The organism is Helicobacter monodelphidis (assembly GCF_003288845.1).
Lineage (GTDB): Bacteria > Campylobacterota > Campylobacteria > Campylobacterales > Helicobacteraceae > NHYN01.
Genome location: NZ_NHYN01000007.1, coordinates 1 through 57671, shown reverse-complemented (window position 1 = coordinate 57671; position 57671 = coordinate 1). Strand labels below are relative to the sequence as shown.

The window sequence follows — 57671 nt, the reverse complement described above, 5'->3', positions numbered from 1 at the left end:
AAGGAGGTTGTTCCAACAATTGCATTTTTAGGGAGAGATTCTATACTTGGATATTTTTCGCTCAAAAATGCGTCGCGCACATCTTCTCTTTGCGTGATTGCACCAATCAATAACCCATCAACCATTTCTACAGGAACATCTTTAAAAGAGTGCACAGCAATATCAATTTTTTCTTGTAGCATTAATTCTTCAAGTTCTTTTGTAAAAAGTCCTTTTCCACCAATTTTTGCTAGGGGAACATCAAGAATCTTATCCCCTTTTGTTTTGACAATTTTTAGTTCAATTTCTAAGTGGGGATAAAGTTTTTGTAGCTTTTGCTGAATATATTCTGCTTGCCATAATGCAAGGATGCTACCTCTTGTCCCTAAAATAAGTTTTTTCGTCATTTAGGAGCCACCTCAACATCAATAATATCATCATCATGCACATAATGGCTATTTTGTGATTCGCTTGGCTTAGTGCCGACTTTAAATAATCCTAAAATCACAAAAATTAATCCAATAATATCCAAGAAGACGCCGGGTAAGAGCAAGAAAATCGCACCTAAGAATTGGAGCATTGTCGCAGTTGCGACATCTTTTGTCGTTATTCTGCCTGAACGCAAAACCTGGAAGCTATGCCCCATAAGTCCGCCAAAATTCACCAGTAAAGCGATACCGATGATAAAACTAACAAGAATTTCCATAAACAGCCCAAAGAATCCAACTTGGTCTGCAAACGCAACACTTACAAAAGTTTCAATCAGTAGATAAATTAACACTGCAATGATGGATAAGCTTTTGAACATACGCACACGCCTCCGATAATTGAATTTCGCACCTTTCTTGAGTTTTTCTTTGTATTATTTCACACAACCCATTTGGAGTACCTTTACCTATGATTAAAGCAAAAGGGATTCCCATTAATTCAAAATCTGCCATTTTTGAGCCAAATCTTTCATTGCGATCATCAAATAAAACTTCTATGCCCATTTCTTGTAGGCTATTATATATTTTTTCTGCCTCTTGTTGTTGGAGGCTGTCTTTTGAATTTGAAAGAATTAAAGTAAGTGAAAAAGGAGAAATGCTTGATGTCCAAATTATCCCCTTTTGATCGTGGTTTTGCTCCACGCTTGCACTTAATAGACGCGAAATTCCAATTCCATAACAACCCATCTCAAAAAAGCAACTCTGTGCATTTTCATCTAAAAAACTCGCATTCAAGGGTTCTGAATATCTTGTCCCTAATTGAAAAATATGCCCGACTTCAATCCCTTTTTTATGAATTAATGTGCCTCTTTTGCATTCAGGGCAAATATCTCCTTCTTGAATGCTGATGAGGTCAGCATAAACAAGCCCTTCAAATTCTGCTAAATTCACGCCCACAAAATGATACCCTTCTTCATTTGCACCACAAATTAAATTCCCTCCATCCCTTAATTCCTCATCAAAATAAATCTGTTGACTTTGCGTAATATTGCGTAGTGCAATGGGTCCAATGTACCCTATGTGCAATCCTACCGCTTCAATCTCTTCCTTTGAGGCATCTATTATCTCATCAGCTCCAGTGACATTTTGTGCTTTAATATTTTCAAGCGTATCATTTCCTCTGATGAAAAAGTAAGCAAGTTCTGATTTTCCTTGCTTCAGAATTTTTTTCACGACAGCTTTCATCGTCCAATAAGGTTCAACATGAAAGAAAGCACATAAAGATTTAATGCTAGTGGTATTAGGGGTATTGAATTTAGCAAATGTGGCTTGCGGTGGGCGGGTTTGTGGTTGTTTGGCAGTACGTGTGGCGGCTTCAAGATTTGCAGCATACGTGCATTCTTGACAAATGGCTAATGTATCTTCTCCACTTTCTGCAACAACCATAAATTCCTTACTCCCAGTTCCCCCAATTGAGCCACTATCTGCTTTAACAATGCGAAAATCAAGACCTAAGCGATTAAAGATTCTTTGATAGCATTGCTCCATTACCTGAAATTCACGCACCAAATCTGCCTTATTTTTATGAAAACTATAAGCATCTTTCATAATAAACTCACGTCCACGCATTAATCCTGAACGTGGACGCATTTCATCTCTAAATTTAAGATGGATTTGGTAGATGTGTATAGGAAGTTGTTTGTGACTTTTGATGTAACCTTTAATCATCTCTACAGCGGCTTCTTCATGTGTTGGTCCTAAGACGAATTCTGCATTTTTGCGATCTTTAAATCGTAAAAGCTCTTTACCATATTTGTGCAACCGATTGCTTTTTTCCCATAATTCAGAAGGAGTTACAAAGCCCAACATTACTTCTTGTGCGTGAATGCGATTCATTTCTTCTCTGACGATTTGGCTAATTCTTGTTAGAACTCTTTTTCCTAGTGGTAGAAAGCTATAAATCCCACTACCTAATTGTTGAATATAACCTGCACGCAATAAATATTCATGACTTTTAAGTACCACGTCTTTAGGAGTTTCCTTAAGTGTGGGTGCAAAAAATGTTGAAAAACGCATATTGTCTCCTTAGTTTTCTGTTGAATTGTATTCACAACGATATTGGTCTAAAGTGAGATACTCGCTATGGATATCAAATAAAAATTTCAAGGATTCTATGATGGTGTCAATTTGAGGTTTGTCCGCATTCTCCTTCAGTTTAATTGTTGGTGTGTGCAAGAATCGATTAAAGGCGTTATCTAAGGTTTTATATAAGTTGCGTTCATAATTTTTGGGTAAAAAACCTTTTTTAATTGCACGTTCAATCTCTTGTGTTGCCGCATTTTTTGCCTGCTCTCGTAAAGATTTAATGATGGGTTCAATATGTAATGAAGAAAGCCATAAAAAGAAATCTTGTGTGAATTTTCCTACAATTCCATATGCCATTTTCGCTTGTTCCTCTCGTAAAGATAGGTTTTTATGGACAATATCCTGCAAATCATCGACACTGAAAAGTTGAATATTTTGTGGATAGCTCAATTCTATGTCGCGTGGAACGGCTAAATCAAACCAATAACGTTCAAAATCTGTTGGCTTGACAAGATCTTGTGTAATAATTGCGTGCGGTGCTCCAGTTGCACTAAACAGGATTCTGTGTCGATTGATTGTTTTTGCGATATCCCCCAAGCCAAGTGAGGTAATTTTTTGTGAATTCATTTCCGCTACAAATTCTTCTACCTTTGTTTTATCGCGATTGAGTAGAATGACTTTTGCACCATAACTTAAAAGATGCTTAATAGTTAAACGACTCATTTCACCAAGTCCAATTACAACCACTTCTTCATCATTTAAGTCTTTTACGATTTCTTTTGCCTTTAGTGTCGCAACAGAAGCAACAGAAACAGGGTTTTTAGAAATTTCTGTAGAATTCCTTACAGCAGCCGCACAGCGAAAAGCAAAATGTAATGCACGTGCTAAGTGCTGCTGACAATATCCCTTATCATATGAAAACTTGAAAGAATTTTTGAGTTGTCCTGTGATTTGTGCTTCCCCCACAACAAGGCTATCCAAACTACTTGAAACACAAAAAAGGTGGTGAATGGCTGCTTGATTAATGTAAACATCTGCAAGGGATTCTAATTCATTTGTTGCAATATTAACTAAAATACTCAACCTTTCAAAGAGATAGAGTGTTGCTTTTTCTGTATCTTTAGCACATAAAATAAATTCAACACGATTGCATGTTGAAAGAATAATTGCTTCTTGGATGAATTTATTTTCAGTAAGCATTTTCAGAAAAGATTCGTTTTTAGCGGGAGTATCAAAAGCAAGTTGTTCGCGCACAGAAATATTACTATTCTTGTGTGTAAAGCTAATAATGAGATAATGCATTAAAAATCCCTTTCTATCATTTTAGTCATAATCTCTTCTAATTGAGTATTATTGTATGCAGATATGGCTTGCAGGGCTTTCTCTCCCAATGCTTTAGCAAGATGAAAGCTTTTTTTAATACAATCATAGTGTTGCATAGATTGAATAATCCATTGTTGTTCTTCTTGTGTGAGTGTTTTTTTAAAATAACTTTTTAAACGTTCTTGAGAATGAAAATCCTGATTTTGCCCAAAAGATTCATAAAGGTAAATGTAGGGTAGTGTTGTTTTACCTTCTTTGAAATCACTTAAAGATTCTTTTCCTAATGTGCTAGAATCTTGTGTAATGTCTAGCAAATCATCGATAATTTGAAAAGCAATACCCAAATTTTTACCATAAACTCTGAATGCTTCTGCGTCTAAACCCACCAATAATGCAGCTGCTTCACTAGATGCTTCAATTAAAGAAGCTGTTTTATTCTCAATCATTCGCATATATTGTTCTTGATCGCTATTAAATGACTGACTTAAGCATACATCTAAAATCTCCCCATTGCTCAATCGCACGACAGAGGATGATATGACTTGTGCAATCCTTGGATCCAAAAAACTTAACTCATAAAAGCCTTTAGAATATAAAATATCACCGACCATAATTGCATTTTTAGAGCCTACACTAGCGTTAAGAGAGGGGTTTCCACGACGCATCAATGAATCATCAATTACATCATCATGTAACAATGATGCACTCTGAATCAATTCGATAATTGCACAGAGTTTTTTAGATTCAGCACTTTCTTGTGCGATTGCTAAAACAAGACGCGAACGCAACATCTTTCCACCCATAAGGATTGAAGTCAATCCCCATTCCTGCGTTTCTTTCTGTAAGCTCTCTTGTAGCCATACATGAATAATTGTTTTAATATCCTCTAAAGCCGACACTATTTACCTTTTCTTGCGAAACTAATGAAATTTCCTTGTTGCCATCATGCACAAGGAATCTAATTAATGCTGTTTTTGTATCATATTTATAATCTACCATACGAATCCAAATATAGGGTGCAGCGGTATAAGCCCTAGAATTATGTTTAAAAAGCTGGACTTTAAAACCGCGTCTATGGTAACGTTCATAAAGAATGAATTGATGGACAAATCCATCGTAATGGACATGCATTACCAAGCCTTGATTTTTATGTAATGTCCATCGAAAATACAAATCCTTCATTACTTCCCTTTCTTGAAAGGCAAGGTGGTAGATTTCATCTTTTTTAAGCTCTACTTCCCCTTGATATTTCCAGTTATCTGCCCACATAAAGATAGAAAAAAGAAACAATAAAAGAGGAAAGTAAAGAATTTTCATTATTTATCACTCACTCTGAGTTAAGATTTTTCCCATAGATTCAATTGCAAGATTATTCATTCTTTCCTGCAAATGGTTTTCTTCTGAAAATTTCATCGTTGCAACTTGTTTTTCCCAATCCTCTTCCGATTTTTGAGAATCAAGCAACATTTCACAGAGGGCAAGGCTTTCTAATAGCCTCCGTAATTCTGCTTCTGCCAACCCACGGTGGGAATGAAAGATAATTTCCAACCACTTATCAATGGGTGAACCGCTGAAAATATCATCATCATCAAAGTTTAACACTTCTTAACCTTTGTGAATGGTTTGGATATACTCTGCGGTAGACTGTATACCTTTTGTTTTTGCAGCAAGATAACGTTCCTCAACAAATTTCCAGTTAATTTGGGCAATAAATTTCTTTAGGTAGTTGACGCGGTCATTGCGATGGTCAATGTAGTAAGCATGTTCCCAAACATCACATACAAGCAAAGGTGCTTTATCGTCTGTAATGGGTGTTGCTGCATTAGAAGTGCTAAGAATTTCTAATTCTCCGGACTTATTTAAAACAAGCCATACCCAGCCAGAACCAAATTGCTTTGCACCGCTGTCGGCAAACTGCTCACAAAACTTTTCAATAGAGCCAAACTTTTGCTCAATGGCTTTTTTGGTCTCAGCTCCTACAGAAACTTCAGTAGACGTGATACAGTCCCAGTAAAAATCGTGGTTAAAAACTTGTGCAGCATTGTTAAATAGCCCACCATCACTTTTTTGAATAATCTCAAACAAGGATTTTCCAGCAAGGCTATGCCCCTCTAAAAGTGCATTTAAATTCTTCACATAAGTGGCGTGATGGCGTCCATGATGAAATTCAATTGTCTCTTTAGATAAAAGAGGGGTGGAAGCACCTGCTTCAAAAGGTAATTTGCGTAATTCAAACATTGTAAACTCCTAGATTAATGATTTATTGTTATGCAAAAATGCTCTATATTCTACACTTTTTTGCTTAATTTTTGTCTAAAGAGTATAGACTCTTTATGTGCTTGAAGTCCTTCTGCTTCTGCAAACTCCCCGCACTGCATAGATAGCCCAATCGCACCTTTTTGAGAAAATGCTAGAATGGAACTTTTTTTCAAGAAGTGATCTACACTCAAAGGTGATGAAAATCTTGCATTTCCCCCTGTTGGAAGTGTATGGTTAGGACCTGCAAGATAATCTCCTAATGCCTCTGGTGTGTAGTGTCCAAGAAAAATTGCCCCTGCATTTTGAATATGGGGGAGAATTTCAAAAGGTTGTTCAGTTAGAATCTCTAAATGCTCTGGTGCAATGAGATTCATTAAATCAATAGCTTCTTGTAAATCTGTTGTGACAAGAATCATCCCACGTTCACGGATTGAAGTTGTTGCAATTTCCTTGCGTTGAAGAGTGGGTAGAATTTCATCAATCTTTTGTGCAACAGCATTTGCTAATTCTTTGTGTGGCGTAATAAGAATTGAACTTGCTAACTCATCATGTTCTGCTTGGGAAAGTAAATCTAGTGCAAGGGATTCTATATCTGCACTACAATCAGCGATAACACCAATCTCACTTGGACCCGCAATCATATCAATATTAACTTCACCAAAAAGGAGTTTTTTTGCTGTTGCGACAAAAATATTTCCTGGACCCGTAATAACATCCACTTTTTGAAATTGTTGTGTTCCGTAGCCCATAAATGCAATTGCACTCGCACCGCCAATTTTATAAAAATGCTGAATATTGCAGATATGTGCCGCTGCTAGAAGTGTAGCATTGACTTGATTGTGTATAGCTGGTGAACAAACAATAATGTCTTTGACTCCAGCAACAATAGCTGGAATTGCATTCATTAATAAGGAGCTAGGATAAGTGGCTTTGCCACCCGGGATATATAAGCCTGCCCGTTGCATTGGAGTAACTTTCTGTCCTAAAATTGTGCCATCTTCAGCAAAGTCAATCCAACTTTTTAGTTTTTGCTTAGAATGAAAAGCGTAAATTCTATCATAGGCTAGATGGAGGGTATCCCTTAGGGATGGAGCAAGAGAGTCATAAGCTGTTTTCATTTCTTTTTTGCTAATCAGTATTTGATCTAAGGACTCAGGTTGCCAAGAATCAAACTGACTGATATGCCTTAAAATCGCAGTTTCCTGCTCTTCTTTAACTTCCCTCAAAATTTCATTGACGATGGGTAAAACCGATTCCATATCCATTTCACCACGTTTTAAAAGCTTATTAAAAGATTCATGAAAATGGGTATCAGAGGTTGAAATTTGGGTCATTAAAGGCATAATAAACTCCTTGAAAATATAAAGTGAGAAATTGTAGAGTATTTTGGACAAAAATACAAGGGATTCAAGAAAAATGTGAATATGTCGATAAAGTTTCATCTTTTTCTTATCTTTAAAATTAAAAATAACTTTAAAGTATTATGCTAAAATCATACTTGATGCTAGTTGTTTTAAGTTAGGAAGTTTAATCATTTTCTGTGATTATGTAATTTATTCATATGAGTAGAGGTTTTTTAGGCTGAATTAAAAAATAAGGAGTAACAATGAAAAAACAAGTAAGGTCATTGCAAGTTGGTATCCGCGAAGTTACTTTTGGTGAGAATGTAAGTATTGTAGAGCCGTGCAATTTGTATGAATGTGTATTAGGAGATGGTGTCTTTGTTGGCCCATTCGTAGAGATTCAAAGAGGTGTAAAAATTGGCAAAAATACAAAGGTTCAATCTCATTGTTTTATCTGTGAATTAGTTGAAATTGGAAACTCTTGTTTTATCGGGCATGGTGTGATGTTTATCAATGATTTGTTTGCAAAAGGCGGTCCTGCTGGTGGGGATCGTTTAGCATGGAAAAAAACCACTATCGGAGATTATGTGAGTATTGGCTCTAATGCGACAATTTTACCTGTGAACATCTGCGATGGTGCTGTGATTGGTGCTGGAAGTGTTGTTACGAAGGATATTTGTATAAAAGGAATTTACGCAGGAAATCCAGCAAAGTTACTTAGGAGATTGTGAATGCTATTTTATGTTTCATATAAGAATACCTTTCTTGTAATACACCTTAGCATTTTACAACCCCTTTTTATTTACTTGGCCAATTTTATTGCATATTTGCTTGGCTTAATGCCTCCTTTGCCATTTGGATATTTTGGGGAATCTTGCAAATTTTTGCACCCGCATTCTGCATTACTTTCGTTGTGTTTGCACAAGCATGTTTGACAAGCACAATATCCACACCTTTAACCATCTCTGCCAAAACCAAATGTCCATGAATATGGGCTTCTGTATCCTCATCTTCAGAATGCGAACAACCCTTTTCAGCTTCTTTGTTGCCTCGTGGGTTTGTACGCATCTCAAGTAAATCAAAGCTTTTAAACATTCCCTTTCCCTTCTGTTCAAAAATTGCAAAATAAGGGCTATGGCCTGTGTTTGTAAAAATTTTTAATCCATCATCAAAAACCGGTACTGCAATAATCATTTTTTTCCTTTTGAATGAATTTGTTTTGGAGTAACCAAAACTTCTTTGAATACTTCGCTGATCTGTGTAACTGGGATAATCTCTAAGGCATCACAGACTTCTTTTGGAATATCTTTTAAATCTCTCTCAAAATTCTTCTTAGGAATAAGAACTTTTTTAACTCCTGCTTTATGAGCGGCAATGAGTTTTTCTTTTAATCCTCCAATGGCCAAAACTTTCCCTCTCAATGTGACTTCGCCTGTCATTGCAACATTTTGTCTGATAGGTAAATCTGCAAGAATTGAGGCAATGACACTTGCCATTGCAATTCCTGCACTTGGTCCATCTTTTGGTGTTGCACCCTCTGGCACATGTAAATGTAAATCATAGAAATTATAAATTTCTTCTAATGCAACCTCATTTTGTTTTTGTATTTTTTCAATCATTTTTTGGCTATGTGGAGCTTTTGGAGTTTGGAGGATCCCTTCGTCAATCAAGCCTTTAACAACGCTTAGGGCAATTTTTGCAGACTCTTTCATAACATCACCCAAACTTCCTGTGAGTTGTAATCCACCCTTACCTTTAATTTTAAGTGCTTCAATTTTTAAGACATCGCCTCCTACACTTGTCCATGCCAATCCATTCACAACCCCAACTGTATCTTTCTTGTCTGCTTCGTCAATTTCAAAAACAATTTTATCCAAGAATGTGGGTAAGAGTTTGGGGGTAAGTGTGATTTTTGTGCTTTCCCCTTCATCAAGCAAGATTTTTGCAGATTTACGCATAATTTGAGAAATCCGACGCCTTAAATTTCGCACTCCAGCTTCGCGTGTATATTTTTCAATTATTTCTTTTAATGCAGTTGGTTGAATACTGACTTCGGAAGCAAGAAGCCCGTGTTTTTTTAGTTCTTGCGGAATGAGATATTTTTTTGCGATTTCAAATTTTTCTTGTGGAGTATAACTGCTCACTTCGATAAACTCCATTCTATCGCGTAACGGGGCAGGGATAGAGCCAACATCATTTGCAGTTGCAATAAAAATAATTTGAGAAAGGTCAATATTAAAATTTGCATAATAATCTCTGAATTCACTATTTTGTTCCGGGTCTAAAATTTCTAGCAAAACAGAGGTTGGGTCACCACGATAACTGCGTCCAACTTTGTCAATTTCATCTAAAACCATTACTGGATTCATTTCTTTAGCGTCAATAAGCCCTTGCACGATTCTTCCGGGCATTGCCCCAACATAGGTGCGTCGATGCCCTCTTAACTCATTTACATCTTCTAAACCTCCTAAAGCAATTCTAACAAGAGGACGTTTGAGGGCAGTTGCGATTGAATTTGCAAGGGAGGTTTTACCCACGCCAGGAGGCCCATAAAAACAGAGAATCGTCCCTTTTGAGTCCTTTTGGTTCTTGCCACGTTGGTTGAGAAGTTCGCGTACAGCAAAATATTCAACAATGCGTTCTTTCGGCTTCTCTAAAGAAAAATGATCACTGTTGAGTTGTTTACCTACTTCTTTGATGGATAGTTTTTTTGTGGAAGCTTTACCAAATGGGATTTCGAGCATCCATTCAACATAATTATGTAATACATTGGCATCGGAACTATCGGGGTGCATACGCGAGAGTCTATCGATTTGTTTTTTGATTTCTTTATAGGCTTCCTTAGATACATTTTCTTTGATGGATTCAAGCTTTTTACGATATTCTTCAATTTCCTCATCGCGTTGCACGTCGACACCCAATTCTTTTTGGATCTGTTTGAGTTGTTCTTTTAAGAAATATTCTTTATTGATTTGCTCCATCTTATTGTGGACTTTATGCTTAATTTCTCTTTGTAGCTTTAATGCCTCAATCTCTTCAATGATATAATCAACAAGTAAGAGTAGCCTCTCCTCTGCCTCTTCTTCGACAAAAATTTTATAGGCTTGGTCTTTTTTGAGTTTGATTGTGCTAGAAATGAGGTCGATAATGCGGTGTGGATCCTGATTTTCTTCAATTGTTCGCAATAAATCGGCAGGGAAGCTTTGGTTAAAATTTGCAAGAGTTTTGAGATTATCCTTTAATACGCTTAAAATGGCTTCAATGCGGTGCGGATCCCCGTTGCGTGCGGGTAAAATATCAATGATACCCACCAACGGATTTTCTCCGCGAAATTCTAAGATTCGCCCTCTTGCTAAACCTTGAAAAAGGAGCTTAACGCGTCCATCGGGCAGGGAAACCTTACGCATAATATTGCCAATGACTCCAGCATGATAAAAACTACCCATGGAGCGACTTTCTTCAGAACCACTTTTTGATGTAGTGATAAAGATTTTTTCTCCGTTTTCCATCGCATAATGAATTGCTTTTATGTTTGCTTCATCATGCACAAAAATAGGGACAATCATAAAGGGATACAGGAATATATTGTCCTCTATAAGGATGGGTAATTCTGTTGGAAAATCAGATTGTTGGGTATTTTCTTGTTCTATTTCTGTCATTTATGTTCCTTTCGGTATTTACCAGTTAAAAAGTTTGCGATACCATGCTATTTTAGCGGGTTCAGTTTTAATCTCTCTTACCCAAGAAAAGGGGAGTTCATTACGATAAATATCGGCTGCTTGATGAGCATCTCGCATATTATATATGCGTGCAATTTCAAGATTCATCGCTTGTTGTCCTAAGTAAAAATTTACGAGCATGGAATCTACCCATGCACGATAGGGTGACGAGGGATAACGTTTGTGGTATTCTTCAGCTTCAGCGATGCTTTCAAGTAAGAGCTGCTGATTGACATTCTCTCTTTCAAAAGCATAATAGTTCGCCTTAATTTTCATATAGGCGATAAATGGGCGATTTTGTGCATTACCGAATCGCTTGAGATATTCATCAAAATAAAAACCTGCTAAAATATATTCTTTTTCGTCCATGTGTGCATTGGCTAAAATCAACATTGCTTCTTTAATAAGTGGTGAATTGATGTGTTCACTTTGCAAGGAAGCAAGACGATCATCAGCCCCTTCTAAATTACCAAAGCGAATCTCTTTTAGCATAGATTCATACCAGTAATCGGCAGGCTTGTCGTATTCTGCCTCTGTTTGAGAGCAACCTATGAAAAGTAATGCAACAAAGAATACAGCAACAATTTTTTTCATAATCCTTTAGAACCTTGATGATAAAAATTTGCAACTTTTTCAAAAAACTCTAAAAAAGCGAGAGATTATACCGATTTAGTCATTATAATAGGCTAAGAGTTGCAAAGAAATTGATTTTTGTTGAATTCTAGGCTAGAATTTCAATAGCTTTTTGCAATCAAGGAGGAGCTATTTTAATAGCAAGAGGCTTTATTAAGGGTTTTTGAGATGAAAAATTCAATTTTTACAAGGGAGCATTTATGAATGAGGTGAAGTCTTTAGAATTTGAGGTGAAGTCGCCGATACTTGGTTTCGAAGATGTTGCATGCATGACATTGGAGAGGATTGATGATCTTTTTATGCGTTTGCGGAATCGTGATGCTGAAGCACCGAGTTTTACGATGGTAAATCCTTATATGTTGCGACAATACGAGTTCGAAATTCCTATTGCATTAAAAATTTTACTTGATATTCAAGAAAAAACGAATTTGCTTGTTTTAAATATGATGGTGATAACAAATCCATTAGAGAGATCTACCGTGAATTTTCTTGCACCAGTTTTATTTAATTTTGATAATAAAACAATGGGGCAAGTTGTATTAGAAACTTCTAGGTATCCGGCATATGGTATTGAAGAGCCGATATCCTCATTTTTTATTGAGGAAGGAGATCCTTCTGATTCTTGATTGGTAGTGGGGCTTTGTATGCAAAAAATTTACATTCTAGGTTATGGCAAGATGGCGGAGGCGATTGCCTTAAGCCTCTCTAGTTATACAGATTTTTCCCTTTGCATTGCAGGGAGAAATCAACAGAAGGCTTTGTGTCTTGCGAAGAAATGTGAATGTTCCAAAAATCAGATTGAGGTTTGTACAGGTGAGGATTTTTGCGGGCAAATTGCAAGGCAAGATTTTTTGGGTGAGGCGATCCTCTTATTTGCATTAAAGCCTTATGCCCTTTCTTCTGTTCGTATTAATGGGCATTTTAAAGCAGTCTATTCTATAGCCGCTTTTGTAACTTTAAAGGAGCTAGAGTTAGCCTTTAGTGCGGATTCTTTTGTAAGGGCAATGCCTAATATTGCAGCACGGCACAAAAAAAGTTTCACCGCCTTATATGCACATAAACAAGAAGAATTAGCAAGCAAAGTTTTTGGGTCTTGTGGGCAAGTTTTTTGGCTTTCGAGTGAATCAAAATTTGAAGCAGGTATGGCAATTTCAGGTTGTTCACCAGCGTATTTAGCGATGGTTGCAGAGTCGTTGAGCGATGCTGGAGTGAGGGAAGGTTTAAGTCGAGAGGAGTCCAATGCTTTTGTGAGAGGGCTTTTTGAGGGGTTTTCTGCCTTACTGCAAGAAACGCATCCAGTGTCCATTAAAGAGGAAGTTTCAAGCCCTTCAGGCACAACAATTGAGGGGGTTGCATTGCTTGAGTCGCGTGCATTGCGTTCAGCATTTATTGACGCAATTCATGCTGTTATCCAAAAAAGTCGTTCGTGAATTCATACCTTAAAGTTGTTGCTTTGATTGGTGCAACTGCCACAGGGAAAAGTAATATTGCCTTAGAGGTTTATCGGCATTTACAGCAAGCAATGAGAAAAATTTTATTATTTTCTATTGATTCTTTATCTGTTTATAAAACAATTGATATTGCTTCCGCAAAGCCATCTAAAGAAGTTTTGCAGGAAGTTCCTCATTATGGTATTGATATTTTAGAACCTGATGAATTGTGCCATGCAGGAGTGATGATGGAAGCGTTAAAAGATGTCCTGCATATTGCTAAAGAAGAATCGGCAGGGTTGCTGATTGTTGGTGGAAGTAGTTTTTACTTAAAAAGTTTTTTGGAGGGCTTGTCTAATCCGCCTCCAAAGTTGAATGAAGCACAAAAATTAGAACTTAGGGACATTATTTGTCGGGGTGGCGGATATGCTTTTTTACAAGATATTGATGCACAGTATGCGGCGACTCTGAAACAGGGCGACACTTTTCGTGTTCAGAAGGCATTAGGAATTTATCTTGCAACATCGCAAACACCGAGTGAATATTTTTTATCTCATCAAAGACAATCTCCTATATTGAGGGATATCCCCATTTTTGAGATTGTCAAGGAACGCACAGAGATTGAGCAACACATTAAGGAGCGGACGGCAAAGATGCTAGAATCTGGCTTGATTGATGAGGTGAGTGCTTTAGCACAGAAATATAATAATATTCAACCTATGAAAAGTATAGGCATTAAAGAAACCCTTGAATATCTCTCTTGTCGTATTTCTTTGGAGGATTTGAATCAGCAAATTGTTATCCATACAAGACAACTTGCTAAAAGGCAATGTACATTTAATCGTACGCAATTTAAGGGATATCAAGTGTTTCGTGGCAATACGCAAGAAATTACACAAAAGATTATTCAATATTTTAAAGATGCAAAAAAAATGGGAGGATTTTTTGATGGCATCAAGTGAAGGATTTAAGGATTTTGTGCTTGAGCAACTCCATATGTGCGGGAGCGTTTATAAATTTAGTGCAAGAAAAATGTTTGGTGAATATTGTATCTATGTGCATGAGGGGATAGAGTCTAAAAAACCTATATTTTTACTTTGTAATGACACACTTTTTGTTAAAAAATACGAGGTTTTAGAAAAGATTTTAAGTCAGAATGAGCTTGGATTCGCCTATGATGGGGCAAAGGAGGGTTATATTCTTGATATTGAAAATCTTGAAGTGTTAGGGTCTGTAATAAAGATTCTCATACCCTTACTTCCCGTTCCAAAACGAAAAACGAAAAAACTTATTATTGAGTAGTGCAAGTAAAATCTATTATTTATTTATAAAAATAGGCATCAAAAAGTCTTTGTGGTGGTGCAGAATCGATAGTGCGGAGCTTATAGGCTACAGTACATTTTCCTTTGGAGTCAAGTTCTAAAATAATCATTGGTAAAATTTTGCGACATTGTGAAGGAATTTCAAAACGTAATGGTAAGCCAGTTAAGAATCGTTCGCATGGTGCGGTTTTGTCCATTCCAATCACACCATCCATACACCCACAAGCCCCTACATCACTTACGCTTAGTGTTCCATTCAGTACTTCTAAATCGTCAGTTCCAATATGTGTATGTGTACCAATCACAGCACTCACTTTTCCATTTAGGATGCAAGCAAGTGAACGTTTTTCACTTGTTGCCTCAGCGTGGAAGTCGACAATAATGTGCCGAATATCTTGTGAATGCAGGTGAGAGATAATTTCTTCCGCCATACGAAATGCGTTATCAACATGTGGCATACCAAAATGTCCCATTAAATTAATGACGGCTAATGTATGGGAGCAACATTCATAGAGTCCGATGCCACTACCAGGTAATGTTTTTGGGTAATTGTGGGGGCGCAAAACGCGTGAATCCCCTTTTAATAGCTCCATAATTTCTCTTTTGTCCCAAGTGTGATTACCACCAGTTAAAACATGAATGCCACTTGCAAACAGTTCTTGAGCGGAGCTAATGCTTAACCCAAAACCATGACTTGCATTCTCGCCATTCCCAATGACAAAATCCAAGCTATGTGCTTGCTTAATTTCTTGCAATCTTGCTTGAATAATTTGTCTAGCAGGTTTTCCGATAATGTCACCGATAAAGCCAATTCTCATAAGTTAATCTTTTTGCGGAGATATTCTAAAATAGCCTGAAGTAAGTCATCTTCATCACGACTATTTGCTTCAATTTGGTGCTTAGAATCATCAAGATAGAAAATCGTAATCTTTTGTTGGTAGTTTACAATCATTTTTATTTGCAATTTTTTTGCTAAAACTTTGATGGTAATGAGTTCAAGGAATTGTTTTGTGTAACGATCAGGTTGTCCAAATCGGTCAGAAATTTCTAATTCAATTGCAAGAATATCGCTTAATTCTTCACAAAGCGATAAGCGACGATATAAATCTAAACGCAATCTGTCTGAAGAAATAAGTTCCGCAGAGAGAAAACCACTAACACTAAGCTTTAAGTCAACACCTCTTTCTTCTATGCTTTTCTCTGAAGTAAATGAGTAAATAGCCTCTTCTAGCATTCTTAAATACAAAGCATAACCAATATTTTTAATATGCCCACTTTGTGCTTCGCCCAAGAGATTGCCACCGCCACGAATCTCTAAATCTTGATAAGCAAGAATAGAGCCACTACCTAGTGAAGAATGGGACTCCAAAGCGAGTAGACGTTTTTTTGCTTCTAGTGTAAGATGATCTTTGTTTGAAATTAAGAAATAACAAAATCCCTCTACATTACCTCTACCAACGCGTCCTCTAAGTTGATGTAGGTCCGCAATACCAAAGTGGTCACTTCCATCAACAATGATTGTATTTGCGTTTGGGAGGTGAATACCTGATTCAACAATGGAAGTTGAGAGTAGAATGTGGATTTTCCCTTCCGCAAATTCAAGCATAATATCTTCGCTTTGTTTCGCATCAACTTTGGAATGCAGAATGCCAATTTTAATACCTTTAATTAGGTCATTCAAATCTTGTGCGATATCTTGAATGGTGGCAATGTTATTGTGAATGTAAAAAATCTGTCCACCGCGCCTTAATTCCCTTTGTATGCATTCTTTAATGAGATTTTCATTGTACTCTCTAACGAAAGTGCGAACACCTTGCCTTTTTTTGGGTGGGGTTGTGAGTGTGCTTAGGGATTTAATATTTGAAAGAGCCTGATTCAGCGTACGCGGAATAGGGGTTGCACTCATAGAAAGTGTATGTAAATTTTGACTTAATTGTTTAATTTTTTCTTTTTGTTTGACTCCAAATTTATGTTCTTCATCAATAACAATCAAGCCTAATTTTTTGAACTTTACGCCTAAGAGAGCGTGTGTGCCAATAACAATGTGTGCCTCTCCGCTTTCAAGGAGTTTAAGAACACTATTTTTCTCTTTTGTGCTTAAAAAGCGATCAAGTCGAACAACCTTAATATTGTACTTTGAAAATCGTTCTTGTAGTGTATGAAAATGTTGTAAAACAAGAAGTGTTGTTGGGGCTAGAATAGCAGCTTGAAAACCGCTCATTACAGAAACAAATATTGCATTCATTGCAATTTCTGTTTTTCCAAATCCTACATCACCACTTAAGAGTCTATCCATCACTCTTCCGCTTGAAATATCGGTAAAAATATCGGCTATAGTTTCTTGTTGGTCGGGAGTGTATTCAAAACCGCTATCTGCTTGAAAAAGGAAAATTTCTTCCAAGCTTGTATTGAATTTCTCGCCGGCAATGAGTTCTCGCTTTGCTGCTAGAGCAACTATTTCTTCAGCAATTTCTAAAAGTCGTTTCTTAACCTTCTCTTTCATAGCTAAAAAAGATCCACTTCCAAGTCTATCTATAGCAGGCAGGCTACCTTTTTCTGCAATATAGCGGTCGATATAATTGAGGTTTTCTACCGGAAGTAAAAGGCGGTCTTCCCCTTCATAAGATAAAACAATAAAGTCCCTTAATGCACCCAAAACTTTTTCTTGCGAGATTCCTGAAAAAAGTGCAATTCCATAATCCTTATGCACGACATAATCGCCGACTTTCATTTCGTCTAAAATAAGGCTACTCTTGCGAATCTTGCGTTTTTGTGGAGTTGTATTGAGAGAAATGAAAACTTCTGTAGGTGTTAAGAAGTTAATATGAAGGGGTGCATAGATGAGGTTATAGGGGGAATTAAGAAGTTTATAATGACGAAAAATCGTTTCATTTCTTGCAATAATATGGATTTTTTTATTGGCATGGATTTGCAAAAAACTTTCTAATGCACCAATGCCAGCAGGAATTTTGAAATCCGTAAAACCTTCTTTTTGCACAATAAACGGCTTTGTGGATAGCATTTGTAGAATTTCTTTTTCTTGTTTTAAATGGGGAGGTAGTAGGGTAATTTCTGTTTGAATCTCCTGTTGTGCTTCTGTTGAGAGAAGAATTTTTTTGCCTTGAAAAATATATTCTGTCCACTCATTTTTTAAGTGCCAAAAACCAAGACTTGCTAAATCATGGCTCAAGCTTTCAAACTCTGATTGCTGAATTTCAAGCTGTAAATATTCATATTCTTCATGTGTGAGTGAGAGAAATGCAGCAGGAATGTAGAGGTGTGGAATCTCTTCTTTGGAACAAAGTTGCGTTTGCAAATCAAAGGAGCGAATAGACTCTAATTCCTGGTCAAAAAAACTCAAGCGATAAGCAAATGAATGAGCGGGTGGATAAATATCGATAATATCACCACGTACAGAAACTTCTCCTGCTGATTCAATAATTTCAACAAATTCATAGCCATAAGCTAGAAGTTGTGAGCAGAAAGACTTAAGGTTAATCTCCTGCCCAACCTCCAAGAATATCTCCTGCAAAAGTGATGGCTTTGGAAGTGGATATAAAACTGCACTAAAAGGGGTAAGAAGAATTTTTTGCTCTTTGCATTGATAATATTGTCTCAAGATTGCAAGGTTATTCTGAATCTCCTCTCGATAACTGCGTAAATCATCACCTCTTTTTGCACGAAAATCATTTAAGACAAATGCTTCGTAATGCAATAGCTGACTGATTTCTTTTGCTTTCTGTGCTTGTGTGTCATCGCTGAGAATCAAAATATCAAGTGTTGATTCTTGCAGATACGCATATAGCCCAGATTCAATCACCCTTTAAACCTTATATTCAGTCGTCGTTACTATTGTTTTGTGTTGGGGGAATGAAAGCATTACTTTCACCTTTAATGCGACTTTCACCAACAAAGAATCCCTCTCTTTCAATTACCAATTCATTGGTAATGACATGCCCATCAATGCGTCCATTAGGCATAACTTCCACTGTGTTGCAGTCTGTTGTGCCGTTAAATTTTCCGCTCACAATGAGCTTATCTGCTGTAATTTCACCCCCAACAACACCACCTTTTCCGATTGTTACATTACTACTTGAATGGATTTTGCCCTCAAAATTGCCGTCAATATGCAAATTGCATTCAGCAAGAATTTCACCCTTGATTGTTGTGCCTGCCGCAATAATTGTTGTACCATTGTGATTTGTGCTTACTTGCTTATCATTACTTGAAAACATTGCCATCTCTTTCTCCTTTTTTGGTTGAAATGAATTGTAGCATAATATGCCAAACAAAGATGTTATTTTTTACCTTGTTGCTTCTCTTCTCCTCCACCAAGTGCCTTTGCAGCTTCTTTGCTACCTTCAATTGTTACTAATGCAGATTCGTTAACCGCTTCTCTTAAGCCATCAATCATCACCATGAGCGATTTCCATTTCACCTTTTCCTCTTCGGCAAAGATATGGTCATAATTACGCATAGTCCATGCGATAAAAGAACGTGGATTTAGTCTGTCACCCAAAAATAAAACTTCGTAATGTAGATGTGGTCCTGTACTTAAGCCGGTATTCCCACTATAAGCAATTAATTGCCCTTTTTTGACAAACTCTCCAGCAGATACGGCACTTTTGCTCAAGTGTGCATAAACCGTGCGGAATCCATAGGCATGATCAATCTTAACCATTACTCCGTAACCACCATTATAGCCCGTTTGCGAAAAAGCAACAACGCCATCAGCTGTTGAGTAAATAGGTGTTCCAATAGGCGTTCTAATATCTGTGCCTGTGTGGAATTCGCGTCGTTTCATTAAGGGGTGGGAGCGGTAGCCAAAGGAGCTTGATACCTGAACATCACCTTCCATTGGAGAACCATTTGGGATTAATCGCATTGTAAAACCTTTTTGTTCTGCCGTTATTTGTGCTAAGTCAACACGATTAAGAATTTCTTTAGGGTCGACAGTGAGTGTAGAATTCATCTCTTCACTCTCACTTAAACCAATAAAGCCCTCTAAAGAGCGAACACGTCCATTAATCATTTTTAAATCATTACTTTTTTGGGTGATTTCTGCTTCCAAATCTTCATTCTTTTGTGTGATGGTGTTGTATTCTTCGATGAGGCTATTGCGTTTTTCTTCAATTGTGGAAATTTCACCTAGAAGGAGCTTAATAGAAATAAAAGCAACCAGAATGAGAGTAAAAATAAACAAAAGAACATAAAAGAGAATATATTTCGCAAATTGGTGAATATTGTATTGTTTAGAACCATTTAAGTCGGTAATGGTAATTGTAAATTTATCTTGCATACGTTTGCCGGCAGGTTTTGAGTTTTGTTTCATTGATTTTTCTCGCTTTCGTAATATTTTAAAAATTTTTCAACAACACTAAAAGAGCCGAATACCAAGTATCTGCTTTCTTTTCGTAAAGGAAAAGAAAAAAACTCAAAAGGAATATCTAATTCTTTTAGGTAGGCTACCAATTCGTCAATTGGTAAAATGCGATAGTTATTTTCTATAATTAAAATATGAATTTTAATCACAAAGGGCTTAAAAATTCGTAAGATTTGTTTGAAGTTTTTATCACGATAAGAATTATAAATTAGTTCAAATTTTTTATCCTTAAAAACAGATGTTGCAGCAAATTCAGCGGCTTGAGGATTATGTCCAACATCAACATAAAGATTTTCTGCTATTTTCTGCATTCTCCCTTGTAGATCGAATTTTTGCATTCGGTCAGGATGGTAAGGAAGTTTTAGGTAAGATAATGCTGCCTTTGCTAATGCAAAATTATACTGCTGATAGGTGGGGAGATTATTGGAATTTAGATATATTTGTTCTTCTGTTGACAGAGAAAAATATTGCAGAAATTCAAGTTTTGCTGGTATTTTATTTGTATTTTTTTCTTGTATGACTTCTTTGAAAACTTCTTGAATCTCATTTAAAAAAGGTTGATATCCAACGATCCCATAAGCACACAAACTACGCACTTTTGTGCGGGCAATATCTTGAATATTGTTTCCAAGTAGTTCTTCATGGTCAAGGCTGATAGGCGTAAAAAGACTTAATATTCTTGTTAGTTGTGTTGTAGAATCAAATTCTCCTCCCAATCCTGCTTCAATAACCGCATAATCTAAACCAAGAAAAAGACAGTATGCAAGAGTGGTGGCATATTCAAAATAGCTCATTTTATGAATATAAGCCACGCTTTCGGCATCACAAATTGATTCAAGTTGTTTGTGGATATGTAAAAGTTGATTATGCGACACAATTTGTCCGTTAATCCAAAAGCGGTCGCAAAAATCAAAGAGATGGGGCGACACAAAATGCCCGACTTGTTTTTGGCTGGCTTGGATCATTAAACTTAAAAATCTTCCTGTGCTTCCTTTGCCGTTTGTACCGACAATATGAATCATTTTGGGTTCTTTTGCAGGTGCAAATTTTTTTAGAATTTTTGGTTTTAAAGCATTGAAAATTATCACGAAACGTTGCTTATCGAATGCACGATACTCAGATTCTTTTTGTTTTAAATAGTCGTTGATAGATGTTATCATATTGTTCCTGCATTGATACGATTGTAACCAAATTTTTTCGCTTGACGCATACGCATTGCTGCAATTTTTAAGATGTTTTGAAAGCTATTCTCCTCTTTTCTATCGGCTACACCTACAGTAACAGTGATTTTAATCTGCTTATCCTCGTAAACAAAAGTACTTTCTTCAATTTGTTTGCGAATTTTTTCAGCAATATATGAAGAGTCAAAATGATCCATGCCTACAAGGATGACGATAAATTCTTCTCCTTCATATCTTGCAACATGGTCATTTCTTCGTACAACTTTTTTGAGTAGTTTTCCAAAAGTGGCAAGAATTTTATCCCCAGGTTCTTGTCCATTTTGTTCATTGATTCTTTTAAAATTGTCAATATCGATAAACAGGACAGAATAACTTTGTTGGTATTCTTGAAAAAGAGATTCTTGGTGTTCGATAATTTCCAATAAAGAATCCATTGTTAGAACGCCTGTGAGTGTATCTGTGCTTTTAGGTGGCGGATTGGCTTGTTTTTCATAACCAACCTTATCAGAGATTTTTTCTAAGCTGTTTTTGGTTTGATGCATTGAATCTTGTAAGTGTTCAAAACGTTCTTGACATTGGTTTAGCATTTGTGCCATATCGTTTTTGAATTCAAGTAATGTTTTTTCTTCTAAGGACAGTTCGGTTAGATTTTGATTGCTAGAAATAACTTCTTGAGACATCATCTCGCTTGCAATCTGTAAGGAGGAGATTTTTGCTTCTACAACCTCCAAAACATTTTCTAATTCATTGGAATGTTTCTTGATTGTTGCGTTTAATAAGGAACGATCAATGAGTATTCTTTCTTTCAGTGCAAGTTCTAAAGTGTGAATCAGCTGTTCTTTAACGACTTCCATGAGATTGACTTGAAGCATTTGTTCCGCCTTTTGGATAGCTTCTTTACGAATCTCTGTGAGTGAAGGTCGCAATAGAGGTAAGAAAAAACTCAAATTTTCTTCTGATTCTTCTTCTGATGCTGTTTTTGTTTGTTCTTTTGGTGGTGGGGTGGGGGATTCTTTTTTGAATGCATTTGCCCAACCATCTTTAAGGCTTTGTAGAGAAATTTGTGTATTACCATCAAGAAAATCTAATGTTTTACGAATGAGATTATAATTAGTCTGTGTAGGGTCTGTTGACGCATAATGTCGCAAAAACATTGCAAGCAAATCGCGATATAAGAGAAGTTGCTCTTTACCATCACCTGTACTATTGAGTCGTGTGATTGTAGAGCTAAGGAATGAGATAAAATCATCTTGCGTTTTAATCGGAAAACCTTGCATCGAATTTCTTGTTCTAGTATCAAGTTTTTTAATCCAATTTGTTCTCCAATAAGAGTTTTCTGTATTCACTCCAAGTCGCTTTGCTTCCTCATAAAAAGCTTCTTGATAGAGTTCTGGGGTTGCAATTTGTCCATTTTTTTGGATACGAATTAACGCATTGCGTACAACATCTTTTAGGGTTGCCATGAAATATCTTTCTGTTGGTTTTGTTGTCTGTATTCTAAGATAGCCACGCGTGAAACAAAAACATCAAGTGCTTGTTGGCTTGCCTGTTTAATAGCATCTAAGCGCCTTGCATCTGTAAGAATTGATGAAGTATCTATAGAAAAAGTATAACGTCCGATCGTTGTCATATAACCCTCATTACCATGAATGTCTTTGTATGTAAAGTTGAGTGTAACATAAGTTTTATAAAAATTCGTAAAGCCATCGCGATTTTCTGACAAAGAGGCAAATATTACGCGTGCAATTTCAACGTTAATTTCTGAGTCTGCCTCTTCTTTGGAGGTTGCAACTTTTGTACCTAACCGTTCTGTGATGGCTGCAAGTAAGGCATCTTTTAAAAGAACGCTATTTTCTGGGTCGCGACGACTAATTTTTGTGTCAACATAGATCCTTTCTCCAAAAGTTTCACGATTATAAGCTGAAATAGGCTTATAGCCACAACCATATAACAGAAAGAATCCGCAAATCAATGCAAGAAGACAACGCATACATTATCCGCATTAGGGTTTAATAACAAAATTAACCAACTTGTTAGGAACAATAATTTCTTTGATAATTTGCATATTTTCCAGCCATTTTGCAACTTCAATTTTTGCTAAATGCAAAACTTCTTCTTGTGGACATTCTGTGTCGACTTCAATTTCACCACGTTTTTTACCATTGATAGTGATGGCAAACTTGATGGAATCGCTATTTAATGCATCAGTATCTAATGGAATGTGGCAATAAAAATTTGTCTGCTGAAATAAAATTTCACTTAATTCACTTGCAGTGTGAGGAATGATGGGTTCTAGTAAACGTAGCAAGATGAAATAACCCTCTGTCAGAACTTGAATATTTGTTTGTGCGTTTAAAGCATTGAATGCTTCCATACAAGTAGCAATCAATGTATTAAAGGCGTATTCATTTTTGCGTTCATAGATATTATTTGCTTTTAGTAAGGCTTCATATACTTTTTTGCGCCCCAATTTTTCCATCGCATTCAGGTTTTTTGTCTCAATTTTTGGAATTTGAGAGGTTTTTTGCACAGAATCCGCCTTTTGAAATAAACGTTTAATAAAGCGAAAAGCACCTTCAAGGGCATTATCGTTCCATTCTAATTCCTTTGTGGGTGGGGCTGCAAAGAGAATAAATAATCTTGCACTATCTGCACCATAGGTGTTGATAATATCACTTGGATTCACAATATTCCCCTTACTTTTTGACATTTTAGCCCCATCTTTTAAGACCATACCTTGCGTAAGGAGGTGGGAGAATGGTTCATTGATATGAGTTTTTTTCATATCTCTTAAAACCTTTGTAAAGAACCTTGCATAAAGGAGGTGTAAGATGGCATGTTCAATTCCTCCAATATATTCATCAATGCCAAGCCAATATTGTTGTGAATCTTCATCGAAGGCTTGTTTTTCCCATAGATGAGGTGGAGTTGTATAGCGTAAAAAATACCAGCTTGATTCCATAAAAGTGTCCATTGTGTCTGTTTCACGAGTTGCAGGTTTTCCGCATTGAGGACACAGACAATTCTTGAAAGTGTCATGTTTTTCTAAGGGATTTCCCTCACCATCAATTTGAATATCTAAGGGAAGTGTTACAGGAAGATTCTCATCTTTTTCAGGTACAATACCGCATTGTTGGCAGGAGATAAGAGGAATTGGTGTTCCCCAATAACGTTGCCTTGAAATTCCCCAATCTCTTAGGCGATAATGGGTAATTTTTTGCCCTTTTTTTTCTTTTTCAAAGTGTTGAATTACCTTTATTGCTGCTTCTGTAGGAGTTAACCCGTTCAAAAAATCAGAATGGATCAGCTTTCCTTCTTTTTGGCAGTAGGGCAGTGAACTCGAATTGTCACTTTCAATTACTTGTTTGATTGGAAGATTAAATGATGTTGCAAATTCAAAATCTCTTTCATCGTGGGCTGGGACAACCATCACTGCTCCACTTCCATATTCCATCAAAACGTAATTTGCTACCCAAATCGGAATTTTTTCTCCACTTAAGGGGTGAATAGCACTGATTCCTAATGCAAAACCCTCCTTAGGTAACATTGCCCTTTCTTTTGCTGTTGTATTTTGCATTTTAGTGAGGGCTTTAATAATGTTGGGTTCAAGGAGATTTGATTGTAGCATAAATTGCACAATTGGATGTTCAACTGCAAGAGTAGCGATACTTACGCCATAAAGCGTATCCGGACGTGTTGTAAACACACTAAAAGCTGTGAATTTCCCGTTTAATTTTTGGATAGATTCAGAATCTAATCGAAAGTCAAATTCTAATCCTTCGCTTTGCCCAATCCAATTTTGTTGCATTGTAATGACTTGATTAGGCCATGCACCTTGTAAAGAATCTAAGGATTCTAAAAGTTCCTTTGCGTAAGCAGTAATTTTTAAGTAATATTGATACATTTCTCTTTGTACTACTTCTGTATCACATCTCCAACAACGTCCATTAATTACTTGCTCATTCGCCAAAACTGTTTGGTCATGCGGACACCAATTTAAAAAACCTTTTTTACGATAGACTAGCCCTTTTTTCCACATTTCAATAAAAAGGGATTGTTCCCAACGCGAGTAAATTGGATCACATGTTGCAAACTCTCTTTGATGAGAAAAAGAAAGGCCTAAGGTCTCTAATTCCTTTCGCATATGTGCAATATTGTTATATGTCCAATCTTTTGGGTGTGTCTTATGTTTGATGGCTGCATTTTCTGCGGGTAACCCAAAAGCGTCCCAGCCAATAGGATGCAAAACATTATAGCCATCTTGACGATAATGCCTTGCTAACGCATCTCCAATACAGTAATTACGAACATGTCCCATATGAATCTGTCCGCTTGGGTAAGGAAACATACTAAGGATATATTTTTTAGGTCGTTTATAGTCATCTTGAGGTTCGAAACTCTTATTTTTTTTCCAAATTTCTTGCCATTTTTTTTCGATTAAACGTGGATTGTATTCCATTCAGAATCCTTTAAAATTTATTAATACTCAACATCATTACTTTTGGCACCTTCAACAATAATTAAAGCAGCAGAAAATATATTTGCCACTAAAGCACCTACAGCAAGGGCAATAGCAACATTTCCTCCATTTAAAGCTTGTTCATAGACAAATGCTGGAACAAGATGTAAATCAGCTACAAGCGAACTTGCAAGCATTTCAGCAGCAAGAGTATGTTTTACCCCAATTTTAAGAATTGTTGAAATAATATTAACACTGGCTGCAATAAAAAGCATTACAGCAGTTTGTTCATAGAGATAACCTGCAATAGAGGTTAGGGACATTAAATTAAAAAAAACAAAGACTACTTTACCCCAATCCATTTTTTCTCCTTGTGCTAAATTCTACCCTGTGCATAAGAGGCACGCAATTTTTGCTTTTCTAATTTTTGCTTTTCTTTTAGAACAAGGTTTTCGCGATATTTCTTGAGGTCAAAACCAAGCCAAAGCACAAATAAAGCAGCGATAAAGATGGAGCTATAAGAACCCACAATAACGCCAACAAGCATTGGTAAACTAAATCCACGGATAATTTCCCCTCCAAAAAAGAATAAAGTTGCAACGGTGAACATTGTTGTTAAGCTTGTCAAAACAGTGCGTGAAAGAGTTCTTGAAATTGCCTCATTCATTACTTCTTTTAAGTTAAAGCTTTTATCCTTCTGCATTCTTTCACGAATACGATCAAAAATAATAATGGTGTCATTAATAGAGTACCCAAGCAATGTAAGGAGAGCTGCAACAACATCTAATCCAAAATCTACGTTAAAAATAATAACTGCACCACAAGCGATGATGACATCATGCATTAAAGCAAGGACGGCAGCAATGGCGAACCTCCACTCATAGCGGAATGCAACATAAGCTAGAATACCTAAGCTTGCTAAAAGGAGAGCAATCGTTCCCTTCTGTCGTAATTCATCTCCCACTTTTGGGCCTACCATAGCCGAACGACGAATGCTGAAGTCTCCAGTAAATGCTAATTCCTCCGTAATTTTTGTTGTGTAAGTGCTTTGGGTATCCCCAGTGAGTTGTGAATTTGTTGTTGGGAGTTTGATCATCACTTCTTGAGGAGAACCATATTCACTTACTTGTACTCCCTTATATTCTGGTTTAGATTCTAAGTAATCTCTAATTTTTGCAATTGGTGCGATTTGGCTTGTGTATTGTAGTTGGATAATGCTTCCTCCATTGAAATCGATACCATAATTAAAGCCTTTATAAAAAAATAAAAAAAAACTTAAAATAATCAAAAAGGCTGAAAAAGTTGCTGCATATTTACCTAATCCCATAAAATTATAGATATGATTATTTCTAAATAGTTCCATCCTAGTGTCCTTTATAGCCAAACCATAGATTCAATCGATTCGCAGAAATGCGTGGGTATAACCATTGATAAATTCCATGCGTACCAACAATTGCTGTGAGAATGGAGGCTAGAATTCCAATGGAGATTGTAATCGCAAAACCTTTAATCGCACCTGTTCCAAAAATATATAAAAGAACAGAGGTGATGAGTGCGGTAAGATTAGAGTCAAAAATAGCTCGTTGTGCATTTTCGTAACCTGACTCAATGGCTACTAAAATACTTTTTCCTTCTCTAAAGCATTCTCGAATCCGCTCATTAATAATAACATTTGCATCGACTGCCATACCGATTGTAAGCACAATTCCAGCCATTCCTGGCAATGTCAGTGTCGCTTCAAACATTGCCATAATAGCAATAATTAAGAAAAGATTAACAAAAAGGGCAATATTTGCAATTAAACCAGCAATACCGTAGTAAAAAAGCATAAATAGTACAGTAAGAATAAAACCACTGACAAGTGCAACCATTGCAGCAGCGATGCTATCGCTACCTAAGCTTGGACCCACACTTTGTTGCTCTAAAAGCTCGATTGGGGCAAGTAACGCACCACTTCTTAATGCAATTGCGATATCGCTCGCTTCAGATTCACTGAATTCCCCTGTAATTTGCCCACTACCGCTAATTCTTTCACGAATAGAGGGTGCGGAATACACGCGTCCATCAAGCACGATAGCCATTCTTTTATTAATATTATTTGCAGTAAAATCTCCAAAACGTTTTGCACCTTCTGCATTCAAGCTGAAATTAATTGCTGGACGATTATATTGGTCATAAACGACATTTGCATTTGTCAGCATCGAACCATCAAGAATGGGGATGGACTTAAGCAAAAGTACCCTTGGGGCATCTTCTTTCTGCAAATCTTGTTCTAGTTTTGAGATTCGCTCTTCTAAGGCTTTGATACTGTGTAAATCCGAGCTTTGCTGATTTTGCAATGTTTTTAATTCGTTTTGTAGTTGCCTAAGAGTTGTTTTCTTAGCTTGAATGGGTGCTGAATCAACAAAAGGTAAAATAACATCACCAAGATTTTCTGCCTCTTGTGTGCTCATTGTGTTCACCCTTGCGTTATAATCCTCATCAACAGCCATCATTTGTAAAACAGCCGCCCTTGCAATTAAATCTTTAACACGTTCTTCTTCTTCTTTTGTGTGCACCCCAGCAATTTCCGCAAGAATGTAGGAATCACCTTGTCTGGTTACACTTGGTTCACCTAAACCAAATTGGTCTAAGCGGTCACGAATGGTTACTAAAGCTTGCTCTAAAGCGTAATTCTGTGTTTTTAGAATTTCTTGCTCACTCATTGTGATAGTGTATTGTCCGTCTGCGTATTGTACAACAAATTCACCATTTTGCTTAATAAAGGCATCCATTTTTGCTTGATCATCGGTATCCAAGATAGAAAAAGAAATAATATCATCTTCTGATTTCAAATTCTTAATTAAAATTTCCTCTTGATTGCTAAAAAAATGGATAGATGCTCCTAACGTCCGCATTTTAGAGGCAACAGCTTCTTCAGTTTTTATCCCTAAAAGCATACTTAACCCACCCTGCAAGTCTAACCCTAACGTAATTTTAGGTCCTGGCAAAGAGGGGATGAGAGAGGGTAATGTTAAAATGATACCAAAAAGAGATGCAAGAAAGAATGCGATAAACCGCTGATTTAGTAAACCTTTCAAGCGAATACTCCTTTATGATTTTGTTGTAGTAGGAGTCGTATCATCGTATTTTTGGGCAATATATTCCTTAGCAAGTTTAACATAAGTGTCATCATTTAATTTCATTTGAAAGTAACGTTCTTCAACCTTTTGTACTTCCGCAATTAAGCCACCATTTGTGATAACCTTATCCCCTTTTTTTAAAGAAGCAATCATTTCTCTATGACGCTTTTGTTGTACCTGTTGTGGACGAATCAAAAAGAAATAAAAGATTGCAAATAGAACTACAAAAGGAAGAATTGCACTAAAAATATCACCGATATTACCCGTCATTTTTTCTCCTTGAAAAATACTTGAAAGTGAATTCTACAGAGATTTTATAGGCTTGTCAAGTCTAGCAGTATCCAACTAATCTCTAAAAAGAGTCTTTAATGTTCTATTTGTTTTTGAATATTTCTGTAGGCTGGACATGCTTTTTCGTATCCATATACACATGCTTTTTGAAAGAAATCCTTAGCTAAAGATAAATCTTGAGTGATGCCCTCACCAGTATAGTAAATATTACCTAAAGCCAAACAAGAATGTGAAGATTTTTGGTTACACCCTTCTTGTAAGAGTTGTATGGCCTTTTGTATGTTGGTAGGAGTGCCTTTTCCATAGTAATAGTTAAAAGCAAGATGGTTACAGGCGAGGCGACTATTTTGTTTGCAACCTTTTAAGAATGCTTCAGTAGCTTTGGAAAAGTTTTGTTCTGTGCCAAAACCTTCGTTGTAAGTCGTTCCCAGTAAGGCACAACCTTCAGCATTACCTAATTCACAGGAACGTTTAAAGTAAGAAAAGGCTTTATTTGGGTTAATGTCTAAAGTAATTATTTTTTCATTATATTGGATTTGTCCTTCTGCATAACCCATTCCAAGCATAAAGCAACCCGATGCAGCATTTTTTGCAACAGAAGAGCAAAGGGTTTGTAAAAGTTCTATATTCTTTAAATCTTGCGAATTTCCCCAAATAAAACAACAAAAACATAACAAAACTAAAATTATTTTCATAGTGATTTCTCTGGTTAGCGATTATGTAGCAACATATCATTAAGGCTTTTTTGTGCATCTTTTCCTTGAATAATATTTGAAATTTCAGATGCAATAGGAGTGTAAATTTGATGTTTTTTTGCAAGGATATTGATAGCTTGAGAAGTTTTAATGCCTTCAGCAACTTCTCCAATTTTAACAATTATTTCTTCCAAAGGCATTTTTTGTGCTAAAAACAATCCAACACGATAGTTCCTTGAAAGTATGGAGCTAGAGGTAAGGAATAAATCTCCAGCACCAGAAAGTCCCAAGAATGTTTCCATTTTTGCCCCGAAAAATTCCCCAAAACGCGACATTTCAACCAATCCTCTAGCAAGCAATGCTGCTTTTGCATTCTGCCCCAAGCAAAGCCCCTCACAAATACCACTGGCAATAGCAATGACATTTTTGTATGCTCCAGCAATTTCACCACCGATTACATCATCGCTACAATAAGTTCGCATAAAAGACGGAAACAGGGTTGAAAATTCTTTAGCCAAAGGTAGGTTGTAAGAATGTATTACAACAGCACAAGGTAAAGATTGATTGACTTCTGCTGCAAATGAAGGTCCAGCTAAATATGCCAATGAATTTTTAGGAAAAAATTTTTCCAAAATTTCACTCACTAATGCACCACTATCTTCCTCTATACCCTTTGCTGCAACAAGAAGTTTACTTGTTTTTGGAATATTTGTTTGTGCCAAAAAATCCCTTAAAAAGGCCGTACTGATTGCAAGAATAAGATATTCTTTTTGTGAGGCTTCTTCCAAAGAACATTGCTTAAATCCAGCACCCAAGATAGAACGAGAAACAATATTTACTTCATTTTTTTGTGAAAGTGCGTGGTAGAGTGCCTTTCCCCATGCACCCCCACCAAGAATAGCGACTGCCATTATCTATCGCCCCTATTATTTTTTAAGCTGCTCTAATAAAAGCGTGTTGACCTTAGCTGGATTAACGCCTTTTGCATTCTTCATTACTTGCCCAACAAAAAAGCCAAGCAACTTATCTTTTCCGGCTTTGTATTCAGTAACCTTATCTGCATTTTGTGTAAGAATCTCATGAATAATATTTAAAATTGCACTATCATCATTCACTTGTTTAAGCCCTTTGCGTTCAATGATTTCGTCAATATTTCCACCTTCTGTGAGTAAAATATCAAGAATTTCCTTTGCACTTTTTCCGCTAATTGTGTCGTTTTCTGTATATTTAACGAGTTCAGCAAGAGTTTTTGCATTTACGGGGCTTGACTCAACTCCTACATCACCTTTTAGTTTTCCTAAAAGCTCTACGCTTAGCCATCTTACAGCACCTTTTGGCGAAGCCCCAACGGCAACCATCTCTTCAAAATATCGCACCATCTCTAAAGAAGAGGTGATGACTCCTGCATCATATTCCTTCAAGCCGTATTGTTGTATGTAGAGAGCTTTTTTTTCGTCAGGCATTAAGGGAATATTCTCGCCCTCCCTGAGAAGTTGTTCGGGGATAAATACGGGTAGTAAATCCGGATCCGGGAAGTAGCGATAATCAGCAGATTCTTCCTTTCCACGCATTGATTTTGTTACACCTTTTGTAGTGTCAAATAGTCTTGTTTCTTGATAGACTTCATCATCATAATGTCCAGATTCCCATGCTTCTATTTGTCTTTCTACTTCATATTCAATTGCCTTTTGAATGAATCTAAAACTATTAAGATTCTTAATTTCTACGCGTGTGTAGAGTTTATCTTCACCTTTGGGGCGGATAGAAACATTTGCATCGCAACGAAAACTTCCTTCCTGCATATTTGCATCGCTAATTTCTAGGAATCGCACGATAGAATGCAATTTTTTTAAATAAGCCACTGCCTCGTTACTATTTCTCATATCAGGCTCACTCACAATCTCCAACAAAGGCGTACAAGCACGATTCAAATCTACTTTTGAGATTTTTCCATCATGGATATTTTTACCGGCATCTTCTTCTAGGTGTGCTCTTGTAATACCGATTTTACGTTGCTTAGTTGTCCCATTATCCTCAAGGGCAATTTCAAGCCAACCTTTTCCAACGATAGGAATTTCAAATTGACTAATTTGATAGGCTTTAGGTAAATCGGGGTAAAAGTAATTTTTGCGTGCGAAAATAGAGTTTTGATTAACGGATGCATTGATGGCTTTTGCAAAACTCACAGCTTTCTTAACTGCTTCTTGATTTAGTGTTGGTAATGCACCTGGAAGCCCCAAACAGACAGGGCAGACATTTTTGTTAGGTTCTTCACCAAAGCTTGTTGGGCATGAGCAAAAAATTTTTGTTTTTGTATTTAATTGCACATGCACTTCTAATCCAATAATTGTTTCAAACTCAATCAAATGAACTCTCCTTTTTGGAAATTAAGCTACATTATAACAAAAATCCATAAAATACACAATTATAGTTTTAAAAAGGTGTAAATGCGATTAAAGTTCGTATTTATTGTAGACTTGTTGGTAGCGATAAAAACATTAATTAAGTAAAGAGAATGCAATTTATTGAAAGTAGTGTGGAAGGATATGTAAAATGAATGCATGGAAATAAACCTGTTTTATTTGTAATGTCAGTACAAGCTGGTATCGATACAGCGTGAATAAATTTTAAGAATACAGCTTTTATTAGCCAAATAATGTACCTTGTGTATGTTTATTGTGCATTAGAAAATCATAGGCACTATTTAAGTCAAAACCACTTGTAAGGAACATTTTTCTTCCCTTTTTCATAAGAAAATCTGCCGCCTGTAGCTTTGTAACAATTCCTCCGGTGGCAAATTTCATATGAGGACTCAAATCTTCGTTTAATTCTTGTTGTGTGAGATTTTGTATAGTTTTGCGTAATTTTGCATCTTGATATTTGTGTGGATCTTTATCAAAATAACCATAAATATCACTTAAAATAACAAGCAAGTCTGCATCAAAGTAATGTGTAATATGTGCAGATAAGCGATCATTATCTCCAAAAAGAATCTCTTGTATTCCTGTTGCATCATTCTCATTAATAATAGGTAGGAATTGATTTCGCAGTAAAACCTGAATGCTATTTTTTGCATTTTGCGTTTTTTGTCGGGAATCAAAATCTTCCGCACAAAGTAAGAGTTGTGCGGGTGTAATATTAAAAGGAGTGAATACATCGCGATAAATATTCATTAATAAAGGTTGTCCAATGGCAGCTAAAGCTTGACGATTTGCAAGAGAATTCTTTTCAAGCTTACTTGTAAAGTAACCAATCACAATAGCTCCAGAGGAGACTAAAATCACTTCATACCGTTTGCGTATTTCTGCAATAAAAGTCGCAAGATTTTGTACACGTTCCAATGCAAGATTTTCTCCATCACTTAATAAGGCACTGCCGACCTTAATGACAATTCGTTTCATTAAAAATCCTTTTTTTGATTATTTAGCATAGATTCTAAGGCTACACAAAGTGTTTGTGTGTTGTAATGTGTTGCAGATGAAATAGGGAGGATAAATTCCACCCTTTTTGCAAAAAGCTGACAAACTTCCTCTTGTGTAGAAGGGATTGGGTGATTTTGAATGCTTGCATCGTATTGCAGGAATGATTCTTCACGAAAATACGCAAGGGGTTTTGAGGCTTTCAGATTAAGCCATTTAAGGAGACTTTCAAAAGATTCAGCGACTGAGAAACCTTGCTTTAAATCACAACGTGATAAAACCAAAGCAAATCGTTTGAGTGCAAGGGTGGGGGAGAATCGTTGTAATTCTATAAACAGTGTGCTGATTTGCTCTTCAATACTGCGATAAGAAGCAATATCAATAACAAATAAGAGGATGTTTGTTCGTTCAATATGACGTAAAAATTCTAACCCAAGCCCTCTCCCCTCGCTTGCACCCTCAATAATTCCTGGTATATCAGCAATGACGAAGGAGCGAAAATCACCCACATCAACAACACCTAATGAGGGAATAAGTGTAGTAAATTCATAGTCTGCTATTTCAGGACGTGCATTAGAGAGAGTTGAAATAAGTGTACTTTTTCCAACATTTGGAAAGCCTACAAGTCCAACATCAGCAATTAACTTGAGTTCTAAAATTAGATCCGCATTCTTACCTTCTATACCCTTTTGTGCGTAAGTTGGGGCTTGTTTTGTGGCACTTTTAAAATGCACATTGCCAAGCCCCCCTTTTCCGCCCTCCAAAAACAAAACTTTTTGCCCATCGGTTTTGAGGTCGAGTAATAATTCTTTAGAATGTGCATCAATTACTTGCGTCCCAGAAGGAACAATAATCACGCAATCTTCCCCGCTTTTACCTGTCATTTTTTTTCCACCACCAGGCTGTCCATTTTTAGCTTTGTATTGTCTTTTGCCACGAAAATGTGAAAGAGTGTCGCAGTTGCTACTCACTTGAAAGTAGATATTACCCCCTTTTCCTCCATCGCCACCATCAGGTCCACCTTGAATCACAAATTTTTCTCGCCGAAAAGAAACTGCTCCAGCCCCACCTTTTCCAGAAGAAACACTAATCTCTACTTTGTCTATAAACATTTATCCCCTTCTTGATGATTGTCAAGAAAACGTGAATCCATAAAGGTATTTTCATGAAGATTCATAAAAGCACTTTTGAGTGAAACAAATAACGCATGATTTTGCTCTTCTAAAGATTTGAGCATATTTTTTGTTGATTCTCTTGCATATGGGGGTTTATCGTGTTGCGCTGGGCAGTTGCATAAGGGTGTTTGGATTTGATTTTTAGTGACAAAATCAATCATTTGTCGCTCCCTTAGCCAAATAAGTGGGCGAATCACTTTTAACCCATTCTCCGCTTCATAAATGGGGGGCATAGAACGAATTGCACCATTATAAGAAAAATTCATAAAAAAGCTCTCAACCGCATCATCTAAATGATGCCCTAATGCAAGTTTATTGAAGCCACCCTCCAAAGCTTGCGTATATAATGCTCCTCGTCTCATACGCGAACAAAAACTGCAATAAGAGCTATTTTCTCGTCTTTTTTCCTGCATAATTGCCATAATATCAGTCTTAATAACTTCGTGTGGAATGTCATTTTCTTGACAATAGCGACATAGATAGCTGAAATCTTCTCCAATGCCATAATCAATTGTGACTGCTTTAAATTCAAAGCTACAAGGTGAATGTCGCTGATGTCTTGCAAGTAGGGTACTAAGAAGTAAAGAATCCTTACCACCACTTAACCCAACAAGAATCTTATCACCCTCTTGGATTAATTTAAAATGGGCATTTGTGCGTCCAAATGTGGATATAATTTTTTTACTGATTTCTATACTCATAAAAGCCTTTCTTTTAAATTCTCTTCGTTAATGAAAGCAGTATTATACCGAATGATGACTCGCTTTTCTGTTTGGTTGATGTACCATTCTGAAACGCCCTTTATATTCTCAATACCGTGCAAACGTTGAAGTAGATGGGATTCAAGTGGGAGATAGAGATTTTTGAGATATTTTGGTGCATGCATTAGTTTTAAAGAAAAAAGCCATAATATGCCGATACCGCAAACAATTTCAAGTAAATACCCATTTTGATACCAACTTAGGATGCTACTGCCTAGTATTCCGCCACAAAATGATCCTAAATAACCAATTGAGGTGAACATTCCCAAACCTTTACCTTTTTGGTATGTTTTTATAAAGCGACTAGCTAAAGATTGCATAATGGGTTCATGTAGTGAGAACCCAATAAAGAAAAGAATTACTCCAAACATAAAAATGATTTCACTGCTTGTTTTTAACATAAGGACATAAGAGCATATAAATAAAACCACACCAACCCCTAAAACCGCACGAAAGAATCCCTTTTTTTCTGCAAAAATAGAAGATGGCCCCATTGCAAGAACGCCCAACAATGCTGCTGGAACATAAAGTTTCCATAATCCATCACTTTGAATGGAGAATTTTTCTTGCAGAAGGGTAGGAATTAAGATAAATGAGAGGGTTAAACAAAATTTTTGCAAAAAATTTGTTAGGCTGATAATATGTAAATTACGATTATAAAGAATCTCTTTAAATCCACTTTGAATTTTATATTGATAATAAACCTCATCTATTTTGGGGATAGGGTAAAGAAGCAAGATAGATAAAATGCTTAAAACGGCAGAAAGAATAAATAGGTTATGTACAGATTCTACTCCTGAAATTCCCATAGTAGAGCCAATGATGATAGCTAAAGTGAAACTTAATGAGATAGATCCTCCCATAATTGCCATTGCTTTCGTGCGTTTTTCTTCAACGACAATATCAGCAATCATTGCACTCACAACACCTCCAATTGCACCCACACCTTGCAAAAACCTTCCTACAATCAACCAATGTGCATTTGGGGCATATGCACAAACAATAGAACCAATTACGAAAATCAAAATTCCGATGGAAATAAGGATTTTGCGTCCAAAACGATCACTTAAAGCACCAAAAGGAACTTGAAAAATCATTTGTGAAAGGGCATAAATCCCGAGTGCAATTCCTGCATAAAAGAGGCTTCCGCCTTCAAGATTTAGCACATATAAGGTTAATAGAGGCATTACAACAAATAAGCCAAAAAAGCGACAACCTAATAAAAGACTTAATAAGCCGACATACTTAAACATTTTCTCTCCCAGTATTTCGGAATAATTAAAAATTTAAATGCCATTTTAGTATAATTCCATTAATAATCGAATTAAGGAAAAAAATGAAAATAATTTTGGCATCATCAAATGTGAAAAAAGCAGTTGAAATTAGGGATATTTTGAAGACTTTTGAGGTGGTTTGTTATAGTGACATGATTCCTGCTTTTGAGATTGTTGAGAACGGAAAAAGTTTTCAAGAAAATGCTCTCATTAAGGCAAAAGCAGTCTATGCAAAAATTCAAGGAATCATGAATGAGTCTTTTTGGGTGCTGAGTGATGATAGTGGGCTTGTTGTGGACGCTTTGGGTGGTGAACCGGGTATTTTTAGTGCAAGGTATAGTGGTGAGGGCAGTGATGTGGCGAATTTGCAAAAAGTTATCTCCAAATTGCAAGAAAAGGGCATAAATGAATCAAGGGCGTATTTTTGTGCAGCCAGTGCGATTGTTGGAGAGAAGGGGGATTATTGTGTGCATGGTTTTGCGTATGGCAAAGTTATAACGACTCCTCGCGGTCAACATGGTTTTGGCTATGACCCTATTTTTATTCACACGAATCATTCAGTTACATTTGCAGAAATGGATAGATTACAAAAAAATACTCTTTCTCATCGTTTTAAATCTTTAGAACTTATACAGATTCTCCTACGATATCTCTAGGAATTAAAGCTTTTTGTTAAGCAAAGCACAGTATACTTTAGTGTTTCTGTTTGAGAATATTGAAAATTTTGGAGGATTTGTCATCATGTCACGAAGGAGTATGATTGAGACTCGGGGTGATGAATTGTTGGTTGCCGATGGGACATTGATTACCTCAAAGACGGATTTACATGGGAATATTATTTATTGTAATGAAGATTTCTTAGCTTATAGTGGTTATAGTGAGGAAGAGCTTTTTATGCGACCCCACAATATTATTCGCCATCCTGATATGCCTCGTGCGGCTTTTAAGTTATTATGGGATACGATTCAGCAAGGAAAAGAATTCTTTGCTTTTGTAAAGAATTTAACGCGTGATAAGAAATTTTATTGGGTTTTTACAAATGTAACTCCCTCATATGATGCTAAAAGGGAGATAATTAGCTATTATTCTGTACGTCGCAAACCAGCAAGGAGTGCGATTAATACGATTGTCCCCCTTTACCAGGCGATGCTTGAAGCAGAAAAGAAAGGTGGTATTCAAGCAGGCGTAGAAACATTAAGCGAGACTTTAAAAAAAATTGGTAAGCCCTATAATCAAGTAATTTATGAATTGCAAGAGGAAATTTTATAAATTCTTAAAGGAACAAAATGAGAAAAATTATTTTTTATATCACCATTATTCTCTGTATTCTTGGAGCGGTGAATGCTTTTTTGGGTTTATATGCATGGCTTTCAGGAGCTTTATTTCTTGCTGTCCTCGTTGCTGTGAGCATTTCTTTCGTGCTTGAATACCGAAATAGGCATCTCTTAAACAATATTTTGGAGGTTTCTAAATTTGCACGTAGTGGGAATTTCGAACCTCGTATTGTGCAAGCTAGAGGTGATAAAACGGCATTGAAAATTGCAGCAAATATGAATATGTGGCTGGACCACCTGGAGGCCTTTTTGCGTGAGATTGATACAGCCATTGCCTCTATAGGAGGGGGTGTCTATTATAGAAGAGCGATTGGTGGTGGGTTAAGAGGGACATTCTTGAAAAATATCCATTCCATCAATAATGTCTTAGAGGAAATTGAGAAAAATAATAACGAAAGTATCAATAATGAGTTGTCGAAGAAATTAACAGATTTAAGCCTTGAAAATCAAAATAGTGATTTATCTAAAATTTCTGTGGATTTGAATCAGAATATCACCCATCTTCAAGAGGTGAATACTTCTGTCCATAATATTAGTCAAAGTGCAAAGATGAGCAAAGATGATGTTAATAATATTACAAAATCTTTTGAAACATTAATGAATTTTATTGAAAATAGCAATAGTGCGATCCAAAATCTTGCACATGAATCTCAAGGTATTACGCATATTGTTTCTTTGATTCGCGATATTGCAGACCAAACGAATTTGCTTGCTTTGAATGCAGCTATTGAAGCTGCAAGGGCGGGGGAGCACGGTAGGGGCTTTGCGGTAGTAGCTGATGAAGTCAGAAATTTAGCCGAACGGACACAAAAAGCAACTCAAGAAATTGCGACAGCTATTCAGATGATTCAGCAAGAAATTACTGTTATTCAGGGCGGTAGTGAAAAGATTTTTCAAATTGCAAATGATTCTCAGGATAGGATTGTGAGCTTTAATGTAATTTTTGAGGGTATGGAGGAGCAGAGCCAGCAGCTTTCCTCGCTTTTTGCTTTTTTGTCAACCTATTTAATTTTATCTGTTGTGAAATTAGATCATATTTTATTTAAGTCAAGTACATATTTAAGTCTGCATACAAGAAAGCCTTTTGAAAAAGAAGTTCCGCCTATCTCTGTTTTGTTAGAAAATGCTGAGACACAAGAGGTTCTTCAAAAATATTTAACACAAGAAGAATGTCGGGCGTTTTCTGATGATTTAAAAAAGAGTTCTTCGCAAGCTTTAGAGAGCCTTGCTTGTCAAATTACTCCAGAAGTTATACAGGAAATTGTTTGCCATATTGGAGAATTAGAGAAGAAAAGTCGTCTGATTTTTGAGAAATTAAAATAATAAAATTAATAATAACTCATACACTCTACTTTGATAAAATATTTACGCACAATTCAAAGAGATGCTATAAGGAGTTTACTGCTGAAAGGAAAAGTTTTATCAGTAGGTTTACTTTTAGATGAAGATAATCAATGTTACAAGTCTGAATTGAATGATACTGTAAATCTTGAGTGTAAAACAATACAGGACATTGTTGGTGCAGAAGTTGATTCTAATGATAGAAGGGTAAGGTAAAAAGGATTTATATTGCAAAGATTCCTATGAATATGATAAATTTGTCCGCAAATCTTTTGGAAGCTAATGTAGCTACCAGTATTCACTTAAGAGCATTAATCGGCGTTGGTTGTAATTTTTTAGTATTTCTGCGTTTGGATATATATTTGCTTGGAGCAGTGTTATGTTTTTTAGTAATTATCTCTCTTAATAAAGCATCAAAAAGTTCTATTTATTGAAGAGTTATCTTATAGCTTTTGTTATTGCCTATGTAGGTGGATGCGTTGTCTTAGCTGTTGGAATTTCTACAGGAATTATACGGAGTTGCAATGAGTGTTGACATTATTTCTGCAGTAATACTCATGTGCGGAATTCTAGGAATTCTTGTTGCAGTTACAATATTTTGCTATTACTATCTTTTTTGTAAAGAGTTAGTAAATTACAGGGTAAAAGTTCTTTATGTGGGCGTTCTATTGTTATATTGTTACCGTTTTTTTGGCTGTCACTTTTGTAGGTATAGTTGTAGCTTGGATTCCGTCTATTATTGTGCTTGTTTTACAGATTGTTGCTTGGATTAAATTCTCTGTAATTACGCTTTCATCGCAACCTAAAGTTTAATAAAGGCAGAGAGATAATAAGATTTTAAGGCATTTTCGTTTAACATTTCACTGATAGACTAGGGGTTGTGGAGGCTTATAAGTTTTCTCCTTTGTTATACACTAGAGAATCCATAGCCTAGAGTCTACCTCTGCCCATCTTTTCGTTATTTGGAGGACATGATGAAATAAGGTGGGTGGGTTGTCTTCTTTGTGGCTACAAAATGAAAGGTTTTTATGCGTTATCGTCTGATTATGTTTGGTTTTTCGGCAATGTGTGAAGATTTAGGTGAGGTTTCTTTGCGTCTTAGAGGTATACCTATGCAAAGGGCAGATTTAGAAGGTATTGATCAGTGTTATTTGGTAGATTTACAGAAAAAAAGGCAGTATAAAATTGCATTAATCAAAGGGGAATATCAAGTGATGTTTGATTCTTATGAAGATTTGTAGGCATTTTATTGTTCGTCTTGGCAACTTTGTTTGTCGCCAAGACGGCAGGCTTCTTGAGCGTAATTATGCGGGTTTGCACCGCGTCTTTTGATTTTGGAATTTCTTAAGAGGTGGGCAAAATGTACACAGCCCAAAGCGATGCCCCCATGGCAGGCTCTTTCATAAAATTTTCCTGCTTGCTCAAATTTCTTTTCTTTTTCGTAAAAATAGCCCACATTCGCACATGCTTCAAAAGAACCCAGCTTGCAGGATTGTTGGAAATATTGACGTGCTTTTTGTTGTTGATTTTGCTCAAAATAATAAGTTGCGATTTCAAGGCAACCTTTTTGAGAGGATTTCAGACAAGAATCTTCCAGAAATTGATAACCCTTTGTGAAATTTTTTTGTTCAAAATATAGATAAGCTAGATTATAGCAACTCTTGTAGTCCCCCTTTTCGCAACCTTTTTGCAAGATTGTTTCAGGATTATAAATCTGCGATTGAGAGAATAATCCCATCAGAAAACATCCTCTCTGTGTTCCGCTACTGCAAGATTGCTCAAACATTCTTAAAATTTCATTTGGCGGTATTCCATTAGTTTGTTTTTGTAAGATTTTGCATGCATCATCACTCCCATCAAGACATAAAATACCAATGCGTGTTATGTCCCATTGCGTATTCGCAGATAAAATTTTAAAAAAAATAAAAAAATATATAAAAAAAATTAATCCAAGATTTTTTTTAATAAACATCAGAAATCCTTTATTGCTCATTATTATCATTTATTTTTTGCTAAAAATTATAGCATTTTTTTTCTATTGATGATAAAATACGACAACAAGAATCTAGAATTCAAAATTTTAATTCAAGGAATGAAAGATGAATATTTTTGAAAAAATTGTTGAGGGTGAGATTCCTTGCAATAAGGTTCATGAGAATGATTTATTTTTAGCTTTTCATGATATTAACCCCAAGGCTCCCATTCATATTTTAGCAATTCCTAAGCATTGTTATAAGGATTTTCAGGAAGTTCCAGCAGAAGTTATGGCAGGGTTAACAACTTTTATTCAAGAAATTGCCAGAAAAATTGGGCTTGACCGTAGTGGCTATCGCGTGATTAGTAATATTGGTAAAGATGGAGGACAAGAAGTGCCACATTTGCATTTTCATATTTTGGGTGGAGGTGCTCTCTCTTGGGGTGATTTTAGAGAGCAGAAACATACACCGCATTCGTCAAATATTGCAGATAGCAAGAAAAGTTTGTAGGACATTCACTTAATGAAATTTTTCTCTTTATTTATTTTTTTCTGTGCGTTTTTATTGTCTGCTTCTCCACAATGTTACCAGCACAATGCTACCCACCCTTTTAAAGTCGGAAAAAGTGAATTTTTGTTGATTGAGTATCAAAATTATTGTGATGTGAACACGACAGAAGCAGGAGGATTTGATTTTGGAAAACGTTATTTTGAATTGCGTCAAAAGATTTTTGAAAAATATTTTGGACGTGAAGGTTTATTTTCACGCGGTGATTTTGCGATGGATTGGTTTGGCGATGGGGCAATAAAAATTACGACAAAAGGGCGAACATTCACGATTCATTTAGATAGGTATGGCGATGATGGTGTTATTGGCAAATTTGCATTAGTGTTTTATGTGCCAGAGATTGGCGAGGGTAAAACATACTCCTATGCAAGTGAGTATTTTGCACAGGCAAATGATCCTTATTTAGCCCAATATTTTGTAAAATGGTGCCAAGATATGGAAGATGGCAAGGAAGAATGTGATAAGCCAGAGATATTTTATGATTACAATGAAAGACCTAAGGGTTCAAAAATATATTATTTTCGTGGTTTAAATGAGACAGCTTTAACAATTTTACGACGCGAGCTTTTATAGATGCAGAATGTGAAATTTATTGGTATCACTCAACGACTTGTTGAGAATGCAAGTTATGTAGAGCGACGCGAATGTCTAAGTGTGGAATGGGGAAGATTTTTTAGAAGTGAGCCTTTATGTTCATATATGCCACTTCCTTTGAGCTATGAGATTCCTTTTGAGAGTTATATGCCCTTATTGAGTGCAATTATTCTAAGTGGGGGGAATGATCTCTATTCCTGTAATGCAAATCCACTTTCTTATCAACGCGATGATTATGAAAAAAGAATTATTGAGAATGCAATAAAAACAAAAATTCCTTTGCTTGGAGTTTGTAGGGGTGCACAGCTTATTGCTGAATATTTTGGTAGTGAATTGCAATCTTGTTGTGGGCATATAGGTGTACATTCTGTGGATTTAGTTAACGATTTTTGGGGAGGGTTAAAGAAAGCTGAAGTGAACTCTTTTCATCAATTCTGTATTACGCAATTAGGTAAGGAATTACGACCTCTAGCTTTTGGTGCCGATAAGACCATTGAGGCATTTAAGCATCATAATCTTCCTATATTTGCGATATTATGGCATATAGAACGCGAAGAGGTTTTGTGTGAGGTTAGCTGTAAAATACTTCAGCAAAGTTTTTTGACAAAAGAATATTGAATACGAATACAAAAATCTATTTTGCATCATAACACCTTAATGCAGATTTTAAAAAAGGCAGGAAAGAAATTAAGTTTTCCATAAAATTTTGGATTTAATCGTAAAATATTGGAACTCTTGAGTGTGCAAGAGGCATTTTTTTGCCTGTGATAATGGTGGGTTTGAAAAGTATTGTTGAAATAAGGGAGGTTATCTATTGAATGATGAACACCTTTAGTTTTTTTAGGATAGCTTTTGCTTATCTATCAGTCATAGCTGAATCTGTTTCTTGAATCAAAGTTGCTTGTACTTGAATGTATAAAGTTTTATTTGTAAAATCTAAAACACTACTATCGTGGCTAACAATCATTACAGCGGCATTCTTTGCATAATTTTGTAGGTAAAGATAAATTTCTTTTTGTGTTTGTTTGTCAATATGTGCGGTGGGCTCATCAAGAATCAATAAGCGGGGTTTGGAGACTATAGCACGTGCAATTAACACCCTTTGACGTTGCCCACCACTCAAATCACCAATTTTTTTATGGCTTAGATGAGCGATGCCTAATTCATTAAGAATTTCCATTGCTTCCTTTTTGTAAGCTGCTAGTGAATTTCCAAAGATATGAGGACGCAAAAATCCCATTAGCACTACATCTAGTACTTCAATTAAGAAATTCTTATTATGTGTTGTTTCTTGGGGTACATAGCCTAAAAATTGAGGGTTAAAGGACTTCTTCCCATCATATAAAATACTTCCTTCTGTCGCTGTAGATAATCCAACAATAATTTTACATAGAGTGCTTTTTCCACCACCATTAGGGCCAATGATAGCCAAAAAATCTCCACAATTCACGCTAAAAGATACATTGTCTAATACTTTTTGTGTGTCATAGCAAAAAGAGATATGTTGACATTCTAAAAGCGGTTTATGTGCATTCATTGAATAGTTATTCCTTGAATTTGTTGCGGAGAAAATAAATTTTTAATGCCCAATATTCTATCTTTTAGTAACATATTGGTGTCAATATTGGGTAATTCCTGCCCTAAATATAAATCACTAATCAAACTACCTCCAATTACAAATCGCCCCTCTTTTTGATTTTCATCAAGTGTTCTTAATCCCCAAATGCTATGCAGCACAACTGCTTTACCTTCATATTCTCCAAGATAAAGCATAATATGTCCCTTTAGCCATATTAAACTGCCCCAAGCAAGACCATTTTGAATAATCATAGATTCTTTTTGGGTAGGTTCTATTTGAGAAAGAGAAATAAAATCCCCCGTTAGATTTTTTGTTGTTGCCTGTGCGGCTGAATTACGCGGTAACCATATCCCAAAAGTTCCAAAAATGTCGCGCAAGAATGCAGAGCAATCGCGATTTTCAAATAATCCGCCCCAGCCATATTTCTGTCCCAAAAGTTGTTGTGTAACGGATTCTATATTTTTTGCATTCCATCTCAAAGGAAAGGGTGCAAAAATCTCTTTTGGTGCAGAAATTTTATGCCAATCTAATTCTTTTTTAAAATTTGCTGTCGGGATAAGCAGGGTATATTGCTTAGCATTAGGTATGATTTTGGGTGTAAGAAAGATTTTACCAATTCTTGTTTTGTCAATAAAATATTTATCTTTGCTATAAAGAGGGATTTCTTCTTGCAATGAAACGAGGAGCTTCCCTTGTTTTATTACATTTTGGTCTTTTTTAGACACAAATGCAACTGTACTGGAATGTACCCATCCACCCACGAAAGAACTTTCTACAAAAAACCACTGTTTATCCGCTGAAGTGTGGATAATTAAAATAGGCGTGAGTGCGTAGGCTGAAGAATTTTGCCAATGGTCGAAGGGGTAACCCTCTCCCGCGATATTTGAATCTAAGAATCTGGGTTTGAAAGTTGGCATGAGTCTCAAGGAGGTATCCTGGATTAAGATTCCCGCTTGGAATGTGTTGGGATAATTTTGTGCGTTAATATTTGCATTCAATGTGTTAATGAAATGTGTTGAATTGGGTAAATTATTTTCGCCAAAACCCGCGTCTTTTTGTGCAATTAAGCTTGGGAAAAGTAAATCTTTTTTGGTATGAAAGGGTTTTTTGCGATTCCATACTTCAAACATTCTTGTGCGATAATCTGAAGCTAATTCTTGTTGTGCCTTTGCACTTAACTCCCAATTTAGATTTTTTAAAAAAAGGCGAACCTCTTGAGGGTAATGCTTAATATCTCCCAAATTTTCTTGTTGTGGAGTAAGGGTGGACTCTTTAGAAGAGCAACCAAACATTAAAAATACAAAGAAAAATGGAATAAAAATAATAAATTTCATCTCTGTCCTTTATAGTCGTAGCAAAAACATATACAATCCAACACCTGAAAAAATGCTTAAAAGAGGGTTTTTGAATATCAAAAAACTGCCCATTACAAGCAAAATAGATAAAATTTCCTTGTAAGCAAAATAATATGAAAAATCTGCATCTTTAAGACTATAAAATAATAAAAGTGTCAAAATAGCTAAAGGCATATTTTTTTGCAGATATTCTAAAATACCACCATTCTTAAAGTTACGAAATAATAAAAAGGGTAAAACACGTGTTAGGTAGGTTGCAAAAGTAGCACAAAATATCGCAATAACTAAATACAGAATTTCACTCATTTGGCATTCTTTCTAAAATATTCAATACTTAATAATATTATAATTGTGATAAATATAGAATACAAAAGTATATGTTGATTAGGGAGTAAAAAAATTCCTGCACACCCAACAATGGAGGCAACATAAAAAGGAAGTTTGTTGGAAGTTTTAAGCAAAAGCGAGAGTGTTAGCACAACAAAAAGAGCACTCAAGGAGAATTCAACACCTTCCCAGCCAAAATCCATACTTTTACCTATAAAAATTCCAATTGTAGAGCCAAGAATCCAATAAAGATAATCCAAAATAGCAACCCAAAAAAAGCTTCTTTCTCTCTCTTCTGGCGAAAAATCACTATTTTTAATGATAGCGTAAGTTTCATCTGTAAGGCAAAAAATGATGATATGCTTTTTCCAAAAAGAGAAATTTTTTACATCTTGAAGTAACGAAATCCCATAAAAAATATGGCGAAAATTGAGCAAAAAGGTATAAAATGCAATTTCTAAATAACCTGCTTTTGTAGCAAGCAAGGAGACAAGCAAAAATTGTCCTGCTCCCGCGTAAACAAAAATTGCAATCAAAACACCATAATACCATTCGTATTCAAGTGTCGTTGCAAATAGAATACCATATGCCGCACCTAAGGGAATATAGCCCATCAACACAGGAATTGTTTTTAAGAAAATCGAAAGATTCACAATGCACCTTATTCATTGCGTAAAACAATAAGAGGGTCAACCTCTGTTGCTTTTTTTGCGGGATAAAATGATGAAAAAAGCACAACAGCAATACTACCAAAAAGAATCATCAAAAAGTCACTCATTGATAAGTCTAGTGGTAAATTTGTACTACCATAAACATCGGCTGGAAGGGAGATAATTGGAAAATTTGCAAGTATCCATAGTAAAATGGCAGCCAAAATTAAACCCAGCATAATTCCGCTTATTCCAATGAGTGCCCCAACGCGGAAGAATGCAGAACGAATCTCTTTTTTTGTTGCTCCTAGTGTCAATAAAAGTGCAATCTCTTTACGCCTATTCATTACAGTCATCAATAAAGAAGTGATGATATTTAACGAGGCAATGAGAATAATTAGCATCAACACGATAAATAGTGCATGTTTTTCCAGCTCTATTGCGGCAAAAAAGTTCCCATTTTGTTCCCACCAACCAATCACACGGTAGCCCTCTGGTAAAAATTCCTGAATTTTTTGTTTATCTTGCATTGCATCATTTGTCTGGATTCTTACGCCATCATATAAGCCTTGAGGTGTTTTTTTAACTAATCTTAATGCTTCAATGTTTGTGAAAACATAACCTTTATCATAAGCATTTAAGCCTGAATCAAAGAAGTTTCTTATCTTAAAACGTTTCATTGTAGGTGTAAAATTCAAACCATTAGGTTGTAGATGGGTAAAAATTAACATTAAAGATGAATCAATTTCTAACTCAAAATTCCTTGCAAGCCCCTTTCCTACGAGAATATCAAAAGTATTTTCCATTATTCTTCCCTGTTTCTCCCCTTCTTTTAGTGCATTATCAATTACGCTATTTAAATGCCGTTCGCGTTCAAAATCTACACCAAAAACAACTGCCCCTTCCATAAAATTTCCTACTTTAGAAATGGCTTGTGAACGCAAATAAGGGCTAAACTTCAGATGCGGAAAATTCTGTTCTAATTGTTTGAGTAAACTTTCAGAAACACCCAAATAAAGACTCGGATAAATTGTTAGGGGGTAATTCATTGTAAAAAGTTTACGTTTAAATTCTTTATCAAATCCATTCATAATTGCCATAGCCACAATGAGTACCATCACACCCACAGCAACACCCAAGAATGCAAGAATTGCTGTAATGGAGATAAAGGGTTGATTCTTATCAAATCTTAAATAACGTCTAACTAAAAAATTAACGATGCTTTTTGTCATTGATTTTCCTTTTTAAATATCTCCCCACTTAAGGGAGAAAATTGTTTTTGCCAATCTATTTGCATAGGGTTTGAAACTTGAGAACCTTTTTTGAGATAGGTATGACAGGTTATACACTCCTGTAATGCTTCATGAGCAGGCGTTTTGATGGAATAGATTTTTTGGGTGGAATGACAGGCAAAGCAATCATTACCACATGATTCTTGCCCCATATTGATTGTTGCAAGTTTTTCATCAGTATGACAGGTTTTACATTCAGCCATCATTTTGTGTCGTACATCATACTTTAAGTCAAGTGTTGTGTGGCAACTTTTACAATCTCCCGTGCAAGGGTATATAACGCCTAAGAATAATAGAAAAATAATGCTATATTTCATGGCTTGACTCTTCGCGGAATATCTTTATTTAAATGCGTTAAAATAACATAAGGAATTGTCTTGAATGCTTTTGCCCATTCTCGCACATCATTAAAAATACAAATTTCGTCTTGAGTGCTTAAGATACTTAGAGTATCCATCGACATCCGTCCAATAATCTTTTCCCCATTTGCTGCACATAATCCTTCATTGCCTATGCAACGGAATAACCCATCACCATAACCAACATCATAGCTACTAATGGTTGAATTGTATTCTAAGACACCTTGTCCGCCATAGCCTACACGGTCACCTTTTTTTAAAGCTTTAGAACAAATTTTTCGTGCATACAAGGATAACACAGGCTTAAAATCCATATCTGATAGCAAAGGCGAAGTGCTTAAATAGCCATAAGCTACAATTCCAAAACGGATTAAATCACCTTGAATCTCTGTGCTTCTTAATGCTCCACTAGAGCTTAGGGCGTGGAATCTTGGCATAGGCAAATGATGCATGTGAACCCATTCTTGAATTTCTGCTTGAATTTTGTTAAAACGTTGTTTTTGTGTATAGAATTCACTACCTAAGTCATCGCCAAAACCATTATGTGCCATCACACCTTTAAGGTTTAAAGAATGTTTTTTAATGAGGTTAAGTGCCTCTATTACTTCGGATTCACAAAGACCATTTCGATTCATGCCAATATTGATTTTTAACTCAATATTTGTATTTTTAGGTAAAGTGGCGAGTTGTTCTAATGAGTGCATAACAAAGTTAATATTTTCACCTAAGGGTGCATAATCACCATAAAAAATCGTTATTTGAGAAAAGAGATGAGCGATTTTTTGTGCTTCTTCTGCATTTTTTACAAAAACAGAGGTGATCCCCGCTTCTTTTGCAAGATTTGCGATAATCTCTAAGCCATGTCCATAGGCATTATCTTTGATAACCAAGCCAACTTTTTGTTTGGAAAATTTCGTTTGCAAAAGGGAAATGTTAAAAAAAAACGCTTTTTTGTCAATGAGAATGTATGCCATCATATTCCTTATTTTTGTCTCTTTCAGTAACAATTATACCGCATATAAGATTAAGTTTGAAAATTCTCAAAAAATTAAGCTTGATTTTTTATTGAATGTTTTACAATCACAATATAAATTAGAGTTATCAATGTGAAAAAATTTTTATTTTACTCAGAATAAATGCCTCTGTTCAAGTTTGAGGTTTTTTGTAAGGATTTTCAATGTCTGCATTTTTATTTGTTTCATCTCGTTTGGACGAATATTGTTTACCCCATTCATTGCAATGCCTAAGCCCTCGCGAATTAGAATCTTTAGATTCTAGCCAAGAACCTTTTATTGTTTCTAATGTCCCTACACAACACGCTTATATTCTTGCACCAGAGGTTAATTTTTACCTCCAGCACACAAAGAATGCAGATGCTAAAAATATTGAGATTCTTTATCGAGCGAGGGAAATGAGTTTTGATAATTTAGAATCAGATAAACAACTTCAAGTTCCTCCATCGTTGTTTGTTTTAGGGGAAGGGGAGGAAGCGAGTGATTTCTGTCTTTATGCTAACCAAAATGGTTTTGATTCTGTACTTTTAGAACCCTCTAAGGTGCTTTCTGTTCAAGGGCAGTTAGGTTCGTTTTCTCTTCTTTTTAGTGATGAGACGACAAGGCAATATGGACAGGGTGTCCTCTTTGTGGATGTTTTGGATTTATTGCGTTACAAAGGAATTGAGAGTGCTGCTGATTTTGATGATGCACAAGCTTTGCTCCAAACACTAAAGGAACGTGTGCAGGGATTTTATTATCATGATATCATCCATTTTGATACAGCACATTGTCAGTATGAGAATCGGCGTGAAAAATGTTGTTGTGCATGTGCAGAGGCTTGTCCAACGCTTGGGATTTTTAATGATGATGAGGAGAAAAAATTATATTTTTCCAATATCGATTGTGTGGAATGCGGAGTGTGTCTTTCTGTGTGCCCAACAGGTTCGATTGAATTTAATGAGTTTCCGCGTGAGTTGTTTTTTAATATTCTTAAGCTTTATCGTGATGTTAAAATTTTACTTATTGATGAGGAATCTTTTGATGCCTTAGATAGTCATTCTTTTACCTTTGATGAATCCATTTTGCCTTTGGTGGTGCATCAAATTAATGCCCTTAATCCTCTCTATCTGTTAAGCTGTATTCAAGAAAGCGGTTGCAGTATTGCCATTTATAAAGAGAGTCCAACGCAGCTTCTTAAAGATTCCATCGAGATTGTGAATACTCTTACGCAGAGGGCATATTATGAACAAGGTATCTATCTTGTGGATAGCCCTACTGCCTTACAGCAAACCACAGAGCGATTGCGGGGTATTGAGGGAGCTAGGTATTTTTATGCCCATCGTAAAACCGAACATAATCGTGCCATTTTTGCAGAAAGAATGCGTTATTTGATTAAAGATAAGAATCTTGGACACCTTCCTTCTTATCAGCATTTTCGCTATGGCGAGATTCATCTGAAAGAAGGCTGCACCCTATGTTTAAGTTGTGTTGGGGCATGTAATGTTGGTGCGTTGAGTGCAAATGAACAGAATTACACCTTAATTTTTAATCCTTCTCTATGCACGACCTGTGAATATTGTCTGCTTTCGTGTCCTGAAAATGTGATGATTTTAGAAAGAAATGGGATTCCTTTAAATGAAACTTGGTTTAATGAACGCATTCTTGCCAAAGATGAGCCTTTTAAGTGTGTCGAATGTGGAACGGCATTTGCAACAACGCAATCTATTAGTAAAGTCTATGATATGCTTGCCCCAAAGTTTGGAAATGATGAGCAAAAAATACGCACTCTTTTGTGTTGTCCTGATTGTAAGGTGCGGATTATGACTAAAGGAATGCTATGAAGCAACTAAGACAAATGCAGTTTCAAGATAATAATCTTGGAAATATTGATATTTCGCGTTGTTTATACTATGATTTTTTTTCGAGACTTTTTTTATACGATTTGCTTGATGAAAGCTATAATCAATTTACTTCTATCTTAGAATTAATGGTCCAAGCACCTTTAGATGAAGATTTATCAGAATCCTATACGTGCTTGTTGACATTCTTGCAACAAAAAAGTCTTAGTGAATTTAAACAGGAATATACAGACTTATTTATCCTTTCCCCACATTCTAAGCAGGTACATTTGATTTTGTCTCATTATGCAGAGGGAAATGTTGCAGGAAGTATACTTTTAGATATCCGACAGTTTTTTCGTAAACTACCCGTTCGTATGAACACAGATTTTTGTAAAGAAAGTGAGGAGCATTTTGGATTCTTGATGTTGTTGATGGGGTATATCATTGCACATAAAGATGAAATAGAAGAATCTTTGCAAGTTGAGCTGTTCTCCTCATTTATTGCACCTTTTGGATTTGAAATTGCCCATAGTCTTCAGCAAAGCGAACATTCATTTTATATGAATCTTGGAAAAATTTTAGAAGTTTTTATCGCGTTTGAGGAAGATTTTTTAAAATTAAAGCTTTGAGGTTTTTCGCTCTAAGGTTTCAAGGAAGCCTTAGAGGGGGGATACCCCAACGATCCTAAAGAAAGGGGATAATTAATGAAGAAACAAGATTCAACAAGAAGAGAGTTTCTGAAGAAAGCTGCTAAAGGTTCTGTAACAATTGCTGCGGGTGCGGCTATTTTAACAGGCTGTTCAGGAGAGAGGCTTTCGCATTTAAGTAATAAGAAATCCAAAAAAACGGAGGTTTTATATCAAAAATCTCCACATTGGGAACTTTATTATTCGGTTGCAAAGTAGGTGTTTTTATGTAGAGAATCAGTAAATTTAATAAGATTCTTATAAAAAAAGTTTGCGATTCGTCGCTTAGTATTTATAGTGAAAGGAAAGAGTATGCGAGAAAAAACAAATCGTAGTCATCGCCGTGCTTTTTTGAAAATGTCTGCCCTTGCTGGTGTGCTTGGCACAACGCAGCTTTTTGGTGCGGAGGATTCTAAAGCATTGCGTCCTGCAAATAAACAGGAGCTAAAAGAACGTTATCCAAATGCACAAAAAATCAAAACCATCTGTACTCATTGCTCTGTTGGTTGTGGTATTGTTGCGGAGGTTGTTGATGGTGTGTGGGTGAGACAAGAGGTTGCACAAGATCACCCTGTTTCTCAAGGTGGGCATTGTTGTAAAGGTGCAGATATGATTGACCGTGCTCATAGTGAAACACGTTTGCGTTATCCGCTAGAAAAAGTGGGTGGAAAATGGGAACGTATTAATTGGGAGCAGGCATTTGATAAAGTTGGTAGCCAACTCAAGAATATTCGTGAGAAATACGGACCAGATAGCGTTATGTTTATCGGTTCTGCAAAAGTCAGCAATGAACAGAGTTATTATATCCGTAAATTTGCTGCATTGTTTGGTACAAACAATATCGACCATCAAGCTAGAATTTGACACTCACCAACAGTCGCCGGTGTGGCGAATACATTTGGGTATGGTGGAATGTCAAACCATCTTGGTGATATGCAGTTTTCAAAGTATATTTTGATTATCGGAGCAAATCCAGCGGTTAATCACCCTGTCGGTATGGTGCATATTTTGCGTGCTAAAGAAAAAGGTGCAAAACTTGTTTGTATTGACCCACATTTCAGCAAAACTGCCGCAAAATGTGATGAATTTCATAGAATCCGCAGTGGAACAGATGTGGCATTTGCATATGGCTTAATTAATCATATTGCTAAGAATAATCTTGCAGATATTCCTTATCTAAAGGAGCGTGTGTACGGTTATGAGGAGATTTTTAAAGAAGCAGAAAATTATCCTTTAGAAGAAGTTGCAAACATTACAGGTATTCCAGCTAAAGATCTTGCACACATCGCTGAAGAAATGGCTTCTGCTAAACCTGCTAGTTTGATTTGGAATCAAGGGCAAACACAGCACACAACAGGAACAAACAATACTAGGATTCTTCCTATTTTGCAATTAGTAATGGGTAATATTGGAAAAGTTGGTGGTGGTGTGAATATTTTGCGTGGGCATGATAATGTGCAAGGTGCAAGTGATATGGGGAATCTTTCTGATACATTACCGGGCTATTATGGCTTAGGTGAAGGACCTTGGAAACATTTCTGTAAGCATTGGGATATCGAGTATGATTGGATGCTTTCGCGTTTTAAAAGTAAGGCATTAATGGAGAAAACCGGTTATGCACTTTCAACTTGGCGTTTTGGTGTGATCGATGAGGAGAATTTTGCAAATAATGGTGATACGGCACTTAAAGCACTTGTTGTGATCGGGAATGGAATTTCAACAACTTCTGTGCTTGACGCGACAAAAGAAGCATTAGATAAGCTAGAGTTAGTCGTGTTTATTGATCCTTATGTGAATGATGCGGCTGTTATTACAGATAGAACGGATAATTTATTCTTGCTTCCAGCTGCCTCTCAAATGGAAAGTAGCGGTTCTGTTGCAGCTACAAATCGTGCTTATCAGTGGCGTTATAAAGTAATGAATCCTTTGTTTGAATGCAAAGAAGATCATGATATTCTTTTTGGTCTGGCAGATAAGCTTGGATTCAAGGAGGAATTCCAACGCTCTTTATATCGTATTGCAAAAAGCGAGGGACGTGATGAATTTATTTGGCCAGACGATGCTACTACAGAAATGTGTCAATCTATTCGTTCTATTGCCTTGCAGGGTATGAGTGCAAAACGTTTAAAAGATCAATGCGATAATTGGCATATGTTTGATAAAATTACCCTTGAAGGGCTTGGTGATATGAAAGGTTCTTTTTATGGACTTCCATGGCCTTGTTGGAGCGAGAAACATCCTGGAACTCCTATAATGTATGATGATACTATTCCAGTAATGGAAGGAGGAATGGGATTCCGTGTTAATTGGGGGACAGAAGCACCAGATGGCACAAGTCTTCTTAGTGAACGTACTCTACCAAATGCACAAGTTGGAGGGCATCCAGCGATTACGGCTGCAAATATTGAATCTGTGCTTGGAGTGACTCTTAGCGATGAAGAAAGGGCAGCGGTTGAAGGCACAACTTTTGCGACAGGTACGACAAATATTCTTGTTGATAAAGCACTTGAAGCAGGACTTTGTCCTTATGGGAATGGAAAAGCACGTATGGTAGTATGGCAGTGGTATGACAAAATGCCAAAACACCGTGAACCCTTGCATTCTATCCGCCAAGATCTTGTGGGTAAATACCCAACATTTCCAGACAAAAAGGATCACTTCCGTGCAAATGTGCGTTATGAAAGTGAACAAAACCATGATTGGCTAAAAGATTATCCGCTTAACCTATTGACTGGACGTCTTGTTGCACATATGGGAACAGGAACAGAGACAAGAAGTGCTAAATATCTTGCTGAGATTTATCACACTATGTTTGTGGAAATTCATCCTAATACTGCCTTTAAATTGGGTATTAATGATGGTGATAATTGCTGGGTGTATGGCGTTAAGGGGACTAAAATTTTTGTTAAAGCAAAGCATTCGTTCCGCGTTGATGAAGGAAGTGTATTCTTGCCTCAAAATTTTTCGGGTGTATACAGTGGTAAAAGCTTACTTGACCGCTATCCAGAAGGTACAAAACCCTATGCAATTGGTGAAGCTGCAAGTTTAGTTGTCGGCTATGGCTATGATTACAACACTGCTTGTCCAGAGACAAAAAGCGGATTGTGTCGCGTTGAGAAAGCATAGGAGGGAATATGGAAGAAATGAATACAAAAGCCACTATTGGAGGCTTAACGATAGAATCTCAAGCAAGAATTAAATTCTATTGTGATACAAATCGTTGTATTGATTGTCATGGTTGTGATGTGGCTTGTAAAGAAGCCCATCAACTCCCAGTTGGCGTTAATCGTCGTCGTGTTGTTACCCTCAATGAGGGAGTTGTTGGACAGGAAGCCTCTGTAAGTATTGCATGTATGCACTGTTCTGATGCACCTTGTGCACAGGTTTGTCCTGTTGACTGCTTTTATATCCGTGAAGATGGCGTTGTTTTGCATGATAAAAAGATTTGTATTGGTTGTGGATATTGTCTTTATGCATGTCCTTTCGGTGCTCCACAATTCCCAAAAACAGGGGTATTTGGTGCAAGAGGTACAATGGATAAATGTACATTTTGTGCTGGAGGACCAGAAGAGACTCATAGCGATGAAGAATATCGCCTTTATGGGCAGAATCGTATTGCTGAAGGAAAAGTTCCTATGTGTGCAAGTATGTGTAGCACAAAAGCACTTTTAGCAGGTAGTGGTGAAGAAGTCAGCAATATTATTACACAACGTGCACAAACAAGGGGGACAAATATCTCTGTGGCAATTCCGAATGTTTGGAAAACAGCCTATAATGATTAAGGAGGGGTGATGAAAAAACTTTTAACAACCCTACCTTTAGGATTAGCTCTTTTGTTTGCTGAATCAACGACTCAAGGAAATGAGGAGGTTTATGTCGACAAGACAAATTACGATATCTATGGTCTAAAACAAGTTGAGGCGATTCGTGATTGGGGGCTTGGAGATGGTACAGGTTGGGGAGAATTATTTACTTTTTTGCAAGCAAATTATTTCTCTTCCATATTCTTGGCAATTATCATTTGTGTTCCTTTGGCATTCTTAGGGCATTATATTTTGATTGGGCAAAGAAAATTCCAGCATGGAAAGAGTATTAAGGTTTTTAGTTCTTATAATATTTTTGTCCATTGGTTTACTGCCATTCCGTTTGTGATGATTTGTTTAACTGGCTTGGTGATGGTCTTTGGAGATAAATTAGGTGGGGGAAATTTTGTTAAGTTTGCACGCGATGTTCATGCGATTGCAACTTGTATCTTTGCTCCTTTCGGGATTTTAATGTTTTTAATGTGGTTTAAGGATTCTTTGCCGCGTACTTATGACATTAAATGGTTTATGATTATGGGTGGGTATCTCAGTAAAGAGAATCGCCCAATTCCTGCAGGAAAATTTAATGCAGGACAAAAAATGTGGTTTTGGGTTGCGACTTTAGGTGGTGCTTGTATGGTGATTTCAGGTGCATTCTTGTTTTTTCAGGCAAGTGATTTGGATACCTTACGTGTGTTAGCTATTGTGCATAATGTTGTTGGTTTTATTATTATTGCTTTACTGATTACCCATATTTATATGTCTGTATTTGCAATTGAGGGAGCCTTAGGATCGATTCTCAATGGTAATATGGGTGAAGAGGAAATTGCAATTTTGCATAGTTATTACTATGAAGAAATAAAAAAATTAGGAAAAGTGTGAGTAAAGTATTCTTAAAAGATTTATCAATTAAACATATCTGCAAGAATCAATGCTTCATACAGAATGATCAGGTTATCGCTGAGGAAAGAGTTGCTTTTTATCTTAATGGTACAAAGCTTCTTTCGGTGATGACAATCCCTTATGAACAAGATGCCCATTTATTGGGCTTCTTGATTGCTGAAGGTGTGATTTCTGATTTAAATGAAGTAGAGGATTTACGCATTTCTGATGATGGCTTAAGCGTTTTTTTGGATGCAGATATTGATGAGGACGCTCTCAATCAGCTTTTTGTGGAAAAAACCTTGACTTCTGGTTGTTGCGTTGGTGTGAGTGGGAATTTAGATACACATTCTTCTAGTATTCTTCGAAAGCGTTATATTGATTCGTCTTACATTATTTCGTTGGATTTTATTGAACAGCAAATGCGTGAGTTTCAGCGACCCACTCCCTTGTTTGAGGCAAGTGGTTGTGTGCATAAAGCTATGCTTATTCTTCCGGAAATAAGCCTTGTGAGCGAGGATATTGGACGTCATAATGCTATTGATAAGGTTATGGGTAAGGCGTATCTGCAAAAGTTAGATACGGCGAATTCTGTGCTTTTTGTGAGCGGAAGACTTTCTTTAGAAATGGTGGTTAAGGCTGTAATGCATCGTGTTCCTATTATTATTTCAAAGGCTGCAGCAACTTTTCAGGGTATTCAAGCGGCTGAAGAGTTAGGTATTACCCTTATTGGTTTTGCACGTGGAGAACGATATAATATCTACACGCACTCTGAAAGAATACAAATGTAATATATATATATATATATAAATATTATTCGTCAGCAGTCATATCTTTTTATTGTTGCTCTAAGCTGAAAAATCTACCGATTAACAATTTCGTATCATAGTCAAGATTTTTAGCCGTTAACTAACTAAAGTATTGTGGAGTTTTTTCATAACTGCTTCCCTTTGCGGAGATAAAATCTCTTGTTACTCTTCCCGTTGTAGCGATTCTTATACCTAATATTTCTCCATTATTCTGAAAGGTAGCATATAACAAATATCTGTATCTAATCTTTTGTAGAGAATTTCACTTTTTGATATCCCCTTCCCATCACTTTGGGTTATGGGTGTAAAAGAAAGTAAGAATGAATATTATTTAAAGAAACTTAATGTAGATTTTAATAGTGCAAATATTCCTTTTAAAAATATAGACGAGATTTTAGAATTTTATCCTAGTATTGCACAAAACTACGATAAACGCGTATTAACAAAGAATAACTCTATCATCTACGCTAAACAAATCAATGGACATTTTATAGCGATTGAGGAGGTTAAACAAGGTAGAAATAAATTAAAACTTGTAACAGCATGGAAACAAAATGGAAATATTAATAATGAAGTATTGTATAAAAATGCTAAGGCATTCCCCAGTCAAAGCAAAGATAGCAAAGACAAAGTGGCGAGTGCAACGCACAACCTTGACCAAATTCAAGGCGGGACTTCCCACAATCAAAGCCTTAGCAAAATAGATTATACCGCAGATTCGTTAAATTTGCAAGATTTCACAGCAAAATATGCGAAGTTTAAAGAACAGCTTTTTACTGAAGTAAGACAAAGCTTTGAAAACGAAATAAAACAAAGTGCGGAAATGAGCGAATTCTATCTACAAAGACTTTTAAACTCTAGCGATGATGAGTTTTTTGATAATTTAGAGTTTAAACCCTTAAAAGAGCATTTTAGTGTATCTTTAGAAAAGAAAATCAATGATGCAATCATACAAGAAAATAGAAATGAATTTTTAAAAGATATACAAGCAAACATCTCT

General features: G+C 36.2%; 60 protein-coding genes (1 of these 60 running past the window's edge). 21 read left to right on the top strand and 39 right to left on the bottom strand.

Annotation, left to right across the window (positions count from 1 at the left end; genetic code table 11):
• The 9 genes in view from hemC to hisD are tightly spaced (at most 50 nt apart) and all read right to left on the bottom strand, a layout consistent with a single transcriptional unit that may run on beyond the window.
• Window positions 1–386, bottom strand: partial view of a hydroxymethylbilane synthase gene (gene hemC, locus CCZ01_RS04710; protein ID WP_112052078.1) — the 5' portion only. The gene continues 568 nt to the left of window position 1, outside the view; only the first 386 of its 954 coding nucleotides appear in the window; the start codon lies at window positions 384–386; the stop codon falls past the left edge of the window.
• Complete coding sequence (locus CCZ01_RS04705; protein ID WP_112052077.1) at window positions 383–787, bottom strand: FxsA family protein; 405 nt, start codon at window positions 785–787, stop codon at window positions 383–385. The genes hemC and CCZ01_RS04705 overlap by 4 nt, the downstream gene beginning before the upstream one ends.
• Window positions 738–2483: a proline--tRNA ligase gene (locus CCZ01_RS04700; RefSeq protein WP_112052076.1), complete on the bottom strand. Its 1746-nt coding sequence runs from the start codon at window positions 2481–2483 to the stop codon at window positions 738–740. The genes CCZ01_RS04705 and CCZ01_RS04700 overlap by 50 nt, the downstream gene beginning before the upstream one ends.
• 9 nt (window positions 2484–2492) lie before the next feature.
• Window positions 2493–3794 (bottom strand): glutamyl-tRNA reductase, encoded by a 1302-nt coding sequence (gene hemA, locus CCZ01_RS04695; protein WP_112052075.1) that lies wholly within the window; start codon window positions 3792–3794, stop codon window positions 2493–2495.
• Complete coding sequence (locus CCZ01_RS04690; RefSeq protein ID WP_258436696.1) at window positions 3794–4714, bottom strand: polyprenyl synthetase family protein; 921 nt, start codon at window positions 4712–4714, stop codon at window positions 3794–3796. Before CCZ01_RS04690 ends, hemA begins: the two co-directional genes overlap by 1 nt.
• Window positions 4692–5132 (bottom strand): hypothetical protein, encoded by a 441-nt coding sequence (locus CCZ01_RS04685; RefSeq protein WP_112052074.1) that lies wholly within the window; start codon window positions 5130–5132, stop codon window positions 4692–4694. Before CCZ01_RS04685 ends, CCZ01_RS04690 begins: the two co-directional genes overlap by 23 nt.
• Before the next feature lie 6 nt (window positions 5133–5138).
• Complete coding sequence (locus CCZ01_RS04680; RefSeq protein ID WP_112052073.1) at window positions 5139–5417, bottom strand: DUF2018 family protein; 279 nt, start codon at window positions 5415–5417, stop codon at window positions 5139–5141.
• Window positions 5418–5420: 3 nt separating this feature from the next.
• Entirely contained in the window at window positions 5421–6053 is a 633-nt protein-coding gene (locus CCZ01_RS04675; RefSeq protein WP_112052072.1) for a superoxide dismutase, read from the bottom strand.
• Window positions 6054–6103: 50 nt separating this feature from the next.
• Entirely contained in the window at window positions 6104–7408 is a 1305-nt protein-coding gene (gene hisD, locus CCZ01_RS04670; protein ID WP_112052094.1) for a histidinol dehydrogenase, read from the bottom strand.
• A gap of 272 nt (window positions 7409–7680) precedes the next feature.
• Between hisD and CCZ01_RS04665 the strand changes: the two genes are divergently transcribed.
• Window positions 7681–8148: an acyltransferase gene (locus CCZ01_RS04665; protein ID WP_112052071.1), complete on the top strand. Its 468-nt coding sequence runs from the start codon at window positions 7681–7683 to the stop codon at window positions 8146–8148.
• 85 nt (window positions 8149–8233) lie between these two features.
• On the opposite strand, the gene CCZ01_RS04660 is transcribed toward CCZ01_RS04665, so the two are convergent.
• Genes CCZ01_RS04660 through CCZ01_RS04650 form a run of 3 tightly spaced genes read right to left on the bottom strand, consistent with a single transcriptional unit; the run spans window position 8234 to window position 11730 of the window.
• Window positions 8234–8611, bottom strand: a complete 378-nt coding sequence (locus CCZ01_RS04660; protein ID WP_112052070.1) for a hypothetical protein — start codon at window positions 8609–8611, stop codon at window positions 8234–8236.
• A complete protein-coding gene (gene lon / locus CCZ01_RS04655) occupies window positions 8608–11076 on the bottom strand; it encodes an endopeptidase La (protein ID WP_112052069.1) in 2469 nt (822 codons plus the stop codon). Before lon ends, CCZ01_RS04660 begins: the two co-directional genes overlap by 4 nt.
• Window positions 11077–11094: 18 nt before the next feature.
• Window positions 11095–11730, bottom strand: a complete 636-nt coding sequence (locus CCZ01_RS04650) for an outer membrane protein assembly factor BamD (protein ID WP_112052068.1) — start codon at window positions 11728–11730, stop codon at window positions 11095–11097.
• Window positions 11731–11969: 239 nt separating this feature from the next.
• Here CCZ01_RS04650 and fliW point away from each other — a divergent pair, with 239 nt between their 5' ends.
• From fliW to CCZ01_RS04630, 4 genes are read left to right on the top strand one after another with little or no spacing between them, the layout of a single operon-like run.
• Complete coding sequence (gene fliW / locus CCZ01_RS04645) at window positions 11970–12395, top strand: flagellar assembly protein FliW (protein ID WP_112052067.1); 426 nt, start codon at window positions 11970–11972, stop codon at window positions 12393–12395.
• An 18-nt stretch (window positions 12396–12413) separates the two neighbouring features.
• The gene (locus CCZ01_RS04640; protein WP_146745217.1) at window positions 12414–13199 is read left to right on the top strand and encodes a pyrroline-5-carboxylate reductase; all 786 of its coding nucleotides are present in this window, start codon (window positions 12414–12416) and stop codon (window positions 13197–13199) included.
• Complete coding sequence (gene miaA / locus CCZ01_RS04635) at window positions 13196–14161, top strand: tRNA (adenosine(37)-N6)-dimethylallyltransferase MiaA (RefSeq protein WP_112052065.1); 966 nt, start codon at window positions 13196–13198, stop codon at window positions 14159–14161. Before CCZ01_RS04640 ends, miaA begins: the two co-directional genes overlap by 4 nt.
• Window positions 14148–14501: a transcriptional regulator gene (locus tag CCZ01_RS04630; RefSeq protein ID WP_112052064.1), complete on the top strand. Its 354-nt coding sequence runs from the start codon at window positions 14148–14150 to the stop codon at window positions 14499–14501. Before miaA ends, CCZ01_RS04630 begins: the two co-directional genes overlap by 14 nt.
• Before the next feature lie 19 nt (window positions 14502–14520).
• On the opposite strand, the gene CCZ01_RS04625 is transcribed toward CCZ01_RS04630, so the two are convergent.
• From CCZ01_RS04625 to CCZ01_RS04535, 19 genes are all read right to left on the bottom strand, one after another.
• Window positions 14521–15339, bottom strand: coding sequence for a TIGR00282 family metallophosphoesterase (locus CCZ01_RS04625; RefSeq protein WP_112052063.1), 819 nt, complete (start codon window positions 15337–15339; stop codon window positions 14521–14523).
• Window positions 15336–18341: a transcription-repair coupling factor gene (mfd, locus tag CCZ01_RS04620; RefSeq protein WP_112052062.1), complete on the bottom strand. Its 3006-nt coding sequence runs from the start codon at window positions 18339–18341 to the stop codon at window positions 15336–15338. The genes CCZ01_RS04625 and mfd overlap by 4 nt, the downstream gene beginning before the upstream one ends.
• A 16-nt stretch (window positions 18342–18357) precedes the next feature.
• A complete protein-coding gene (locus CCZ01_RS04615) occupies window positions 18358–18762 on the bottom strand; it encodes a bactofilin family protein (protein WP_112052061.1) in 405 nt (134 codons plus the stop codon).
• A gap of 56 nt (window positions 18763–18818) precedes the next feature.
• Window positions 18819–19853, bottom strand: a complete 1035-nt coding sequence (locus tag CCZ01_RS04610) for a peptidoglycan DD-metalloendopeptidase family protein (protein ID WP_258436688.1) — start codon at window positions 19851–19853, stop codon at window positions 18819–18821.
• Window positions 19850–21064, bottom strand: a complete 1215-nt coding sequence (locus CCZ01_RS04605) for a bifunctional folylpolyglutamate synthase/dihydrofolate synthase (RefSeq protein WP_112052060.1) — start codon at window positions 21062–21064, stop codon at window positions 19850–19852. The genes CCZ01_RS04610 and CCZ01_RS04605 overlap by 4 nt, the downstream gene beginning before the upstream one ends.
• A complete protein-coding gene (locus tag CCZ01_RS04600) occupies window positions 21061–22548 on the bottom strand; it encodes a GGDEF domain-containing protein (RefSeq protein ID WP_112052059.1) in 1488 nt (495 codons plus the stop codon). Before CCZ01_RS04600 ends, CCZ01_RS04605 begins: the two co-directional genes overlap by 4 nt.
• Entirely contained in the window at window positions 22536–23075 is a 540-nt protein-coding gene (gene lptE, locus CCZ01_RS04595) for an LPS assembly lipoprotein LptE (RefSeq protein WP_112052058.1), read from the bottom strand. Before lptE ends, CCZ01_RS04600 begins: the two co-directional genes overlap by 13 nt.
• Before the next feature lie 12 nt (window positions 23076–23087).
• Window positions 23088–25544, bottom strand: a complete 2457-nt coding sequence (leuS, locus tag CCZ01_RS04590) for a leucine--tRNA ligase (protein WP_112052057.1) — start codon at window positions 25542–25544, stop codon at window positions 23088–23090.
• A gap of 20 nt (window positions 25545–25564) precedes the next feature.
• Window positions 25565–25906, bottom strand: a complete 342-nt coding sequence (locus CCZ01_RS04585) for a DUF6394 family protein (RefSeq protein WP_112052056.1) — start codon at window positions 25904–25906, stop codon at window positions 25565–25567.
• Window positions 25907–25920: 14 nt separating this feature from the next.
• Window positions 25921–26907 carry a protein translocase subunit SecF gene (gene secF, locus CCZ01_RS04580; RefSeq protein WP_112052055.1) on the bottom strand — a complete coding sequence of 329 codons (987 nt, stop codon included), beginning with the start codon at window positions 26905–26907 and terminating at the stop codon, window positions 25921–25923.
• Between the two features lies 1 nt (window position 26908).
• Window positions 26909–28624 (bottom strand): protein translocase subunit SecD, encoded by a 1716-nt coding sequence (gene secD / locus CCZ01_RS04575; RefSeq protein ID WP_258436684.1) that lies wholly within the window; start codon window positions 28622–28624, stop codon window positions 26909–26911.
• Between the two features lie 12 nt (window positions 28625–28636).
• Entirely contained in the window at window positions 28637–28936 is a 300-nt protein-coding gene (yajC, locus tag CCZ01_RS04570; RefSeq protein WP_112052053.1) for a preprotein translocase subunit YajC, read from the bottom strand.
• A gap of 95 nt (window positions 28937–29031) precedes the next feature.
• Window positions 29032–29652, bottom strand: coding sequence for a tetratricopeptide repeat protein (locus tag CCZ01_RS04565; RefSeq protein ID WP_112052052.1), 621 nt, complete (start codon window positions 29650–29652; stop codon window positions 29032–29034).
• 14 nt (window positions 29653–29666) lie between these two features.
• Window positions 29667–30563 (bottom strand): NAD(P)H-dependent glycerol-3-phosphate dehydrogenase, encoded by an 897-nt coding sequence (locus CCZ01_RS04560; RefSeq protein ID WP_112052051.1) that lies wholly within the window; start codon window positions 30561–30563, stop codon window positions 29667–29669.
• 15 nt (window positions 30564–30578) lie between these two features.
• Window positions 30579–32018: an Asp-tRNA(Asn)/Glu-tRNA(Gln) amidotransferase subunit GatB gene (gene gatB, locus CCZ01_RS04555; RefSeq protein WP_112052050.1), complete on the bottom strand. Its 1440-nt coding sequence runs from the start codon at window positions 32016–32018 to the stop codon at window positions 30579–30581.
• A 279-nt stretch (window positions 32019–32297) separates the two neighbouring features.
• Window positions 32298–33053, bottom strand: coding sequence for a glutamate 5-kinase (gene proB / locus CCZ01_RS04550; protein WP_112052049.1), 756 nt, complete (start codon window positions 33051–33053; stop codon window positions 32298–32300).
• Entirely contained in the window at window positions 33053–34183 is a 1131-nt protein-coding gene (obgE, locus tag CCZ01_RS04545) for a GTPase ObgE (RefSeq protein ID WP_112052048.1), read from the bottom strand. Before obgE ends, proB begins: the two co-directional genes overlap by 1 nt.
• Entirely contained in the window at window positions 34174–34947 is a 774-nt protein-coding gene (locus CCZ01_RS04540) for a tRNA 2-thiocytidine biosynthesis TtcA family protein (RefSeq protein WP_112052047.1), read from the bottom strand. The genes obgE and CCZ01_RS04540 overlap by 10 nt, the downstream gene beginning before the upstream one ends.
• Window positions 34944–36260, bottom strand: coding sequence for an MFS transporter (locus tag CCZ01_RS04535; protein ID WP_112052046.1), 1317 nt, complete (start codon window positions 36258–36260; stop codon window positions 34944–34946). The genes CCZ01_RS04540 and CCZ01_RS04535 overlap by 4 nt, the downstream gene beginning before the upstream one ends.
• Window positions 36261–36343: 83 nt before the next feature.
• Here CCZ01_RS04535 and rdgB point away from each other — a divergent pair, with 83 nt between their 5' ends.
• The 5 genes from rdgB to CCZ01_RS04510 all read left to right on the top strand — a co-directional run bounded on the left by rdgB (window position 36344) and on the right by CCZ01_RS04510 (window position 40197).
• Window positions 36344–36937, top strand: a complete 594-nt coding sequence (gene rdgB, locus CCZ01_RS04530) for an RdgB/HAM1 family non-canonical purine NTP pyrophosphatase (protein ID WP_112052045.1) — start codon at window positions 36344–36346, stop codon at window positions 36935–36937.
• Between the two features lie 100 nt (window positions 36938–37037).
• Complete coding sequence (locus tag CCZ01_RS04525) at window positions 37038–37550, top strand: PAS domain-containing protein (RefSeq protein WP_112052044.1); 513 nt, start codon at window positions 37038–37040, stop codon at window positions 37548–37550.
• A gap of 17 nt (window positions 37551–37567) precedes the next feature.
• Complete coding sequence (locus CCZ01_RS10930; protein WP_112052043.1) at window positions 37568–38938, top strand: methyl-accepting chemotaxis protein; 1371 nt, start codon at window positions 37568–37570, stop codon at window positions 38936–38938.
• 672 nt (window positions 38939–39610) lie between these two features.
• Entirely contained in the window at window positions 39611–39769 is a 159-nt protein-coding gene (locus tag CCZ01_RS10355) for a hypothetical protein (RefSeq protein WP_181566315.1), read from the top strand.
• A gap of 215 nt (window positions 39770–39984) precedes the next feature.
• A complete protein-coding gene (locus tag CCZ01_RS04510; protein WP_112052041.1) occupies window positions 39985–40197 on the top strand; it encodes a hypothetical protein in 213 nt (70 codons plus the stop codon).
• A 5-nt stretch (window positions 40198–40202) separates the two neighbouring features.
• Here CCZ01_RS04510 and CCZ01_RS04505 read toward each other — a convergent pair whose 3' ends face one another.
• On the bottom strand, window positions 40203–40928 hold the full coding sequence (locus CCZ01_RS04505; RefSeq protein ID WP_181566314.1) for a tetratricopeptide repeat protein: 726 nt from the start codon (window positions 40926–40928) through the stop codon (window positions 40203–40205).
• 127 nt (window positions 40929–41055) lie between these two features.
• Here CCZ01_RS04505 and CCZ01_RS04500 point away from each other — a divergent pair, with 127 nt between their 5' ends.
• Genes CCZ01_RS04500 through CCZ01_RS04490 form a run of 3 tightly spaced genes read left to right on the top strand, consistent with a single transcriptional unit; the run spans window position 41056 to window position 42711 of the window.
• Window positions 41056–41442, top strand: a complete 387-nt coding sequence (locus CCZ01_RS04500) for a histidine triad nucleotide-binding protein (RefSeq protein ID WP_112052039.1) — start codon at window positions 41056–41058, stop codon at window positions 41440–41442.
• 12 nt (window positions 41443–41454) lie between these two features.
• Window positions 41455–42072 (top strand): hypothetical protein, encoded by a 618-nt coding sequence (locus CCZ01_RS04495; RefSeq protein ID WP_112052038.1) that lies wholly within the window; start codon window positions 41455–41457, stop codon window positions 42070–42072.
• Window positions 42073–42711 (top strand): gamma-glutamyl-CDP-amidate hydrolase, encoded by a 639-nt coding sequence (locus tag CCZ01_RS04490; RefSeq protein WP_112052037.1) that lies wholly within the window; start codon window positions 42073–42075, stop codon window positions 42709–42711. It abuts the gene before it with no gap.
• A gap of 238 nt (window positions 42712–42949) precedes the next feature.
• On the opposite strand, the gene CCZ01_RS04485 is transcribed toward CCZ01_RS04490, so the two are convergent.
• The 7 genes from CCZ01_RS04485 to CCZ01_RS04455 are packed head-to-tail and all read right to left on the bottom strand — an operon-like array spanning window position 42950 to window position 48632.
• On the bottom strand, window positions 42950–43630 hold the full coding sequence (locus tag CCZ01_RS04485) for a metal ABC transporter ATP-binding protein (RefSeq protein ID WP_112052036.1): 681 nt from the start codon (window positions 43628–43630) through the stop codon (window positions 42950–42952).
• Entirely contained in the window at window positions 43627–45006 is a 1380-nt protein-coding gene (locus CCZ01_RS04480; protein WP_112052035.1) for a C40 family peptidase, read from the bottom strand. The genes CCZ01_RS04485 and CCZ01_RS04480 overlap by 4 nt, the downstream gene beginning before the upstream one ends.
• A gap of 9 nt (window positions 45007–45015) precedes the next feature.
• On the bottom strand, window positions 45016–45333 hold the full coding sequence (locus tag CCZ01_RS04475; protein ID WP_112052034.1) for a branched-chain amino acid transporter permease: 318 nt from the start codon (window positions 45331–45333) through the stop codon (window positions 45016–45018).
• Window positions 45330–46007, bottom strand: coding sequence for an AzlC family ABC transporter permease (locus tag CCZ01_RS04470; RefSeq protein WP_112052033.1), 678 nt, complete (start codon window positions 46005–46007; stop codon window positions 45330–45332). Before CCZ01_RS04470 ends, CCZ01_RS04475 begins: the two co-directional genes overlap by 4 nt.
• An 8-nt stretch (window positions 46008–46015) precedes the next feature.
• Window positions 46016–47236 (bottom strand): ABC transporter permease, encoded by a 1221-nt coding sequence (locus tag CCZ01_RS04465; RefSeq protein ID WP_112052032.1) that lies wholly within the window; start codon window positions 47234–47236, stop codon window positions 46016–46018.
• Window positions 47233–47613 (bottom strand): hypothetical protein, encoded by a 381-nt coding sequence (locus CCZ01_RS04460; protein WP_181566313.1) that lies wholly within the window; start codon window positions 47611–47613, stop codon window positions 47233–47235. Before CCZ01_RS04460 ends, CCZ01_RS04465 begins: the two co-directional genes overlap by 4 nt.
• Window positions 47610–48632 carry an alanine racemase gene (locus CCZ01_RS04455; protein ID WP_112052031.1) on the bottom strand — a complete coding sequence of 341 codons (1023 nt, stop codon included), beginning with the start codon at window positions 48630–48632 and terminating at the stop codon, window positions 47610–47612. The genes CCZ01_RS04460 and CCZ01_RS04455 overlap by 4 nt, the downstream gene beginning before the upstream one ends.
• A gap of 200 nt (window positions 48633–48832) precedes the next feature.
• Here CCZ01_RS04455 and CCZ01_RS04450 point away from each other — a divergent pair, with 200 nt between their 5' ends.
• The 8 genes from CCZ01_RS04450 to CCZ01_RS04410 form a co-directional block, all read left to right on the top strand.
• Window positions 48833–50491 (top strand): (4Fe-4S)-binding protein, encoded by a 1659-nt coding sequence (locus CCZ01_RS04450; RefSeq protein ID WP_112052030.1) that lies wholly within the window; start codon window positions 48833–48835, stop codon window positions 50489–50491.
• Window positions 50488–51120 carry a TorD/DmsD family molecular chaperone gene (locus CCZ01_RS04445; protein ID WP_112052029.1) on the top strand — a complete coding sequence of 211 codons (633 nt, stop codon included), beginning with the start codon at window positions 50488–50490 and terminating at the stop codon, window positions 51118–51120. The genes CCZ01_RS04450 and CCZ01_RS04445 overlap by 4 nt, the downstream gene beginning before the upstream one ends.
• 75 nt (window positions 51121–51195) lie before the next feature.
• Window positions 51196–51396, top strand: a complete 201-nt coding sequence (locus tag CCZ01_RS04440) for a twin-arginine translocation signal domain-containing protein (protein WP_112052028.1) — start codon at window positions 51196–51198, stop codon at window positions 51394–51396.
• Window positions 51397–51489: 93 nt separating this feature from the next.
• Window positions 51490–54303 (top strand): molybdopterin-dependent oxidoreductase, encoded by a 2814-nt coding sequence (locus CCZ01_RS04435; RefSeq protein WP_112052027.1) that lies wholly within the window; start codon window positions 51490–51492, stop codon window positions 54301–54303.
• A 17-nt stretch (window positions 54304–54320) separates the two neighbouring features.
• Window positions 54321–54959 (top strand): formate dehydrogenase FDH3 subunit beta, encoded by a 639-nt coding sequence (gene fdh3B, locus CCZ01_RS04430; RefSeq protein ID WP_112052092.1) that lies wholly within the window; start codon window positions 54321–54323, stop codon window positions 54957–54959.
• 9 nt (window positions 54960–54968) lie between these two features.
• A complete protein-coding gene (locus CCZ01_RS04425; RefSeq protein ID WP_112052026.1) occupies window positions 54969–55862 on the top strand; it encodes a formate dehydrogenase subunit gamma in 894 nt (297 codons plus the stop codon).
• A complete protein-coding gene (fdhD, locus tag CCZ01_RS04420) occupies window positions 55859–56653 on the top strand; it encodes a formate dehydrogenase accessory sulfurtransferase FdhD (protein ID WP_112052025.1) in 795 nt (264 codons plus the stop codon). The genes CCZ01_RS04425 and fdhD overlap by 4 nt, the downstream gene beginning before the upstream one ends.
• A 316-nt stretch (window positions 56654–56969) precedes the next feature.
• Window positions 56970–57671: PBECR3 domain-containing polyvalent protein (locus CCZ01_RS04410; RefSeq protein ID WP_458692856.1), on the top strand; the 702-nt coding region annotated here is incomplete at its 3' end.

Coding starts and splice junctions, on each gene's coding strand:
- CCZ01_RS04540 (WP_112052047.1), bottom strand. CDS start 34,947: ATGAGTATAGAAATCAGTAAAAAAATTATATCCACATTTGGACGCACA.
- fdh3B (WP_112052092.1), top strand. CDS start 54,321: ATGAATACAAAAGCCACTATTGGAGGCTTAACGATAGAATCTCAAGCA.
- CCZ01_RS04465 (WP_112052032.1), bottom strand. CDS start 47,236: ATGACAAAAAGCATCGTTAATTTTTTAGTTAGACGTTATTTAAGATTT.
- CCZ01_RS04495 (WP_112052038.1), top strand. CDS start 41,455: ATGAAATTTTTCTCTTTATTTATTTTTTTCTGTGCGTTTTTATTGTCT.
- CCZ01_RS04445 (WP_112052029.1), top strand. CDS start 50,488: ATGAAGCAACTAAGACAAATGCAGTTTCAAGATAATAATCTTGGAAAT.
- CCZ01_RS04625 (WP_112052063.1), bottom strand. CDS start 15,339: ATGAGAATTGGCTTTATCGGTGACATTATCGGAAAACCTGCTAGACAA.
- CCZ01_RS04705 (WP_112052077.1), bottom strand. CDS start 787: ATGTTCAAAAGCTTATCCATCATTGCAGTGTTAATTTATCTACTGATT.
- CCZ01_RS04600 (WP_112052059.1), bottom strand. CDS start 22,548: ATGGCAACCCTAAAAGATGTTGTACGCAATGCGTTAATTCGTATCCAA.
- CCZ01_RS04440 (WP_112052028.1), top strand. CDS start 51,196: ATGAAGAAACAAGATTCAACAAGAAGAGAGTTTCTGAAGAAAGCTGCT.
- lptE (WP_112052058.1), bottom strand. CDS start 23,075: ATGCGTTGTCTTCTTGCATTGATTTGCGGATTCTTTCTGTTATATGGT.
- secF (WP_112052055.1), bottom strand. CDS start 26,907: ATGGAACTATTTAGAAATAATCATATCTATAATTTTATGGGATTAGGT.
- CCZ01_RS04525 (WP_112052044.1), top strand. CDS start 37,038: ATGATTGAGACTCGGGGTGATGAATTGTTGGTTGCCGATGGGACATTG.
- CCZ01_RS04485 (WP_112052036.1), bottom strand. CDS start 43,630: ATGAATGCACATAAACCGCTTTTAGAATGTCAACATATCTCTTTTTGC.
- CCZ01_RS04640 (WP_146745217.1), top strand. CDS start 12,414: ATGCAAAAAATTTACATTCTAGGTTATGGCAAGATGGCGGAGGCGATT.
- CCZ01_RS10355 (WP_181566315.1), top strand. CDS start 39,611: ATGTGGGCGTTCTATTGTTATATTGTTACCGTTTTTTTGGCTGTCACT.
- yajC (WP_112052053.1), bottom strand. CDS start 28,936: ATGACGGGTAATATCGGTGATATTTTTAGTGCAATTCTTCCTTTTGTA.
- CCZ01_RS04685 (WP_112052074.1), bottom strand. CDS start 5,132: ATGAAAATTCTTTACTTTCCTCTTTTATTGTTTCTTTTTTCTATCTTT.
- CCZ01_RS04460 (WP_181566313.1), bottom strand. CDS start 47,613: ATGAAATATAGCATTATTTTTCTATTATTCTTAGGCGTTATATACCCT.
- fliW (WP_112052067.1), top strand. CDS start 11,970: ATGAATGAGGTGAAGTCTTTAGAATTTGAGGTGAAGTCGCCGATACTT.
- proB (WP_112052049.1), bottom strand. CDS start 33,053: ATGAAACGAATTGTCATTAAGGTCGGCAGTGCCTTATTAAGTGATGGA.
- CCZ01_RS10930 (WP_112052043.1), top strand. CDS start 37,568: ATGAGAAAAATTATTTTTTATATCACCATTATTCTCTGTATTCTTGGA.
- rdgB (WP_112052045.1), top strand. CDS start 36,344: ATGAAAATAATTTTGGCATCATCAAATGTGAAAAAAGCAGTTGAAATT.
- lon (WP_112052069.1), bottom strand. CDS start 11,076: ATGACAGAAATAGAACAAGAAAATACCCAACAATCTGATTTTCCAACA.
- CCZ01_RS04490 (WP_112052037.1), top strand. CDS start 42,073: ATGCAGAATGTGAAATTTATTGGTATCACTCAACGACTTGTTGAGAAT.
- CCZ01_RS04605 (WP_112052060.1), bottom strand. CDS start 21,064: ATGATAACATCTATCAACGACTATTTAAAACAAAAAGAATCTGAGTAT.
- CCZ01_RS04455 (WP_112052031.1), bottom strand. CDS start 48,632: ATGATGGCATACATTCTCATTGACAAAAAAGCGTTTTTTTTTAACATT.
- CCZ01_RS04565 (WP_112052052.1), bottom strand. CDS start 29,652: ATGAAAATAATTTTAGTTTTGTTATGTTTTTGTTGTTTTATTTGGGGA.
- CCZ01_RS04610 (WP_258436688.1), bottom strand. CDS start 19,853: ATGAAACAAAACTCAAAACCTGCCGGCAAACGTATGCAAGATAAATTT.
- CCZ01_RS04510 (WP_112052041.1), top strand. CDS start 39,985: ATGCGTTATCGTCTGATTATGTTTGGTTTTTCGGCAATGTGTGAAGAT.
- CCZ01_RS04475 (WP_112052034.1), bottom strand. CDS start 45,333: ATGAGTGAAATTCTGTATTTAGTTATTGCGATATTTTGTGCTACTTTT.
- CCZ01_RS04585 (WP_112052056.1), bottom strand. CDS start 25,906: ATGGATTGGGGTAAAGTAGTCTTTGTTTTTTTTAATTTAATGTCCCTA.
- CCZ01_RS04500 (WP_112052039.1), top strand. CDS start 41,056: ATGAATATTTTTGAAAAAATTGTTGAGGGTGAGATTCCTTGCAATAAG.
- obgE (WP_112052048.1), bottom strand. CDS start 34,183: ATGTTTATAGACAAAGTAGAGATTAGTGTTTCTTCTGGAAAAGGTGGG.
- CCZ01_RS04560 (WP_112052051.1), bottom strand. CDS start 30,563: ATGGCAGTCGCTATTCTTGGTGGGGGTGCATGGGGAAAGGCACTCTAC.
- CCZ01_RS04665 (WP_112052071.1), top strand. CDS start 7,681: ATGAAAAAACAAGTAAGGTCATTGCAAGTTGGTATCCGCGAAGTTACT.
- leuS (WP_112052057.1), bottom strand. CDS start 25,544: ATGGAATACAATCCACGTTTAATCGAAAAAAAATGGCAAGAAATTTGG.
- hemA (WP_112052075.1), bottom strand. CDS start 3,794: ATGCATTATCTCATTATTAGCTTTACACACAAGAATAGTAATATTTCT.
- CCZ01_RS04615 (WP_112052061.1), bottom strand. CDS start 18,762: ATGGCAATGTTTTCAAGTAATGATAAGCAAGTAAGCACAAATCACAAT.
- CCZ01_RS04425 (WP_112052026.1), top strand. CDS start 54,969: ATGAAAAAACTTTTAACAACCCTACCTTTAGGATTAGCTCTTTTGTTT.
- CCZ01_RS04630 (WP_112052064.1), top strand. CDS start 14,148: ATGGCATCAAGTGAAGGATTTAAGGATTTTGTGCTTGAGCAACTCCAT.
- CCZ01_RS04700 (WP_112052076.1), bottom strand. CDS start 2,483: ATGCGTTTTTCAACATTTTTTGCACCCACACTTAAGGAAACTCCTAAA.
- CCZ01_RS04660 (WP_112052070.1), bottom strand. CDS start 8,611: ATGATTATTGCAGTACCGGTTTTTGATGATGGATTAAAAATTTTTACA.
- CCZ01_RS04650 (WP_112052068.1), bottom strand. CDS start 11,730: ATGAAAAAAATTGTTGCTGTATTCTTTGTTGCATTACTTTTCATAGGT.
- CCZ01_RS04675 (WP_112052072.1), bottom strand. CDS start 6,053: ATGTTTGAATTACGCAAATTACCTTTTGAAGCAGGTGCTTCCACCCCT.
- hisD (WP_112052094.1), bottom strand. CDS start 7,408: ATGACCCAAATTTCAACCTCTGATACCCATTTTCATGAATCTTTTAAT.
- CCZ01_RS04450 (WP_112052030.1), top strand. CDS start 48,833: ATGTCTGCATTTTTATTTGTTTCATCTCGTTTGGACGAATATTGTTTA.
- CCZ01_RS04535 (WP_112052046.1), bottom strand. CDS start 36,260: ATGTTTAAGTATGTCGGCTTATTAAGTCTTTTATTAGGTTGTCGCTTT.
- CCZ01_RS04505 (WP_181566314.1), bottom strand. CDS start 40,928: ATGTTTATTAAAAAAAATCTTGGATTAATTTTTTTTATATATTTTTTT.
- CCZ01_RS04480 (WP_112052035.1), bottom strand. CDS start 45,006: ATGAAATTTATTATTTTTATTCCATTTTTCTTTGTATTTTTAATGTTT.